A 57,671-nucleotide genomic window follows, 5' to 3' on the forward strand; every position below is an offset into this window, starting at 1 on the left:
CGCCAGCATCCGCAGGTCGATGAAGGGGTTGGCCCGTCGCAGCTGCCACCGCACCAGCGCGGCGCCGAGCACCGCGAACGGCGCGAGGAGCCACCACATCGGGTGGTCGAGGTCGAGCAGGAAGAAGACGAGCACGGTCAGGGCGCCGGTGAAGAGCCCGATGCCGAGCGGGTCCAGGCCGAGCCGTGGCGTACTGCCTTCGGCGGCCCGTCGGCGCGGCGGGTCGGCCGGGATCCAGAGCAGGGCGGCACCGAAGGCGATGAGCGCGACGGGCACGTTGACGGCGAAGATGCCGCGCCAGCCGACGACCATGACGAGCAGCCCGCCGAGCGTGGGCCCGACGGCCGCGCTGCCGAGCGCCGCGAAGGAGAGCCGGGCCAGGACGGAGCGCGGGGCGGCCCGGCCGATCCGGGCGGATTCGTCGCGCAGCACCGCCATGGCGGCCGGATAGGCGGCCGACGTACCGATGCCGAGCAGCAGCCGGGACACGATCAGCCAGCCGAAGCCCGGCGCCACCGTCCCGACCAGGCCCGACGCGATGACGACGAGCAGCCCGGCGAGGAAGACGCGGCGGGGGCCGATCACGTCGGCGAGTTTGCCCAGTACGGGCTGGGCCACGGCGCTCGCGAGATACAGGACCGAGATCAGCCACGCGGTATCGGCCGCGCCGATGTCGAAGTGGTGCCCGATCGAGACCAGGGCCGTGGAGATCATGGTGGTGTTGAGCGGGTTGAGCAGCGAGCCGATCAGCAGCGGGGCGGTGAGCCGGCCACTGAACCCGGGCACGTCGCCCCTGACCGGCGCCGGCTTCTCCTGTCCGGGTGCGGGTGTGGGTGCGAGTGCGTGTGCGGGTGCCGGGGCCTGTGGTGCCTGGGGTATCGCCGGGACGGGGTCGCGGCCGGTCATGAACCGACCAGGCGGTCGAGGAGGGCCGTCGCCTCGGCCACGGTGCGGCGCTCGGCCCCGTCGAGTTCGGCGGCGATGGCCTCGGCGAGCCAGTTGCGCTTGGCGACCCGCACCTGGGCGAGCGTCGTGCGTCCGTCACCGGTGATCGACATGACCGACTTGCGCCCGTCGTCCGGATCGGGCGCCCGCTCGACGAGCCCCTGCTCCTCCAGCGCGCCCAGGGTGAGCCGCATGGACTGCGGGCGTACGAACTCGGCGCGGGCCAGTGCGGCCGTGGTGGCCGGACCACCGTCCTCCAGCCGGGCCAGCACCGAGCGCTGGGTCGGCGTGAGCAGGCTCTCGGACGACGAGGAACGCAGCCGCCGCAGCAGTCTCCCGACAACGCCCGCGAGGTCATTCGCGACCTGCTCGGCCGTGGGGTCGACGGGCGTGGTTGTGGGCGATCGCGTCATGCGCCCACCGTAAAGATGTACAGGCCATCTTGCAAGGTTGCCTGTCGATTGCCGGATGGCCTTGCTCCCGTCCGGCCCCGCGATCTAGGGTGAATGCGCTTTCAAAAGGCGTATGCCGAGATGTGTCGGCACGGAGAAAAAGCGGACGGACGGTCGAGTGAGCGCCCCAACGGTGTACGACGTCGCCGAGCGGTCGGGCGTCTCCATTGCCACGGTTTCACGGGTCTACCGCACCCCCGATTCGGTGCGCGCCCAGACGCGTGAGCGGGTCCTGGAGGCGGCGCGCGAGCTCGGCTACGTACCGAGCGGGAACGCCCGGGGCCTGGCCAGCCGCACCACCGGTGTGCTCGGGCTCTGCTTTCCCGACTACGCCGACCCGGACGCCGAGGCCGACGCCGAGGCGGACAGCGACGCCGACGACGCGGTGATGCTCTACTCCGACCAGATCATCCGCGGCATGGAGCGGGCCGCGCGGCGGCACGGGTACGCCCTGCTGATCGCGGCATCGCTGGAGGGCGGACCGGAGAGCCTGGTCGCGAAGGTCGCGGGACGGGTCGACGGCTTCGCCGTCCTGGCGCAGACCGTGCCGACCGAGGACCTTGAGGTGATATCGCGCCGGCTGCCGGTGGTGATGCTCGCCGGCCCCCGCGAGATCGACCACCTCGACCACATCGTCGTCGCCAACGCCGACGGCGAACGCGAACTGACACGCCACCTGATCGAGGACCACGGACTGCGCCGGCTCGCCTTCATCGCCGGTGACACCGACTCCCCCGACGCCGAGGCGCGCTTCCGCGGCTTCGGGGAGGCGTGCCGGGACGCCGGGCTCCCGGTGCCGGAGGCGCCGAGCGTACGGACGACGATGATGACGCAGGCCGAGGGCGCGGGGGCCGCGGAACAGCTGCTGGACGCGGGCGGGCAGCGGCCGGAGGCGATGCTCTTCGCCAACGACCAGATGGCGGTGGGCGCCCTGCGCGCACTGGCCAGGCGTGGCGTGCGGGTGCCGGAGGACATGGCGGTGACCGGCTTCGACGGCATCCCGCTCAGCCGGATCGTCCAGCCGCCGCTGACGACGGTGCGCCAGCCGATCCGGCAACTCGGCGGGCAGGCGGTCGAGCTGCTGGTGCAGCGGCTGAACAACGCGGGCCGCGAACCGGTCTCGCTCACCCTCCCGGTCTCCCCGATCCGCCGCAGGAGCTGCGGCTGCGGCTGACCGGCACGGTGCGCGTGACACCCGCCGGCCGGCCCCCGCGCGCCGGCCACCTCATCTCTCGTCACCCCACGCGCAGAGCCCTCCCCCGGCTCACCCGCACACGCGTCACCGCCCCAGCCACTTCCCGAAGAACCGCGTGCGGGCCGCGCCGAGCGCCGCCGCCTCTTCGGCCAGCCCCGGATGCTCGAAGTGCCCCGCGCTCAGCACCAGCAGCTCCCGCTCCCCCGCCAGCGCGTTGTACACCGCGAACTGGCCGGGCGGCGGCACGGACGGGTCGAACAGCGCCGCGGCCACCAGCGTCGGCCGCTCCAGGAACCCCGCAGCCGTCGCGGCGTCGAAGTAGCTCAGCACCTCGGTGACCTCGGGATGCTCCCGGTGGTACCCCCGGACGGACTCCCCGCTCCCCGCGCACGGCAGCGCGAGCCGCAGCGGGTGGTTCCCGAACGTGGGGACCGTCAGCTGCGCGGCCCCGAAGCGGTCGTCCCACGGCAGGGCCAGCGCGCCGAGTCCTCCTCCGAAGCTCTCCCCGAGGTAGCCGAGCGGGCCCGTCCCCGCCAGTTCGGGGACCAGCTCCCGCAGTGCGGAGGCGGCGCACCACAGGTCCGCCACGCAGTCACCGATCACATACGTCTCGCGCGATTCGATGCCGTGCAGCACGTGCGCCACGGAGACGTCCGGGACACCCGCCACGAGGCCGCGCGACCCCATGCCCCGCACACAGGGCAGGATCGCGGCCGACCCCGGCAGGGGCAGCGGCACATCGGGCCCCGGCTCCTGCCTGCCGCCGTACCCGTGGCCGATGACGAACCCGTGCCGCACCGGCCCGTCCGCGGGCAGCGCCAGCCAGCCCCCCAGACGCACCCCGCCGACCGAGGTGAACGTCACTCCGTGGATCCGGACACCGTCGCGTTCGCTCTCCACCGGCCCGATCTCCGGGGCCGTGGCGACCCCGCGAGCCGCCTCGTGCCGGGCTCGCCAGAAATCCGCGAAGTCGTCCGGCGCGGAGGGTGCGGGGATGGCCAGCAGGTCGTCGAGCGTGCGCCCGTACGACGGATCAAAAGGGAATTCGTGGACGAATGAAGGCATGGCCACGACAATATCGCCTCCCGTTCGGCTCGCTACGGGCCACCGGTGACCGGACTTCCCAATCGTGCGTAATCGGTCACATCCCTCTCTTTTTCACAAACAGCACACTTACCGTTCCAAGTTGAACATTCAGACGTCCAATACGTTGCAGGAGTGTGACCTAGAACCCTCTTGCGGATTCCTGAATCTCTGCCGCAGAGTGATGTATGCGCTTACAGGCAGCGCATACATTCGGATTGCTCAAGGAGGAGCCCTCCATGCCCCGCATCGCCAGAACCGCCTCCACCGGTATCGGTATCGCCGTCGTGCTCGCTCTCGGTCTGACCGCGTGCGGCAGTTCCGGTGGCGACGATGTCGCCGCGGACAAGAAGCAGACGCTCACTGTCTGGGCCATGGGGGCCGAGGGCGAGAAGCTCGCGGATGTGGCCAAGGTCTACGAGAAGGCCAACCCGAACATCACCGTGAAGGTGACCCCGGTCGGCTGGGACGTCGCGCACCAGAAGCTCGTCTCCGCGGCCGCCGCCGGCAGCATGCCGGACGTGGCTCAGATGGGCGGCAGCTACATGGGCGAGTTCTCCGAGCTCGGTGTCCTGGAGCCGGTCGACACCAAGACCTTCCAGGAGAAGGACTTCTTCCCGGCCGGCTGGAAGCAGGGCGAGGTGGACGACCAGGCGTACGGCGTGCCGTGGTACGTCGACACCCGCGTCCTCTACTACCGCACCGACCTGGCCAAGAAGGCCGGCATCACCAAAGCTCCGACCGACTGGAAGGAGATGCAGGACCTCGCCACCGCCTACCAGAAGAAGGCGGGCACCAAGTGGGGCCTGTCCATCCAGCCCAGCGGACTGGACACGGTGCAGAACTTCTACTCCTTCCTGTACTCGGCCGGCGGCGAGATAGTCAACGACAAGGGCGATGTCGTCATCGACAGCCCCGCGGCCGTCAAGGCGCTCAAGGAGTACGGCTCGTACTTCTCCAAGGGGCTCTCCAACAAGTCCGTACAGCCCGGCTACGACGTGGTGAAGGACTTCGGCAACGGCCGTGTCCCGATGTTCTTCGGCGGCCCCTGGCACGTCACCCTGCTGAACGAGGGCCAGCCGCAGCTCAAGGGCAAGTGGGCGGTGGCCAACGTCCCCGCCGACAAGTCCTCCGTCTCGATGGCCGGCGGCTCCTCCCTGGTGATCTCCAAGGACAGCGAGCACAAGGCCGCCGCCACCCAGTTCATCAAGTACCTGACGGACACCAAGGGCCAGGCCGACTGGTACAAGCGCACCAAGGACCTGCCGGCCAACACCGCCGCCTGGACCTCCGGTGACCTCGCCAACGACGCCGATCTGCAGATCTTCAAGAAGCAGATGGACACCGCCAAGTCCTCCCCGTCGCTGTCCAACTGGACCGAGGTCACCGACAAGGTCGACCAGGCCATCGCGAAGGTGACCCAGGGCAAGGCGTCCGCCGAGGACGCGCTGAAGACCGCGCAGTCCCAGATCGAAGGCCTCGTGAAGTAGGAGCCATGAGCACCACGACCGGAAAGGCCGCAGAGTCGGCCAAGGTGCAGGCCGGACCGGGGACCGCGAAGTCCCCGGCCGCCGGGCCCAAGGGTTCGCGAAGCCGCAGGAAGCCCTCGCTGGGTATGCAGAACATGGCCGGCTGGCTGTTCTCCACTCCCTTCCTGGTTCTCTTCCTCGTCTTCATGGCCGTCCCGATCATCGCCACCCTGGTGATGAGCTTCACGGACTTCGGGCTGCGCAACGTGACGCACCCGCTGGACGCGAACTTCATCGGATTCGAGAACTACACCAAGCTGTTCAGTGACGAGAAGTTCCTCAAGTCGCTGTTCAACACGGCGTACTTCGTGGTCATCGGCGTACCGCTGACGATCTTCCTCGGACTGGTCGTCGCCGTACTGCTGAACAACGGCATCGACCGGGCCCGGACCTTCTTCCGCGTCGGCTTCTACGCCCCGGTCGTCACCACCATCGTCGCCGTCGCCGTCGTCTGGCGCTTCGTGCTCGATCCGAGCGACGGTCTCGTGGCGGGTCTCTTCTCCGAAGTGGGCCTCACCGCTCCGGACTTCCTGGGCTCCGAGAAGCTCGCCATGCCGTCGATGATCGCGATGGCGGTCTGGCGCAACGTCGGCACGGTCATGGTGCTCTTCATCGCAGGTCTGCAGGCCATTCCCACCGAGGTGAGGGAAGCCGCACGACTGGACGGTGCCAGCATCTGGCAGGAGTTCAGGGGGATCACCATCCCCCTGCTGCGGCCCACGATGCTCTACGCCACCGTGATCACCACGATCGGCTACCTCAATGTCTTCGAGGAGCCCTTCGTGATGACGCAGGGCGGGCCCTCCGACTCGACGCTCACCGTCTCGCTGAACATGTACCGCGAGGGCTTCAACTTCTTCCACATGGGCTATGCGAGCGCCATGGCGTATGTCCTCTTCGTAGTGATCATGGGCATCACGGTGCTGCAGCTCCGACTGCTGAAGGACAACACGAAATGAGCGCCACCAATGCACCGGGCGCCGTCTCGACGGCGCCGCCGAAGAAGCCCGGAAGCGCCGAGCGGAAGGCAGGCGGCAGGGAGCCGAGGTCCCTGAAGCGGATCTTCGTCTACGTCCTGCTGTCGCTCGGTCTGCTGATCATGTCGGCGCCGTTCCTGTGGATGGCTCTGTCCTCGTTCAAGACGACCAGCGAACTGACCGCGAGCCCGCCGGTCTGGATCCCGACCGAATGGACCCTGGACAACTTCCGGGACCTGCTCGACAAGCTCGATCTGCCGCTGTACTTCATGAACTCGGTGATCGTGGCGGTGCTGGTCACCGTCTCGAACCTGGTCTTCTGCTCGATGCTCGGGTACGCCCTGGCCAAGCTGAAGTTCGCGGGCCGCAACAAGATCTTCGGTCTGGTTCTCGGCGCCCTCATGGTGCCCGGCAACCTGATGCTGCTGCCGCTCTTCGTCCTGATGAGCAAGCTGCAGCTGATCGACTCGTACGCCGGGCTGGTGCTGCCCTTCGCGGCCGGCGCCTTCGGGGTCTTCCTGATGCGGCAGTTCATGCAGTCGATCCCGGACGAGCTGCTGGAAGCGGCCCGGATGGACGGCGCCGGCGAGTGGTACATCTTCTGGCGCATCGTGATGCCGCTGGTGAAGCCCGCCCTGGCGACGCTTTCGATCTTCACGTTCCTCGGCTCCTGGAACAACTTCGTCTGGCCGCTCATCGCGACGAACGACCCCGACAAATACACCCTTCCGGTCGCCCTGGCCACCTTCGCCACCGACCCGAACAAGGCGGGTGGCTCCAACGGCATGCTGATGGCCGGTTCCTTCCTGATCGTGCTGCCGGTCCTGGTCGTGTTCATCGCGCTCCAGCGGCACTTCACGCAGGGCATCGCCACCGCCGGCATGAAGTAGCCCGCCCCCGGGGGCGGCCCCGACCCGCCCCCGGCCGCCCCTCCCATACGTAAGCGGCCCGCACCCCACACACCCGCGGCCGCCCCCTCACCGCACCAGAAGGACAGTTCGCGATGACTCACACCCAGATCCCGTTCCCCGAAAACTTCCTGTGGGGCGCCTCCACGGCCGCCCACCAGATCGAGGGCAACAACACCAACAGCGACTGGTGGGTCAAGGAGCACACCGCGGGCACCCACATCCAGGAGCCCAGCCTGGACGCCTGCGACAGCTACCACCGCTGGCACGAGGACATGGACGTGCTGGCCGGACTGGGCTTCACCGACTACCGGTTCTCCATCGAGTGGGCCCGTATCGAGCCCGCCGAGGGGCAGTTCTCCCGGGCCGAGATCGCCCACTACCGCCGTATGGTCGAGGGCGCCATCGAGCGCGGGCTGCGCCCCATGATCACCCTGCACCACTTCACCGTGCCGCAGTGGTTCGAGGCACGCGGCGGTTTCACCGCCGAGGGCGCGACGGAGCTGTTCGCCCGCTACGTCGCCGCCTGCGCACCCGTCATCAGCGAGGGTGTCAGCCACGTCTGCACCATCAACGAGCCGAACATGATCGCCGTGATGGCGGGCCAGGCCAAGCGCGGCGACATCGGCTTCCCGCCCGCCGGGCTGCCGACCCCCGACGACGAGACCACCCAGGCCGTCATCGCCGCCCACCACGCGGCCGTCAAGGAGGTCAAGGCGATCAACGCCGACATCCAGGTCGGCTGGACCATCGCCAACCAGGTCTACCAGGCGCTCCCCGGCGCCGAAGAGGTCACCGCGGCCTACCGCCACCCCCGCGAGGACATCTTCATCGAGGCCGCCCGCGGCGACGACTGGATCGGGGTGCAGTCCTACACCCGGACCAAGATCGGCACGGACGGGCCGATCCCCACCGCCGACGACGTGGAGCGCACCCTCACGCAGTGGGAGTACTACCCCTCCGCCGTGGGCCACGCGCTGCGCCACACCGCCGAGGTCGTCGGCCGCGACATGCCGCTGATCGTGACGGAGAACGGCATCGCGACCGACAGGGACAGCCGCCGGATCGACTACTACACCGGCGCCCTGAACGAGGTCGCGTCCGCCATCGAGGACGGACTGCGCGTCGAGGGCTACCTCGCGTGGAGCGCCCTGGACAACTACGAGTGGGGCTCCTACGCGCCGACCTTCGGCCTCATCGGCTGGAACCCGGAAACCTTCGAGCGGCTGCCGAAGCCCTCCGCCGCCTGGCTGGGCGAGATGGGCCGCACCCGCACGCTGCCGCGCATCGCCGACTGACGTCGGCCCTCAGACCGGGAGCCTCCTGACGGCCCCCCACCGTGCGGGGTCCGGCGTCACCTGACGGTCGCCGGACCCCGCACCGGTACTCCCGGCGCGACCCCGGCCCCACAGCCGGGGCCTCGCCGGCAGCCACATCCGGACACCGCGCCACAGGCGCAGCACCACCCCCGGGCGGCTCTTCGGCGCCGCATCGAGCACGCCACGAAATCCCCCATCCCCCTTCTGCCAACGGGAGCTGGACCTTCATGGACCGTCGCACGTTTCTCACCACCACCGGGACCGGGGCTGCCGCTCTGTCCCTCGGGGTCGCGCCCATGTCCCCGGCGCGTGCCGTTCCCACCACTCGGTCCGCGCCTCCGGCGGACGCCGCTCACCTTGTTCATGCCTTTGATACACCGCTGCTGCTGCGCTGGTTCCGCGATACGTATCACTCGATCGAGGCAATGACGACCGGTCTGGGTCTCGCCGTCGACAAGATCGACGTGAGCGGTCCGGGCGGCCCCGTCCAGTCGCGCCAGACCTCGCCCACCAATATCGGCTGCGGCCTGTGGTCGACCGTCGCCGCCGGCGGGCTCGGGGTGATCAGCGACTCCACGATGCGGCGCAGGCTGGAGCGCACGGTCCGGTCCGTGGAGAAGCTGGAGCGTCATCACGGCTTCTGGCTCAACTGGTACGACGCACACGACGGTTCGGTACTGACCGAGTGGCCCGGGACCGGCGACCCCGTCCGCCCGTTCCTCTCCTCCGTCGACAACGCCTGGCTGATCACCGGTCTGCGCATCGCCGCGGACGCCGCCCCCGCGCTGCGGTCCCGCATCGGCCGCATCCTGGCGGACGCCGACTGGTCGTACTATTACACCCCCTTCGATCCGGCCGACCCGGTCGCCGGACCCGGACAGCTGCGCGGCGGCTTCTGGACCGACACCGGGGAACCGACGGGCCATCACTACGGCGCGCTCAACACCGAGCCCCGGATGGCCAGCTACCTGGGGATCGCGGACGGAACACTGCCCGCCGACCACTACTGGCACCTGCTGCGCACCATGCTTCCCGGAAATGAGCAGGAGCAGCAGCCGCAGGGCAGCTACGTGGCGATGGACGGCATCCGCGTCTGGCAGGGCCACTACACGCACGGCGGCCGCAAGCTCGTCCCCACCTGGGGCGGGTCGATGTTCGAGGCGCTGATGGTTCCGCTGTTCGTGCCGGAGCCGGAGTGGTCACCGAAGTCGTGGGGCCTGACCCATCAACGGTACGTGCGGAGCCAGATCGAGCACGGCACGTCAGAGGCGGAGTACGGGTACTGGGGCTTCTCCCCCGCCAACATCCCCGAGGGCGGATACCAGGAGTACGGGGTCGACGCGCTCGGCATGCAGCTCGACGGCTACGCCTCCAACACGGACCGGACCCGCACCACGGACGGCGAGCCGCTGCCGCCTCCGTCGGCGTTCACCAACGGTGTCGTCACCCCGCATGCCTCGTTCCTCGCCCTGCCCTACGCACCGGCAGAGGCGGTGGCGAATCTGCGGGCCCTGGACCGCGATTTCGGTGCCTATCACGACGGCTACGGGTTCCGGGACTCCGTCAACGTCTCCACCGGACGGGTCAGCGACTACCAGCTCGCCCTCGACCAGGGCATGATCGCCGCGGCGCTGGCCCAGGCGATCCGCCCGGGACTCCTGCAGCGGCCGTTCCGGACCGGAGGATTCCGGTCTCGGGTACGGCCGCTGCTCGCCAAGGAGCGCTTCAGCATCTGAGCGCGGCGGCCGCCACCGCAGGGCAGGTCAGTGCCAGCCCTCCCGGTACGCCGCCCAGTCGCCGTCCCGTGCGGCGAAGTCGACGTAGAGCGCGACCCCGAACCGTTCCCGGCCGCGGTCCGTGCGCCCCAGCCCCAGCCTGGTGCCGCGGACCGCGGCCGCGACCGTCTCCGCCGAGGCGTGGTGCCCCAGGTCGTTCTCGTGGAAGAACGGCAGCCCCATCAGCAGGTCGGTGTCGCGCGGCGTCACTTCGAGGGCCAGCGAGGTCTGTTCGGCGACGTACCCGCCGAACAGGCCCTCCATCGGCATCCAGGTGTCGTACGACATGACGGCGATCTGGTCGACTCGGCGGGCCACCTGTCCGAAGTACTTCTGCGACCACCACTTTCCGCGGCCGGTGAGCGCGCCGAGGACGGTCTGCGCGGCGGGCAGCGGGTCGATCTGGTGGGCCGCCACGGACAGCGGCACCTCTCGCGCCCGGGTGAGGGCGCGCAGGTCGTCCAGGAGCGAGAGGTAGTCGGCGTCGCCGGAGTGCAGGGGTTCCAGGTCGAAGTGGACACCGTCGAAGCCCGCGTCCAGGATCTGCCGCGCCGATCCGACGACCGCGTCGCGCGACCCGGCGCGCTCCAGGTGCAGCCCCTGGCCGCCTTCGGACGCGAGTCTGTCGCCGAGCCAGGCCTGGACCCGGATGCCGGGCATGGTGCGGTGCACGGCCTCGATCAGCCAGTGCGCCCGGGGGTAGTCGGAGGCGGGCAGCGTGCCGCCGTGTTCCAGGGGCCCGGCGTGGACGTACAGGTCCTTGATGCCCGTCCCGTTGATCCGGGCGGCGAAGGCGGCGAGGTCGGCGTCCTTCTTCCGGCCGTCGACCCAGGCGTGGCCCAGCCAGATCGCGTCGCGGCCCCGGGTCCGGGTGCCGTCCCCCGGGTCACCGGTGAAGTTGAGCCGCAGGGCCACGCCCGCGGTGAGGACCGGTACCACGAGCACCAGGACCAGCCCCAGCGCGATCCGCCTCGGCCGGCTTCCGAGGAGCCGGGCCGCCCCCTTCCGTGCCGCCGCTGCCGCCCGCTTCATTCGCCCACGCACGTGCGCGCCCCCTGTGTTCCGGCTGTAGGTCCCGATCGGTGTACTCCGGCTGCACGAACACCGGGAGGTGAGCCTCGGCGGGCACTCCCGTACGAGAAGCAGGACGCACCAGCTCCCGGGGCCGTTCCCGGGCCGGCCGGACAGATCATGGGCCGGGTCGCGGTCCACCAGAGGTGGACATAGCCTCACAAACGTGACGCAGCCCGAGAGCCGAACCCGGACCCTCATACCGGGCCGGGCCCTGCTCGCCGTACTGATGACGGTGTGCTGGCTGGCCCTTCCCGCCGCGCTGACCGCCCGCGCCGACGATCCCGTCACACTGTCCCGGGACGGACAGATCACCGACCGGGTCGGCGCACTGGGGAACCGAAAAGGCCAGGTCGTCCCGGCGCTCGACCAGTTGTACGACGAGCGCCGCGTCCAGCTCTTCGTGGTGTACGTCCGTGACTTCTCCGGGCGGTCCGCGCAGAACTGGGCCGACGAGACGGCGGACCGCAACGGACTCGGCCGCGATGACGTCCTGCTCGCCGTCGCCACCCGCGACCGGCAGTACGCGTACTCGGTCGACCAGGACTCCCGCTTCACCGACGCCCAGCTCCAGGAGGTGGCGTCGACCGCCATCGAGCCGGCGCTCAAGGAGAACGACTGGGCGGGCGCCGCGATCGGGGCCGCCAACGGGTACTCCGCCGTCCTGGCCGGCGCGGCCGTACCCACACCGACGATCACCCCGGGCGCCGACGACCCGGGGGCGGGGAGCTCGGGCGGGACGAGCGCCGGGGACCTGGTCCTCCCGATCGTCGTCGTGGTCGCGGTACTGGCGGCCGCCGCATTCGCCTACACCCGCCGGAGGCGGCGTACGGCCACCCGCACGACGCCCGGCGCGACCGGCTGGGGACCGGGCGACCGGGGCCCGGCGGCGGAACCGCCCACTCCGCTGCCGGAGCTCGACGCCCGCGCCAAGGAGACGCTGGTCGCCACGGACGACGCGGTCCGCACCAGCGACGAAGAGCTCGGGTTCGCCACGGCCCAGTTCGGAGAAGAGGCCGCAGCCCCGTTCACCGAGGCCGTCGCCTACGCCAGGGGCGAACTCACGGCCGCGTTCCGCTTGCGCCAGCAGCTCGACGACGCCATTCCCGAGGACGACGCCACCCGGAGGCGGATGCTGGACGAGATCCTCAGCCGCTGCGCGGACGCCAACACCCGCCTGGACGCGGTCTCCGAGGACTTCGACCGGCTCCGGGCGCTCGAACGCAACGCCCCGCAGGCCCTCGCCGCGGCCGAGACCGCGTTCCGTTCGCTCGCGGGCCGGGTCTCCACGGCCGAGGCGGCCCTCACCTCCATGCGCGCCCGCTACGCGGAGTCGGCCTCGGCTCCCGTCGCGGGCGCTGTCGAACAGGCCAAGGACCGGCTCGTCTTCACCACCTCCTCGCTCAACCAGGCCCGGCAGGCGGTGGACGGCGGTGACAACGCGGCCGCCGCCGTATACGTACGGGCCGCCGAAGGCGCGGTCGGCCAGGCGGCCACCCTCGTCGACGCCGTCGACCGGCGCGCGGGGGAGATCGAAGAGGCCGCGGGCAGACTGCCGGCCGCGCTCACCGAGACGGAGACGGACCTGGCCGACGCGGGCGGGCTGCTGGAAGGAACCGCGGAGGGGGTTTCCACGGCGGACCTCCGAGGCCGGATCGCCCGCGCGACGGCGGTGATCCGTGACGTGCGGGAGGAGCTGGGGGCCGGTCCTTACGACCCGATCGAGGCGCTGCGCCGGGTGGAGGAGGCGGACGCGGCGCTGGACGAGTCACTGGCCGGCGCCCGCGAGCGGGAGCAGGGCAATCAGCGGGCGCGCTCCCTCCTCGACCAGACGATGCTCACCGCGCGTTCGGCGGTCGGCGCAGCCGCCGACTACATCAGCACCCATCGGGGCGCGGTCGGCAGCCAGGCGCGGACCCGTCTGGCGGAGGCACAGCGGAGGCTGGAGCGGGCCGGAGAGCTGGCCGGGACGGATGACGCACAGGGTGCGCTGGCCGAGGCGCACCGGGCGGACTCGCTGGCCGGGCAGGCACAGAACATGGCGGAACAGGACGTACGGGCATACGGGAACCGACATGGTCCGGGCGGTGTACAAGGAGTGGGCAGTGGGGGCGGTGGCATGGGCGGTGCGGTCCTCGGCGGGATCATCCTCGGCGGGCTCCTGGGAGGCGGCGGCCGGGGAGGCGGATTCGGGGGTGGCGGATTCGGCGGAGGGATGGGCGGAGGGGGGTTCGGCGGGGGCGGTGGGCCCGGCAGTTTCGGCGGCGGAGGCACCCGGGGCCGACGGGGCGGGGGCGGCCGGTTCTGACCGCGCCGCGTGTAGGCAGCACGGAAGAAGGCAGCCCGGGCATACCACGCCACTGGGCCCAGCAGCAGGGGGCGCAGCAGCACCGAGCGCAGCAGCACTGAACACACAGGAGAGGTGCCATGACCAAGCAGACCGTTCTCGGACGCGTCACCCAGCTGGCGAAGGCCAACATCAACGCGATCCTCGACCAGGCCGAGGATCCACAGAAGATGCTGGACCAGCTGATCCGCGACTACACGTCCAATATCTCGGAGGCCGAACAGGCCGTGGCAGCCACGATCGGCAATCTGCGGCTGATGGAGCAGGACCACCGGGAGGATGTCGACGCCGCCAGGGAGTGGGGCGAGAAGGCGCTCGCCGCCAGCCGCAAGGCGGATGAGCTGCGCGGGGGCGGATCGGCGGCCGATGCCGACAAGTTCGACAACCTGGCCAAGGTCGCGCTCGGCCGGCAGCTCCAGTCGGAGAAGGAGGCGAAGACGGCGCAGCCCACCATCGCCTCGCAGACGGAGGTGGTGGACAAGCTCAAGTCCGGGCTGGATCAGATGAAGGCCAAGCTGGCAGAGCTGAAGGCCAAGCGGGACGAGCTGGTCGCACGGGCCAAGTCCGCGCAGGCGCAGAACCAGATGATGGACTCCGTCAAGAACATCAATGTCCTCGACCCGACCAGTGAGATCAGCCGGTTCGAGGACAAGGTGCGGCGCGAGGAGGCGAAGGCGGTGGGCAAGCAGGAGCTTGCCGCGTCGTCGCTGGATGCCCAGTTCGAGCAGTTGGACTCACTGGGGGACAGCGCGGAGGTCGAGGCACGTCTCGCGGCTCTGAAGACGGCTTCGTGAGTCCGGTCCGGGCCGTGAGCAGAGCGACGAGAACGATCAGAACATGCTCAGAAGCTCCTCGACCGTGCGCTCGGCGGCGGGCCGGCCGTCGGGCAGCGACAGCTCGAACCAGACCGTCTTGCCGCGCGGTGTACGGCGCGATCCCCAGGCCGCGCTCAGCAGACCGACCAGTTGCAGGCCGCGACCGCCCTCATCCGTATCGCGTGCCCGCCGCCGCCGCGGCTGGACGAGACCGGAGTCCCATACCTCGCACACGAGAGTACGGTCGCGCAGCAGCCTGAGCCTGATCTCGCCCTCGCCGTACCGCAGGGCGTTGGTGACGAGTTCGCTGACGAGCAGTTCGGTGGTGTCCACCAGGTCGTCGAGGTCCCAGGCGAGCAGCTGGCCGCGGGCGAGCTCGCGGGCACGGCCGACCGAGCGGGGTTCGCGCGGCAGCCGCCAGTCCCCGACGGCTTCGGTCGGCAGCCCCTGGATGCGGGCCATCAACAGGGCGATGTCGTCCTCGCCGTGGCGGGTGTCGAGGGTGCTCAGTACGCGGTCGCAGACGTCCTCAAGAAGCGGTGCGGGTTCGACGAGGGCACCGCGCAGCGCTTCCAGCCCTTCGTCCAGCGGATGGTCGCGGGACTCGACGAGACCATCGGTGTAGAGGGCGAGGAGGGCGCCCTCCTTGAGTTCGACCTCGACTTCCTCGAAGGGCTCGCCGCCGACACCGAGCGGCATGCCGGGCGGGACGTCGAGCAGCAGCGCCGGTTCACCCGGCTCGACCACGACAGGGGGAAGATGTCCGGCATTGGCGAAGGTGCACCGTCGGGTGACCGGGTCGTAGACGGCGTAGATACAGGTCGCCAGATAGACCTCGGAGAGGTCCGCCTCTCGGGACTTGTGCGCGGCCCGCGAGGGCCACTGGGCGCCGCCGGTTCCGTCGGAGGAGGTACTGCCACCGGGGGTGCCGAGGCCTCGGGCGACTTCATCGAGCGCGGAGAGCACCTCGGCGGGTTCCAGGTCGAGGAGGGCCAGGGTCCGCACGGCGGTGCGCAGCTCCCCCATGGCCACCGCGGCACGCAGTCCGCGGCCCATCACATCACCGACGACCAGGGCGGTCCGGTGCCCGGGGAGTTCGATCACGTCGAACCAGTCGCCGCCCACCTCGGTCGCCGTGTTGCCCGGCAGATAGCGGCAGGCGATGTCGAGGCCGGCGGCCTCGGGGTCGCCGGGGGGCAGCAGGCTGCGCTGGAGTATCAGGGCGCGCTCGTGCTCGCGCCGGTAGAGGCGGGCGTTGTCCATGCAGACGGCGGCGCGGGCGGCGAGTTCGGTGGCCAGCGCCCGGTCCCGCTCTCCGAAGGGCTCACTGCCCTTCGTACGGGAGAACTGCACGAGGCCGACCACGGTGTCGTGGGCGACCATCGGCACCGCGAAGGTGGACTGGACGAATCCGCGGTCGTCGCCGGGCACGTCCTCGACGTGGCCGGTGCGCAGGGCTATGGCGCACGGCGAGTTGAACGGGTAGCGGTGCACCGCTCCGAGCGCGGGCGGTCCGGCGGCCGGTTGGCCCAGCGGGGCATCACCACCGTGGGCGGTGCCGGAGCCACGGCCGGGACCAGAGCCGGCGGCCCGGCCGTAGCCGGGACCAGCGGCGGGGCCATAGCCGGTGTCAGGGCCCGGACCAGCGCCCTGGCCGAGCCCGGTGCCCGCGGCCGTGCCGGGGCCGACGGCCATGCCGGAGCCGCTGCCGGACATCGCGTCGGGCATGGCATCGGGCATCGCGTCAGGCATCGCGTCCGAGACTGCGCTGGCGAAGGCGACGCGGCGCAGTTCGGCGGAGCCGCCGACCGATTCCTGACGCAGCGAGCTCCAGCTGCCCGGCGGCGCCTCCTCACCGGTGAGGAGTGATTGGTAGAGGTCGACAGATGCCAGGTCGCAGAAGCCCGGTACGGCGACGTCGAGGAGTTCGCGGGCGGTGGTCTCCAGGTCGAGGGAGTTGCCGATGCGGGCACTGGCCTCGTTGAGCAGTGCGAGGTTGCGCCTGGCGCTGGCGGCCTCACGGGCGGCGATATGGCGCCGGGTGACGTCGGTGGCGATTCCGGCGATGCCGATGGGGCGGCCCGATCCGCTGTGCACCCGGTAGAGGTTCATCGACCAGTGCCGACGCCCCGGTTCGCCCGGGGCGGTGCCGACGAGCTGGAGGTCGGTGACGGCTTCACCGGTCGTCAGCACCCGGCTGAGGGTGGCGGCCAGCCGGTCGGCCTCCGTGCCGGCGAGATAGTCGTGGACGGTGCGGCCGCGGTGGTCGTCGGCCCGGCCGCCGAAGACGGTGGCGAAGCGCTGGTTGGCCCGCAGCACCGTGAAGTCGGTACCGAACAGAACGAAGCCGAAGGGAGATTGGCCGAAAATCGCCTGCGAGGCGGCGAGGTCTGTCTCGATGCCGCGGAGCGCGCGGACGTCCACGACGATGCAGACCGCAGCCCGTTCACCCGTCGCCGTCTCACTCGGCATCACATAGATCTCGGCCAGGCCGTGGAGTGCGTCCTCGCCGGGCATCCGGAAGGGGACGAGTCCCGTCCACTCCTTGCCGTCGAGCACCTCGCCGATCCGGCGATGGCCGTCACGGCGCAGCTCACCGGGCATGAAGGCCTCGACCGGGTCCTTGCCCAGCGCCTCGTGCGCGGCAACGCCGAAGAGGCCGGCGGCCCGGCGGCTCCACTGCTCGATCAGACCGTCGGGGCCGATCGAGAAGGAGGCGACCCTGATGTAGTCGTAGATCGAGCCAGGCGGACTGCTCTGCCACACGACGTCGCCCGCTGTCCCAGGTATTTCGCTCACGCGACCGTCCCCTCCAGCTCACACACCGGACCGGTCCTGCCCGCAGTATTCAGCACTACGGCCCTCGCCGACACGGCGTTCACGATCACAGCACGGTCTCAGTCCCTTTCGGCCAGGTTCTGTAAGACCACTGGTGATCGCCGCTTGTCCCACCCCACTCCTAACCAGGCAGGGCCAGCTCGAACCACACCGTCTTGCCGCTCTTTCCGCACCTGACCCCCCATCGCCTGGCGGAGCGGGCCACGAGCTGCAGTCCTCTGCCGCCCTCGTCATCGGGTCCCGCCGTACGTTCGGTGGGCGGATCCGGAAGCGGATCGGAGACTTCCACCACCAGACCGGCATGCGCCCCGGGGTCGTCACCGCTGCGATGAGGCCGCACCATTCGCACCCCGATGGGCCCCGAGGCATAGCGCATGGAGTTGGTCACCAGCTCGCTGACCAGGAGTACTGCCACATCCCCGACGGCCGCGTCCAGCCCCCAGCCGCGCAGCGCCTCGTGAACGGCGTGCCGCGCCGTGCGCACGGCGCCGGGAACAGCCGGAAAGCTCCACTCGGCGCAGTCGCCTCTGGTATCGATCACGCCGATCACTTCCCAAGACCAGCCATGGAGAACGTCCTGTTTACGGGGGCCAAACAGGACATACCCGATAATCAGCACGGAATACCGGGCGGCGACGACACGTGGGGCGTACGGGTGTAAGGCCATGCGCACGAACGGGTGTGCGCGGAAGGAAAGGGCGCACGGACCCTGCGGTGCGCGCCGCAGGGCAATCACTCCGCTCAGTGGTGTGCGCCGTCGGCCAGCCTCCGTACGACTTCGGCCACCGCGGGGCGATCCTGCTCCAGCCAGTCGACCGAGTCGCCCTCATCGGGGCCGAGCCAGCGCAGCTCGTCGTGATCCTGCAACGGCGCGGGCACGCCGGACACCAGACGGGCCGTCCACACGCGGAGCACATAGCCGGGCTTGAGCGGCCACTGGCCGGGGACGCGCTCCAGCGGTTCCGTCTCGATGCCGAGCTCCTCGCGGAGTTCGCGCACGAGCGCCTGCTCACCGCTCTCCCCCGGCTCCACCTTGCCGCCGGGCAGCTCCCACCGGCCGGCCAGCTCGGGCGGGGCGCTACGCCGCGCGGCGAGCAGCCGCCCCCGGTCGAACACGGCTCCGGCCACCACCACGCGATCACTCATGCCCCGGAGCGTAATACCCGGCAGGACCGCCCCAGGGGCGTGGCAGCCGTGCCGGCTCGCGGCACCTCGGACACCGGGATCCGGGCCGCCGACGGGTCCGACGGCGGGCCGGAACGGCGCGCTACGGCCGCGCGGCCTGCTCGGCCCGCTCCACCCAGTAGAGCTGCTTGTGACCGCGGACATCGAGTTTGTCGGCGGTTCGCTGGGCCTCGTCCTGCGTGGCGTACCTGCCCACGCGGTAGCGGTTGCCGTTGTCGTCCTGCCGTATCACCAGCCAAGGGAGCACGGCACCGTTGTCGCTCATCGTGCCTCTCCCGAGCATTGCGCCCCTCCCCTGAACGGCGTGCATGTTTCTAAGGATCCCCAGGAAACCGCAGTACGCATATGCCCGAGCGTACGCCTGACCTTCACACAACGAATACGGAATTGCACAAAGAGATACTGATCCGGCCAGGTGTGGACCAAGCACCAGGGGGCGCAACCAACTGGCTGCGCCCCCTGGCCGGTTCGCACCGGCCCGCTCCGACCCGCCCTCAGCTGCCCCGAGTGGGACGGGCGGGCCCACAGGCCGGCCGGGGCCGCCTTACACCCGGCTCGCGTCCGCCGCCGCGCCCTCCCCCGCTCCGTCACGCAGTACGGGCATCGGCATGAGGACCGGGCCGTTGGCCGGCTCCTTGCGGCAGACGTCCCCGCAGTCCGCGTCCAACGAGCAGCACAGCGAGCAGATCGGGCCGGACTGCACGGGGCAGTCCGCGATGTCCGGGAGCTCGTAGGCCGTTTCGCAGACCGAGCAGGTGTGGGTGGCGGTGATGTCCGCGACCTCGGCTCCCGGACCGTTCACCGGATTGGGCCGGGCCAGGTAGTACCTGCCCTTGGTCGCCCAGGCGATCAGCGGGCAGAGGGTCAGCGAGAGGCCGGCCGCGATGAAGGTGGAGAAGGCCTCCGCGTACGCACCGAACAGCCCGAAGAAGGCGAGGATCGAGACGGTGGAGGCGATCACCATCGAGCCGAATCCCGCCGGGTTCACCGCGTACAGGTAGGCCCGTTTGAACTCGATGTACGGGGGGCTCAGCCCGATCCGCTTGTTGATGACCAGGTCGGCGGCGACCGCCGCGATCCACGCGATGCCGACGTTCGAGTAGAAGCCCAGCAGCTTGTTGAGGGCGGCGAACATGTTCATCTCCATCAGCGTCAGCGCGATGGCGAGATTGAGGAAGATGTACCAGACCCGGCCGGGGTGGCGGTGGGTGATCCGGGAGAAGAAGTTCGACCAGGACAGCGAGCCGCTGTAGGCGTTGGTCACGTTGATCTTGATCTGCGACACGATCACGAAGAGTGCGGCCGCGGGCAGGGCGAACGAGCCGAGCCAGGGCTTCAGCGCCTCGATCTGCGGTGCGATCGGCTCCAGCGCGTGCGTCTTGCCGACCGCTTCGAGTGCGACGAAGGCGAGCAGCGCGCCGCCGAGCTGCTTGGCCGCGCCGATGATCACCCAGCCGGGACCGGCGGCGAGGACCGCGATGTTCCAGCGGCGCTTGTTGGCCTCCGTCTTCGCCGGCATGAAGCGCAGGTAGTCGGCCTGTTCGCCGATCTGGGCGATGAGTGAGAGCGCGACGCCCGTGCCGAGTCCGAAGCCGATCCAGGAGAATCCCGGACCCGCGCCTTCCGTACCGCCGAAGGAGCTGAACGCGCCCCAGGCGTCCGGCGCCTCGAAGGCGAGGACGACGAACGGCAGCACCATGCCGATGATCCAGATCGGCTGGGTCCAGGCCTGGACCTTGGCGAGGGCGCCCATCCCCCGGAAGACGATCGGGATGACGATCAGGGTGGTGATCAGATAGCCCGCCTGGACCGGCAGCCCGATGGCCTGATGCATGGCCTGCGCCATGATCGAGCCTTCGAGGGCGAAGAAGATGAAGGTGAAGGACGCGTAGATCAGCGAGGTCAGCGTCGAACCGAAATAGCCGAATCCGGCGCCCCGCGTGACCAGGTCCATGTCCAGGCCGTATTTCGCGCAGGCTCGGGCGATGGGGATGCCGGTGAGGAAGATGATCGTCGCTGCGGCCATGATCGAGGCGAACCCGCTGGTGAAGCCGTAGGTGAAGACGATCGAGGCGCCGATGGCGAAGTCGGCCAGGTAGGCGATACCGCCGAGCGCGGTGCCCGCGACCGTGCCGGGTGACCAGCGCCGGAACGAGTGCGGTGCGTAGCGGAGGGAGTAGTCCTCACGGCTCTCGTCGGCGGCGAGCTTGGCGTAACTGCGGCCGGGCGGCGGGGATCCCGCTCCGCCCTCCGGAGATCCGGCCCCGCCCTCCGGAGCTCCCGGCGCGTCTTTCGGGTTCTTGGGGGCGCCGTCCGGGGCCCCCGGAGCGCCCTCCGGAGCTCCCGGCGCGGCGCCCAAGGCTCCTGGGGCGGCGGCCGGAGCTGCTGGGGCGGCAGCCGCCTCAAGAGCCCCGGCCGTCTGGGGTATGGCTGTGTCCGTCATCGGTGACTTCCCGTTCGTCAGTCCGGTGTGCGGGTTCGAACGGGAAGTTAGGAGCAGGACATGACAAGTCGGCGTGGGAGACGATTGCCCGGCCGTTACGGAAACCGCGCGGACGTTAACTTGTCGTCACGGGCGCCGGACGGGTGCCACCGGCTATCGGTCACCCAGCAGGAACGGCCCTTCCGCTGGACGGTCACCGGACAGGCAGGTGGTAGGCGATCCGATAGCGATCGGCCGGCACCACCACATCGGCGGTCTCGACCGGCCGCCCCGAGGCGTAGTACGTGCGCTCGATCACCATGACGACATGCCCCGGCACGCCGCCGAGCGCCAAGAGCTCCTCCGCCAGCCCCGGGCGCGCGCCGACCTGCTCGGCCACGTTGTCCACGACCACGTCGATGGCGGCCATCCGCTCGACCACCCCGCAGCCGCCCAGCGGACCCTCTTCCGGCAGCATCACCGGCGTGCGCCCCGTGACAGCGAGGGTCTCCCAGGAGGTCGAGAGCATCATCGGCTCGCCCGACTCCCGGAACACGTAGCGCGTACGCATCACCCGGTCACCGGGCTCGATCCCGAGCCGTTCGGCGATCTCCGCACTCGCCCCCTCCTGTTCGCTCCGTGACTCCCAGGTACCCCGCGCCCCCTCGGCCGTCTGCTCCTGCCGGAACGGACTGGCACCCGCCTCGGACCGGAAGCCGGAACGGGCGATCCGGCGCGGGACCGGGCGCTCGCGCACATACGTACCGGAGCCGGAGCGGCCCTCCACCAGGCCCTCGGCCATCAGCACTTTGCGCGCTTCCAGTGCGACGGTGTCCGAGACCCCGTACTCCTCGCGGATACGCGCCTGGGACGGCAGGCGCGTATGCGGCGGCAGCGAACCGTTGACGATCTTCTCTCTCAGATCGCTCGCAACGCGCAGATAGGCGGGCTGCTCACCGAAAGTCACAGGCCACTCCCCAAGAGGTTGACAGACTGCAACAGCGTCGCAACCGTCGGTTCCGAACCGCAAGCAAAGGCCAGAGATTCACTCGAAGTGATGATTCATGATCGACGTGCGCATATCCGGCAGTTGCCCAGCGACGCGCCGAACCGGCCCCCTCAGCCGCCGACTCCCCGCGCGCGCTCCTGGGATGCTGGCTGCCATGGCCACCTCTTACCTCTGCCCGCGGGACGGAACCCGTGCCGACGTCTCCTCGCTGACTTGGTGCTGCCCGGTCTGCCGCGGCCCCTGGGACCTCGACTTCGAGATCGCGGCCCCCCTGCGTGCCGGTGCGCTGCCCGGAAGGGTCAACTCCCTCTGGCGCTACGAGGAGGTACTGCCGCTCGCCGCGCCCACCACCACTCTCGGTGAGGGCCGCACCCCGCTCGTGCCGCTCACCGGTGCGGTCTCGGCCAAACTCGACTTCCTCATGCCGACGCTCTCCTTCAAGGACCGCGGGGCGGTGATGCTCTCCGAACTGGCCCGGAGCCTCTCTCCCACGCGCGTCGTGGCGGACAGCAGCGGCAACGCGGGCACCGCCGTCGCGGCCTACTGCGCCCGCGCCGGACTGCCGTGCACGGTGCACGTCCCCGAGGGCACGTCCCCGAAGAAGACCGAGCAGATCCGGGCCCACGGCGCCCGGCTGGAAATCGTCGCCGGGGACCGCGAGGCCACCGCCCTGGCCGCCCGAGCCGCCGCCGACGCACCCGGCACCTTCTACGCCTCGCACGTGTTCAACCCGTACTTCCTGCACGGCACGAAGACCTACGTGTACGAGCTGTGGGAGGACCTCGGCGGCAGGCTCCCCGACGCGATCGCCGTACCGGTCGGCAACGGCACCCTGCTCCTCGGCGCGGCCCTGGCCGTCGCGGAGCTCCGCGATCAGGGCCTGATCGATACCCGCCCGGCCCTGATCGCCGTACAGGCCGAGGCCGTCTCCCCGCTGGCCGACGCCTTCCGCGCCGGGGCGGACGGTCTCCTCGACGGTCCGGCCGGGGCGCCCTCCCCCACCCTCGCCGAAGGCATCGCCATCCCGCGTCCCCCGCGCGCCCGGGCGATCCTCGCGGCGGTGCGCGAGTCCGGCGGCACCTTCCTGACCGTGACCGAGGACCAGATCCGCGACGCCCAGCTGGATCTGGCCGCCCGCGGCTTCTACGTGGAGACGACGGGGGTCGCGTGCTGGGCCGCGGTCGGCGGCTGGGAGGACCGCAGCGTCGTCGTACCGCTGTGCGGCGCGGGCCTCAAGACGGGCCTCGCGGCTTGATCCCCACCGCCGCACCGCCGCACCGCCGCACCGCCGCACCGACCAGCAGACCGGCAGACCGGACCCGCGGTCCCTAACCGTGCAGCCGACCCGCAGACCCTAACCGTGCAGCCAGATCCGCAGCGGACCGACCGGCTCGAAGCCGTGCCGGAGGGCGGACTCCAGATCGTCGCCATGTTCGTAGCCGACCACAGGGACCGCCGGAAACAGCGAGTGCACCGCGTCCAGCACGACCGGCCAGGCCGCGTCGGGCCCTCCGTTCAGCGCGAAGACGTTCGAGACCCCGACGACCTGGCCGCTCCGGCTCACCACAGCTCCAGCGGTCACTGTGCCGTCGGGGGACCTTCCGGCGATCACGAACGTGGCGGGGTCGTCGAGCAGTTCGGGCCGGAAGAGATCCGCGTTGCCATTGCCGTCGTCCCAGGCCCGCGCCCAGGCGCGCAGCCTGTCCGGGGTTCCGGCCACCTCCCAGCCGAGGTCCGACGCGGTGGCGGGAGCAGCTGCCGGACGGTGGATCCACTGCCCCTCGAACAGCACCTGGAATCCCTCCGCCACCAGGTCGAGGTCGGCGAAGCTGTCCTTGACCGACGCCCCGGGCGTCGTGGTGTCGATCCCGGTCGTCACCGCTGACGACTCGGTGCCCGGCGCCAGCGTGACCGCGTCGGGGTAGTAGAGCGGGGTACGAGCCGGGGCGGTCCAGGCCTGGGGCCCGAACGTGCTCGCCGAGCCGTGCGACCGGCTCATCGCGGCACACCATTCGGCGTTGTTGCGGGCAGCGGCGTGGACCAGAAGCTGTTTCGTCGTCACAGGTGCGGATCGTCGAACATCCGGAGCCGGGGGTCCAACGGTTTTCCGTTGCCCCCAGAGGGAGGTCCAACCACGGGTACCTCCGTCCGTTGCCGTATCAGCCGTTCACCCGCGTCGTTGCCGTATAGGCCGTTCACCCGCGTCGTCGCCGTATCAACCGTTCACCCGCGTCGTCGCCGTGTCAGCCGTTCACCCGCGCGCCGTGCGTCGATGTGCCGTGTCCGTTTACCTACGTTCATACCGTGAGTCCCTCGCGAACCTCCCTCCTCACGTCACTGGTCGCCTGCGCCCTGATCGCGTCCCTGCCGCCCGTCGCCCACGCCTCGCACCGGGCCGCGCGCCCGCCGGTCGTCGGCCCCGCCGGCAGTCCCGGGTCCGGCGCGCATCCCGCCTGCGGCCACGACACCGACCCCGCCTGGGCTCCGACGTCCACCACGTTCGGCGAGGCCAAGGGCTACGACCCCTATGTGGGCAACGGATACCTGGGCCACCGGGTGCCCGCCGCGGGCGCCGGATACGCGGAGCGCGGCGAGAAGACCGGCTGGCCGCTGTACACCCCGCGCTACGACGGGGCCTTCGTCGCCGGGCTCTTCGGCCGGGACGAGGACCTGGCCGCCGGACGCGAAGTGGCCGCCGCGCTGCCGAGCTGGACCGGCCTCGACGTGCGCGTGGGCGCGGAGACGTACGGCTCCGCCACTCCGGCGGGCCGGATCTCCCGGTACCGCCAGACGGTGTTCCTGCGCTGCGGGCTGGTGCGTACGTCGCTGCGCTGGACGACCTCCGACGGCCGCGCGACCGACCTGGTGTACGAGGTGCTGGCCGACCGCGCCTCCGTGCACACCGGCGCCGTCCGGCTGCGCATGACCCCGCACTGGAGCGGCACGGCGACGGTCACCGGCCGGCTCGACCCGCGCGGCGCACGCCGGATCGCGCTCGACGACGACGGCACGTTCCGCACCCGGGGCACCGGAACGGCGGGCGCGATCGTGCAGACGATGCGCCGGGGCGCCCCGGACGCGGCTCGGGCCCGGGTGAGCGCCGGACGCACGTACACCTTCGAGAAGTTCGTCGGGATCGATACCGCGCTCACCTCGCGCGCCCCGCGCACCACCGCCCGTGAGGCTTCCCGGCGCGGGGCGCGGCTCGGCTGGTCCGCGGTCCTCGCGGAGAGCGCCGCCGTCTGGCACCGGGACTGGTCCGCGGACGTGTCCGTACCGGGCAGCCCCGACCTCCAGAAGTGGCTCCGCTCCGCGCAGTACGGGCTCCTCGCCGCCACCCGCACCGGTTCCCGCGACAGCATCGCCCCGGCCGGGCTGACCAGCGACAACTACGCGGGCATGGTGTTCTGGGACGCCGAGACGTGGATGTACCCCGGGCTGCTGGCCACCCGTCCCGAGCTGGCCCGTTCGGTGGTCGAGTACCGCTACCGCACCCGCGGCCAGGCCCGTACCAACGCCGAGAAGCTGGGGTTCGAGGGGCTGTTCTACCCCTGGACGAGCGCGACCAAGGGCAACCTCTGGTCGGAGTGTCAGAGCTGGAACCCGCCGCACTGCGTCACGCAGAACCACCTCCAGGGCGATGTCTCCCTCGCCGTCTGGCAGTACTACCTGGCTACCGGCGACCGCGACTGGCTGGCCGGACACGGCTGGCAACTGCTGCGGGGCATCGCGGACTTCTGGGCATCGCGCGCCACCGCGAACGGCGACGGAACTTACTCCGTGAAGGAGGTGGCGGGCCCGGACGAGTACAGCAACGGCGTCACGGACGGGGTGTTCACCAACGCCGTCGCCGCCACCGCCCTGCGCGACGCCACCCGCGCGGCCGGGCTCCTCGGCCACCCCGCCCCGGCCGAATGGACCGAGGTCGCGGACGGTCTGCGCATCCCGTACGACCCGGAGCGCAAGCTCTTCCTCCAGTACGCGGGGTACGACGGCTCGACGATCAAACAGGCCGACACCGTGCTGCTCGTCTACCCGCTGGAGTGGCCGATGGAGCCGGGCGCGGCGGCCGCCACGCTCGACTACTACGCGGCCCGCACCGATCCGGACGGCCCGGCGATGACGGATTCGGTCCACGCGATCGACGCGGCCGCGATCGGTGAGCCGGGCTGCGCCACGTACACCTATCTCCAGCGTGCTGTGCGCCCGTTCATGCGCGGCCCGTACGCCCTCTTCAGTGAGGCGCGGGGCGCCAAGGCGGGCGCGCAGGACCCCCTGTCCGGGTTTCCCGCCGAGGACTTCCTCACCGGCAAGGGCGGCTTCCTCCAGGTGTTCACGCACGGACTGACCGGGCTGCGGCTGCGCGAGGACGGGATCCGGCTGGACCCGATGCTGCCGCCGCAGCTGCACGAGGGGGTCACGCTGACGGGGCTGCGCTATCGGGGGCGCACGTACGACGTCGCGATCGGCCCGAGGACGACGGAGGTCCGGCTGACCTCGGGAGCTCCGTTCACCCTCCACACGCCCGCCGGAGCGCGCCTGCTGTCCACCGCGCTCACCCTGCCGACCCGCCGCCCCGACCTCGCCCCGAGCACCGACGCGTCCCGCTGCCGCCCCGCGACGGCCACCTCAGAGGCCCCCGGCCTGTACGCGGCGGCGGCGGTGGACGGCAGCACGGCCACGGCCTGGTCACCGGACGGAGCGACGGGCACGCTGACCGTGGACCTGGGGCGGACCGGTGCGGTGACGGCGTTCGCGCCGGAGTGGACGGACGTGCGCCCCGCCTCGTACCGGCTGGAGACCTCGGCGGACGGGCGGCACTGGGAGCCGTACCGGGCGGGAGCCGTCGCCCGCGAGGTGCGGGTGACGGTCCGCTCCGCGGACGCGGACGAGCCCACGGGCGTACGGGAGCTGAGGGTCACCCAGCCGTAGCCGGCCGCTGACCCGGCTCCCGGCCGCACCCGGACCGGACAAGACCGTCCGTCCGGCCCCGCCACGTCCCGGGCCGGACGGGTGGCTGATCACGCGGGTAGCGCGCGCACATGGATGAATCCCGTGACGGCCGGGAATAGCGGGCGCTGGTGCCTGTTGGCGACAGCATGACTTCTGAGACGCGTGAGGCATTCGGACGGATCGGCATCTGGAGCGGCGCCCTGCGCGCGTCGCGGGTGGACGACGCGGGGAAGCGAGCGATCGCGGAAGCCCTCGCGGAGCTCGAAGAGCTGGGGTACGGGACGCTGTGGATCGGCGGCAGCCCGTCACCGGAGGACGCGGCCGCGGTCGTCGACGCCACCAGCACGGCGACCGTCGCCACCGGCATCCTGAGCATCTGGGACCACACGGCGCAGGACGTGGCGGCCCGGATCGCGGCGATCGACGAGAAGGCCCGAGGGCGGTTCGTCCTCGGCCTGGGCGTCAGCCACGGCCCGATGGTGCCGCAGTACGCGAAGCCGTACAGCGCGATGGTCGCCTACCTCGACGCGCTGGACACCGCCGCCCCGCCCGTCGACTCCGGACACCGGGTCCTGGCGGCGCTCGGCCCGAAGATGCTGAAGCTCTCGGCCGACAGGGCGCTGGGCGCACACCCCTACCTGGTCACCGCCGAGCACACGGCGGAAGCGCGCGAGGCGCTCGGCCCGGACGCGCTGCTCGCCCCTGAGCTGTCCGTCGTGCTCGACACCGATGCCGACCGGGCCCGCACCACCGCCCGGAACATGCTGGGGATGTATCTCCGGCTGCCCAACTACACCGACAACCTGCTGCGCCTGGGGTTCGCGGAGAGCGACTTCGCGGACGGCGGCAGCGCCCGCCTGCTCGGCGCCCTCTTCGCCCTGGGCGACGCCGAGCAGGTGAAGGCGCGGACGCAGCAGTACCTCGACGCCGGCGCCGACCACGTCGCCCTCCAGGTGCTCACCGCCGAGGAGGGCGGCGCGGGCCTGCCGCTGGCCCAGTGGCGTGAACTGGCCGAGGCCTTCGGCGAGGAGCTGTAGCCGGCCGTACCGCACGCACGGCCGGGCAGTCCGAGTGCCCGGCGCCCCTTCAGCTTCCGGCCGGCCGGACAGCCAGCGGGTGATGGAACACGTTGAGCGGGTCCCAGCGTGACTTCACCCGCTGGAGCCGGGGGTAGTTGTCCTTGTAGTAGAGGGTGTGCCAGGGGACTCCGGAGGTGTTCCAGGCGGGATCGGCCAGGTCGACGTCCGGGTAGTTGATGTAGGACCCGTCGCTGATCCCGTCGGGCACGGGCACGCCTCCGGTGTCCCGGTACACGTCCCGGTAGAAGTCGCGGACCCAGGCGAGGGAGGCGGCGTCGTCGGACTCGTCGGCCCAGACCGTGTGGAAGTCGGCCTTCATGACCGAATCGCGCTGGGCCACCGCGGTCTCTCCGGGCCGGACCGTGTTGACCTGGCCTCCGTACCCGAACAGCTCCAGGCCGCCGGCCGGGGTCCCGGTGGAGTTCGTCAAGTGCCGGTAGACCGCGGCGAGCTGAGAGGCGGCCAGCGAGCGGCGCAGACAGGCGGCCTTGATCTTGTACCGCCTGGTGATCACATCACCGGCCTCGCCCGCGCCCGGCCAGGTGACCGGATGCAGCCACGGCATGGTCCGACGGGCGTCGACCGTGGGTTCGACCCCCGTTCCGGCGGTCACGGCGGCCACGAAGTCCGTCACCAGCCCGTCCGCACCCGGGACGTCGGCGTCGATCTGGACGATCATGCGGAAGCTGCCCGCGCTGCGGTGCGCCGCCTGGAGGATCGCGTACAGGTTCGCCTCCGGGGTGCCGGCCGCGCTGTTCCGCTCGTGCCAGCGGCCGAAGTCGCGCAGCAGCGCGGTGAACGCCTTCTCGGTCATCCGCTCGTCCCAGTCCCAGGCGACCACGCATTCCAGCAGCCTGGCGGGAGCGCGTGGCAGCAGCCGGGAGGGATCGGTACCGGTGGCGTCCGGTGCGCGCAGCCAGTACTTGGTGACGACGCCGAAATTGCCGCCCCCGCCGCCCGTGTGCGCCCACCAGAGGTCGCGGTGCGGATCGTCCGGTTCACGGGTGGCGACCACGGTCCGGACGGTGCCCCGGCTGTCGACGACCACCACCTCCACGCCGTAGAGGTGGTCCACGACGGATCCGTACCGGCGTGACAGCGGCCCGTACCCGCCCCCGCAGAAGTGCCCGCCCGCGCCCACCTCCGGGCAGCCGCCTCCGGGTACCGTCACGCCCCATCGCGTGAAGAGGGTCCGGTAGACGTGGCCCAGGGTGGCGCCCGGCCGCACCTCGAACGCGCCGCGCTCCTCGTCGTGGACGACCGCGTCCATGGGCGAGAGGTCCAGCAGCAGGCGTACCTCCGGGTCGGCGGTGAAGCCCTCGAAGCAGTGGCCTCCGCTGCGCACCGCGATCCGCCGCCCTGACCGTACGGCCTCCGTCACGGCCCGCACGACCTGTTCCGTGGAGCCGGCCACCTGGATCTCGTCCGGCCGTCCCTGGAAGCGCCAGTTGTCGCCGCGCAGGAGGCTGCCGTAACGGGGGTCCGCCGGCCGGACCGAGACCGCCCCCGGCGTTCGGCCCGGCCGGCGCTCCGCCGCCGCGGCCGGGGCGATTGCGCGGCCGGTCGCCAGAGCCGTTACGGTGCCGCCGGCGGCGGCGAACAGCCCGCGCCGGTTCACTCGCGCGTCCGGCGGCGCACTGTCCGAACTCGCCGAACTTACTTGACCCGTCGAACTTGCTTGATCCGTCGGACCCGCCGAATCCGTCGAACCCGCTGGATCCGTCTGTGGTTCTTCCTCTGAACTCATTCCGTTCACTACACACGCAGCAGACGGGGTGATCCATGCGATCGTGTGCGCCGGCAGTCGGGTTCACCCGATTCGTGTCGCGGTGAGCCACTTGCCGTACCGCCGTGCTCTCAGCTCCCGGACGGAGGGCCCTGCTGGGGGCCGAGGGCCGGTTCGAACGCGGCGGTGTAGCGGTCGAAGTGCCCCTTCCAGGCGTCGGTGGCGACGGATTCACCGGCGAGGTGGCCGAGGCAGATCTGCCAGCCGGCCGCGTTGCGGGCAGCGATGTCCGGGGGCGTCTCGTCGGTGAACACCAGTCGGGTGCGGCCGTCCGGCTCCGGTGTCAGGTGGAAGCGGAGGGTCTCTTCTCCCCAGGTGTAGGCGAGGACGCGAGGCGCTTCCGCTTCCAGGACGACGCCGGTGAGGGTCATGTCGGTCCCGGTGAACGGGAAGCTGATCCTGGAGCCGGGCTCCCAGGCGTCGGTGATGACCTCGCACGGAAACCAGGCCCTGAGCTCCTCGCGGTCGGTGATCGCGCGCCAGACCTCCTCGGGAGGCTTGGCCAGGACCCGCTCGAAGCGCAGGACCGGCCGCTCACCGCCCGTACTCAATGTGGCATCTGCGGTGTTGGCGGGGTTTGCCTGGCCTGTGGGGTCCGCGGAATTGTTCATGATGATCCTTCCTCCAGATGCCGGTCCAGGCGGTCCAGGCTCGCGCTCCACAGCCTGCGGTAGGAGGCGAGCCATGCGTCGAGCTCGGCCAGCGGCTCCGGGCGTATCCGGTACAGCCGCCGCTGAGCGTCGGCCCTGGCCTCGACCAGCCCGGCATCGCGCAGAGTGCGCAGATGCTTGGAGACGGCCGGCTGCGTCAGCCCCAGTTCGTCGACCAGCTCACCGACGGGCCGCTCGCCATCCTTGAGGAGGTCGAGAATGCGCCGGCGATTGGGCTCGGCGAGCACTGCGATGACGTCACTTGCCGGGGTACTCACCAGACAAATATACGACCTCAGCTATATGCCCGCAACCGCATATACGTGATCCGGTCAGAGCCTCCAGCCCGCCCCACCCCGGAACGCGCTCGCTTACGATGACAGCGACCACGACACGACAACACGACGGCATAACCGCAGGACGACGACGGTGCGGACTCCCGGTCCACCGCGGGGAGGAACGGCAGTCGATGAGCCTTCGCCAGTTCGAGTACGCCCTGGCCGTCGCGGAGGAGGGCTCGGTGACGGCGGCGGCGGAGCTGCTGCACGTCGCCCAGCCCTCGGTGTCCCAGCAGATCCGCGGCCTGGAACGGGACCTCGGCGTGCAGCTGTTCGCCCGTACGCCGACCGGGCTGGTGCCCACCGTGGTCGGCCGCGCGTTCCTGCGGGAGGCCGAGGTCGCCGTGAGCGCGTCGCGGCGGGCCAGGGCCACGGCGCGGGCCGGGGCCGAAGAGCTGGCCGGCGAGCTGACGGTCGCGGCGCAGCTGGGCTTCGGCACGCGGCAGCTGCCCGGCGCCCTGGGCACGCTGCGCCACCGCTTCCCCCGGCTGGAGATCACCGTCTTCGAGGAGCCGAGCTCCGCCGAGCTGGAGCAGCTGTGCCGTCGGGGCGTGCTGGACCTCGCTCTGATGGCGGCGTGCGAGCGGAGCCCGGCCGACGCCCACCGCCTCGGGGAAGAGGAGTTCGTCGTGGTGCTGGGCGCCGGACACCCGCAGCTCGCCGCGGACCGGGTCGACCTGCGCGAACTGGAGGGCGAGCCGTGGGTGAGGTTCGACCGCGACAGCGCGCTCGACGCCGTGCTGCAGAACGTTCTGCGGGAGACCGGCCCGACCCCGGTCACGGCCGCCCGTGTGTCGCAGACGGCGACGGCCGTGCGCTGGGCCGCGCAGGGGCTGGGCCCGACGCTCGTCCCGGCCTCCGCTGTGCCCCACGGTCACGAACACCTCGTCCGCCCGGTGTTCCCGGCCGTGTCCCAGCCCGTCATCGCCGTCGTCAGGCAGGGCGCCGGGCCCGCCGAGACGGCCCTGCTCGACCTTCTGCGGCAGGAGACCTGGTCCGGTTCCGCCCCCTTCTCCAGATCTGCCTGATTCACATCGGCATCCCCCTCGGCATTTTCATCGACATCCCATCAACCTGGAACGGAATTCCGTAGCCGCCGTTCAGGAAATCGCATTCCGGAACCGGAATCACTCCCCCTGGCCTCAGCCCCTGGGGAATTCTCCGCCGTCGACAATGAGATTGCTCGCCGTCAGCCACTTCGCCCGGTCGGAGAGCAGGAACAGCACCGCGTCCGCGATGTCCTCGGGCAGCCCGTCGCGCCCCAGCGGGGTGGTGTCGTCGGCGTTGGTCGGGGCGGGTGCGCCGCCCATGCGCGCGGACACCTCCGCCCACTGCTCGCGGGTCGCTTCGCCGCCGGGGGTGGTGGTCCTGCCGGGAGACACGGTGTTGACCCGGATCCCGAACGGTGCCAGCTCCACGGCCAGGCCCTTGCTGTAGTTCTCCAGCGCCGCCTTCGCCGCCGTGTAGTGCAGGAACGGACCCACCGGGGCGAGGACCGCCGCCGAGGAGACATGCACGATCCGGCCCGAGCGACGCTCCCGCATCCCCGGCACCAGCAGCGCGTCCAGCCGCACCGACGCCAGGTAGTTCAGGTCCAGCGCGTCCTGCCACTCCTCGTCGGGGATGGCCAGGGCGCCCTCGTGAGGCCGGGCCCCGCCCGCGTTGTGGACCACGATGTCCACCCCGCCGAGCATCTCCCGCGCGGTCGCGGCGAGCGCCTCCGCCCCCGCCCGGGTCCGCACATCGGCGGCCACGAAGGAGGCCCCGTCCGGCACCGTGCCGGCCGCGGACCTGGCGGTCGTCAGGACCTCGGCGCCCGCGTCCAGAAGCCGGCGCACGACGGCCGCTCCGATGCCGCGGGAACCCCCCGTGACCAGGGCGCGCTTCCCCGCCAATTCCGGCGTCCCCGGTCCATTCCCCGGCCCGCCTCCCGGCCCGTTCCCGAATTCGTTCCCGGTTCCATTCTCGACTGTGGTCATGCCACCGGCCCTCTCGATCGTGTGTGAGTCAGCAACGAAAAGGGGTGTACACCTCGTCGCGCTGATTCACCGTACGACTGGAATGGAATGCGGGACAAAGACGAAAAAGCAGCAGGAGGTATAGCGGATTCCTATGCCGCGCCCGTCACCCCGCGTGCGCCGGCTCGCCGCCCGTTCAGTTGCCCGCGCCGAGGCCGGACATGAAGGCGGACGGATACCGGTCCCCGCGTGCCGAGCCGAGCGGGACCGCCTTCTCGATCTCGGCGAGGTCGTCGCCGGTGAGACGCACCTCAAGCGCGGGCAGCGCCTCGGCCAGCCGCTCACGGGTGCGCGCGCCCACCAGCGGCACGATGTCCTCGCCCTGAGCGGCCACCCACGCGATGGCCAGCTGGGCGACGGTGCACCCCTTCGCCCCGGCCACCCGGCGCAGCGCCTCCACGAGGGCGAGGTTGTGATCCACGTTGTCCGCGGAGAACCGCGGACTGTGCCCGCGCGCGTCGCCGGGACCGGCTGCGCGCCCGGCCGACCAGTGCCCGGAGATCAGGCCCCGGCTCAGTACGCCGTACGCGGTCATCCCGATGCCCAGCTCCCGAAGCGTGGGCAGGATCTCGGCCTCCACCGCGCGGGAGATCAGCGAGTACTCGATCTGCAGGTCAGCGACCGGCTGCACGGCGTGCGCCCGGCGGATCGTCGCCGCACCGACCTCCGAGAGGCCCAGGTGGCGTACGTAGCCGGCGTCGATCATCTCCTTGATCGCGCCCACCGTCTCCTCGATCGGCACGTCCGGGTCCAGCCGGGCCGGCCGGTAGATGTCGATGTGGTCGACGCCCAGCCGGGTCAGCGAGTAGGCGAGGAAGTTCTTGACCGCCTCGGGGCGGCCGTCCGTCCCGCCGAACGCCGGGCCCGGTCCGCGCAGCATGCCGAACTTGACGCTCAGCCGGTAGCTGTCCCGGTCCCGGCCGCGCAGCGCCTCGGCGAGCAGCAGTTCGTTGTGGCCCATGCCGTAGAAGTCGCCCGTGTCGATCAGCGTCACACCGGCGTCCAGCGCGGCGTGCACCGTGGCGATGCTCTCCGCGCGGTCGGCCGGGCCGTACGCGTCGGACATGCCCATGGCTCCCAGGCCGAGGGCGGAAACGGTCGGGCCGGTGCGGCCCAGGGTGCGCGTCTGCATCGCGGTCTCCTTCGTCGTCGGTACTCCTTCCACTGTGGGCGGGATCGGGCAGGTGCGGGAGAGGAGCGTTCATCCAGGGAGCGCCGCTCCCTGGATGCCCGGCCGTACGGGCGCGACCATGGAGGTATGCAACGTGAACAGCTCGCCGACTTCCTGCGCCGCCGCCGCGAGTCGATCCGCCCGGAGGAGGCGGGCGTCACCGTCGGCCCCCGTCGCCGCACCAGCGGTCTGCGCCGGGAGGAGGTGGCGATGCTCGCGGGCATGTCCACGGATTACGTCGTACGCCTGGAACAGGGCCGCAGCAGTCAGCCGTCCGTCCAGCTCCTGGGCGCCCTGGCCCGAGCGCTGCGGCTGTCGGAGGACGAGCGTGACCATCTCTTCCACCTGGCCGGTCACCGGCCGCCGCCCGCCGACGGAGTCGCCCGGCTGGCCCGCGCCGGCCTGATGCGCATGATCGATCTGCTCGGCGACACCCCCGCCGCGGTCCTGTCCGACCTGGGCGAGATCCTCGCTCAGAACCGGACGGCCGCCCTGCTCACGGGCGACCACGTCGATTTCTCCGGGGACCGCCGCTACGCCGTCTACCGCTGGTTCACGGATCCGGCCGCGCGGGCGGGCGCCCCGGCCGAGGAGCGGGAGCGCCACGGCCGCCAGCTCGTGGCGGACCTGCGCGCGGTGACCGGCCGCCGTTCCGGCGATCCGACGGTCACCGGTCTGATCGAGCGGCTGCGGGCCGCGAGTGACGACTTCGGCCGGCTGTGGGCCGAGCACGAGGTGTCGGTCCGGCGCGCCGACCGCAAGACGATCCGGCACCCGCGGGTGGGACCGATGCTCATGGACTGCGAGACCCTGCTCACGCCCGACCAGCGCCAGCAGCTGCTGGTTCTCACCCCGGCGGACCCCGAGAGCCGTGAGCGGCTGGACCTGCTGCGGGTGCTGGGCACCCAGTCGTTCCCCACGGAGCACACCGGCCCGTCCTCACGCTGACCCGCGCTCGTTCCCGTCCGCGCATCCACAGCGGGCACGGCTGTTCGATCGAGTGCGCGGCCGCCAACAGCCCGTAATCGCATGGTTACTTGATCGCCCCCACTGGGCAGGAAAGGATGGCGGCCGGTACGGACGGGGGTGGCTGACGTGCGCGATGCGGCGACGGTGCTGGGCTGGGAAGCTCCCTTCGACACGGAGGAACTGCCGCGGAAGTGGGTCAAGCGGCTGCCGGTGCCCCAGGCGTCACTGCGGGAGCGGATACGCGCACTGGAGCCGTTCTTCAAGGCCGCGGGGCGCGGTCCGGTGCACGAGCATCTGCTGGGCATCGCGATGCTCCGTGCCAGGCACGTGTTCGCGGCGACCTCGTCACTGCTCTCGGCACTCGGCGCGGATCCCCGACGGCGTGGCGCATGGGTGGACGCGGCCTGCGCGTACGCCGCCGCGGAGCGGCCGGAGATGGCGATGTGGCTGCTGGCACACGTGGTGCCCGGGTTCAGCTCGGTCGGCCCCAACGCTTCGCCCTACCCGACGGATTCGCGACGCGCCGCAGAAGCCAACAACCGGCTGATCGCGTTGCGCGACCTGCACCGGCAGCGTAGCGACGAGCTGCGTTTCCTCGGGCTGCGGACGGCGGCGGACGAGGAGATCCGCGGACGGTTCGGTGCACAACCGCTCGGCACCGAACGGCTGTTGCTGCACACCGCGGCGCTGATCTCCCTCGGGGAGGCGCAGGACGCGCTCCAGCCGTTCGACCGGGCGGCGGCGCTGCTGGAACAGGACGCGCCGGTGGTGGGGACGACGCTGGAGCAACTGGCGCGGATCCGCATCGCGGCCGGTCCCGCGCCGGAGCGGGACGAGGTGCTGGCGCGGCTGCGGCGGACCGCTCCCCAGTCGATGGTGCTGGCACGGCTGCACCAGCCGACCCTCCTGGAGCGGAACATGCGCGAGCAGGAGGCCCGGTTCGAGGCCCTGCTGCTGGACACGGAGGCGGAACGCGGGCAGCGGAGCCTGCGTGAGCCGCTGGAGCAGCTGCGGTTGCGCGCCCGCGCCTCCGAGCATCCTGGACCGTATCGGGAGGCCTTGGCCCGGCACGGCGGCCGCGGCCGGAACGGGGGGCACCATGGCGGATGACGAGGACGTGGAGGCGCGGCCTCTCCAGATCGCGCTGCGGGCCCTGTCGGCGCCCACGTACGACGAGGTACTCGACCAGTTCGCGGCGATGCCGCCCGGCGGGCACGACGAGGCGGCGGCGTTCCTGCGGCAGCACGCGGAGACGGTCGGCTCCCTCGGCCACGAACACGGACACGGACACAATGACGGCCCCGGGCACGGGCCGATGGCCGAACTGGCGCTGTTCCTCGCCGAACGCTGCGAGGCCCTGGGGGCGCGGGCGCCCGGCGCCGCCAGGGAGCCGGACGACTCCGGCGGCGGCGAGAACTTCCCCCGGCTGCTGCGCCGCGCCTGCGCGGCCGAGGGGGTGCTGGGCGCCTACCGGTCGCTGGCGGGGCACCAGGCGCTGTTCCCGGACGAGCCGGTGCGGGCCGCGGTGCGGCTGCTGGCGGAGTGGGGCTCGGACCGGACCCGCAACGCCCACGCGATCGCCGCGCTGGGGCTGCTCACCGAGGACGGCCCGAGCCGGGTGACGGCCCGAGCCGACTGGGCGAACCACCTGCTGCACAAGGGGCGGCACCGCAGGGCGCTCTACCACGCGGCTCGCGCGCTTTCGTTGCAGCATGCGGTGGGCGACGCGCATTCGCTGGTGAACACCTACCTGCAACTGGCCTCCGTGTATCTCACGATGGGCGACCTGCCGCACCGGGCCGAGGTGCTGACGCAAGCGGCCGCGGCCGTCGACAGGGAGGGGACGGTCTCCGCCGTGGAGGAGGCGGCGGTGCGTTTCCAGCTCGCGAACACCCTCGTCTCGCTGCACCGCTACCGGGAGGCCGTGCCCCCGCTGGAGCGCGCGGAGGCCCTGTCCGCGCGTCCGGAGAACGACTCGGACGGGGCGTTCATGCCCTCACGCCGGGATCTCCTCAGCTGCCGGGCCCAGGTGGCGGAGGCGCTCGGCGCACTGGGAGCGGCCGCCGATGCCTACCGCGCCCTGCTGGAGCTCCCCGAGATGTCGACGCGGGCCGCGCCGCGCGCCTCGATGCTGTACGGCCTGGTCTCCTGCCTGCGGCGCACCCACCGCCAGTGGGAGGCGTTCGAGCTCCTCAGCGACGAGCTGGAACGGGCCGGACAGCAGGGCGCGGGATATCTGAACCTGGTGTCGCTGCGCTGCACACTGGCCGCGCTGCTGTTCTCCGGCACCGATCCGCGCCTCCCCCGCGACCTGCTCTCGCTGGAGACGCAACTGGTGCAGGGCCTCTTCGACTCGGCGGGCTCGACCTACCCGTGCTTCGGCGAGCTGCTCGTCACGATGGGCGACCTCGACCTGTCCGAGGGCCACGAAGCCGGCGCGGCCGAGTGCTACCGCTACGCCCTGTACGTCTCCGGGGACACGGAGGGCACCGGGGACCCGGGGGACACCGGGGGCGCCCAGCAGCCGGAGCGCCTTCCGGAGCGGCTTCGCCAACGCATGCTGTTCTCGCAGCTGCTGCCCCTGGGCGGCCCTTCCGATCCGGTCTCGTTCGCCCTCTCCAAGCTGCGCGAGCGCATGCTGCGCCTCTTCCCCGAGGGGGCGCACGACTTGCCGGACACGCGCCTGCTGGCCCTGCAACGGCTGTGCGGCGTCGAGCGCGATCCCGCGCGGCGGGCGCGGATGGCGGACCGGCTCGCGGCGGGGCTGCGCCGCGCGCAGGAGCGGAACGTTCCCCGTACGTTGCAGGACCTGGCGGTGCCGGTGTGCGAGGCGGTCGCGGAGGTACGCGGTCCGCAGTCCGCGGCGCGGCTGCTGGAGGAGGTCCTCGCCTTCCACGACGCGCGGGGCCGGCTCCCGGACCCGGCCCTGCCGCTGGGCCTGGCCCGGCTGCTGGCGCGCGTGCCGGGCGGGCACCGGCGGGCCTTCGAGGTGCTGTGGCACCACCGCGGTCTGCGGCTGCGCGCACGGGAGTCGCATCCGCTGCTCCAGGACGCGGACCAGGCCGCCGGCCTGGTGCTCCCGCTGTACGAGGCGCTGCTCTCCCTGTTGTTCGAGCACGGCGACGACCTGCCGCTGCCCGACAGCCGGCCGCCCGCGGTCCTCGCCTTCGACCTGCACGAGGAGGCGAAGGCCCGCGGAATGGCCGATGACCTGGTGCGGATGCCCCTGGCCAAGCCGCCGGGGGTGCCGCAGCGGCTGTGGGACGCGGAGCAGCGGCTGCTGCGGGCGCAGCGTCAGCTGGCGGGCGGTGAGCGTCCGGACCGGGCCTGGACCTGGCGCGAGTGCGCGCGGGCGCTCGCGCCGCTGTACGAGGCGCTGGAGCCGTTCGCCCCGGAGTACGTACGACTGCGCCGGGCCGAGCCCGCCGGGGTGGAGCAGGCGTTGAGGCTGCTGGACGAGGCGGCTCCGCCGGAGGGCATGGTGCTGGCCTCGTACTTCACCGGCGAATCCGAGACCTTCTGCTTCGTGCTGGCGTCCGGCGAGAACGCGCTGCGGTGGCACCGCATCGCGGTGGGCCGCGCCCAGCTGCACAGCGCCGCGGAGAAGATCCGCCTCACGGTCGACGGCGACCGCTCCGTCTTCCCCGCAGTCCCGCCGATCAAGCCGCGGCGGCCGGTCCCGCTGCCGCTGGAGGGGCTGGCGGAGCTGCTGCTGCCGTTCCGGGAGGTGCTGGCGGACCGCGGGCTGCTGTGTGTGGCGCCGCACGGGCCGCTGTCCGTGCTGCCGCTCGGTGCGCTGCGGCTGCCGGACGGGCGGTACTGCGTGGAGCAGGCGGCTCTGGTGTACACCCCGAGCGTCTCGGGGCTGGCCGCTCTGCGCGCCGCGCAACGGTCCGGCTCGGGGGCCGCGCTGTGCGTGCGGGTCGCCGCGGAGGAGGATCTGCGGGGCGGCGGCAGCGGCTTCGAGGCCGAATCGGTCCCGGCCGGCGAAGGCTGGCGGCTGTCCTCGCTCACCGGACCGGAGGCCACCCCGCAGGAGGTCCTCGCCGGCATCGAGCAGGCCGACCTCGCGTACATCGCCTGCCACGGCCACCAGGACCACAGCGACCCGGAGAACTCCGCCCTGCTGCTCTCCGACGGTACGGAGCGCCCCAGCCGGCACGCCGATCCCGCCTCGCAGCGGGCCAGGCGGACCTTCCTGCGGGCCCGCGATCTGGCCGACTCGCGCACCCCGTCCCACGTGGTGCTGCGCGCCTGCTCGGTCGGCTGGCACGAGCCGGACCACCCGGGCGAGGACTTCACGGGCCTCCCCCGCGCCCTGCTGCGCGGCGGCACCCGCACGGTCCTGGCCCCCATCTGGCAGGTGGACGGCACCAGCTCCGCCGCCCTGCTCGACGAGGTGACCGGCGCGGTGATGCGCGGCCGGCCGATGTGGCGCGCCCTGTGGGACGCCCAGCGGCGCATGCTCACGGATGCCGACCACGCCCATCTGTCCCACCCCTACCACTGGGCGGCGTTCGTCCCGCTCGGGGACTGGAGCTGACATGACCGCAGACGTCCACGCCGAGAGGGCCGCCGCCCTGACCGACCGGAGCGCGCTGCTCGCGCTGGAGGAGGCAGCGTACGAGCTGGGCCGCACCTTCCCGACCGGGGTGACGAGCGGGCCGGAGGCGACGCACGTCCTCCAGGAGCTCTTCACGCAGGCCGGTGCCGGGGCTCCGCCGTCCCGGGCGGACGACCCCGCGGCCGCCGCCCGCCGCGTGCTGGCCGCGCTCGCGGGCGAGGAGGGCGCGCGGACGCTGGTCGAGGGAATCCTGGCCGACCCGCCGGAGGACGACCAGATGGGCGGCGAGGACGTCGTCGCCGACCTGACGGTCCTCACCGGCGTCATCGCGTTCCTGCGCCTGCACGTCAATTTCCGCTTCAAGCGCGACAACGGCCGCAACACGGTGGAGTTCCGCATCGAGAAGAAGCCACTCACCGACGGCGCCCTCACCGCCCTCGTCCGCGCCGTCCTCAGCCTGATGAACCGCGAGCCGTAGGTCGTGGCTCCGACCGGCGTGCCGGTGGTCAGGGCGTGACGATGGCGAAGTCGGGGTCGGGGGTGTCGAGCAGGCCGACGAGGGTCGCGAACGCCCGCGGGTCGCCCTGGACGCGCACGTCGTCCAGGCCCTTGCCGGCCAGGACCGCGAGCAGTTGGGGCTTGGTCAGGGTCAGGGTCAGCCCGGCGGCCGGGTCCGGCGCGTTCGTCTCCGGGGCGGTCTCTGTGCTGCGGTAGGTGAGGGCCCCGTTGGAGAGCAGGAGGTGCCAGGTGCGGCCCTCGTCGGTGACGTTCCAGGTCATGGTGAGCTTCTCGTCCCACGCCCGCGGGCCGTCGACGCGGATGGCCAGCGAGTCGATGAGCATGTCGACGGTGAGGGCCATCGCCATCTCGGGGTTGGTGGTCTCCAGTGCGGTGTGCGCGATGGAGCCGCGCAGTTCCTGGGCGCCCATCAGGTAGAAGTTGCGCCAGGTGCCGTTCTCCGCGCCGAAGCCGAGCTTCTCGTACACCGCGGCCAGCGCCTGCTTGGCGATCGAGTCCTCGGGGGCGGCGAAGACCGCGTGCCCCAGCAGTGTCGCGGCGAACCGGAGGTCCCCGGAGGCGGCGTACTGCTCGCCCTTGGCGATCAGCGCGGGTACGCCCCCGTAGTCGGCGGCGAACCGCCTGGCCTGCTCGACGGGCGGGTGCTCCCACAGGTGGGCGGGGTTGCCGTCGAACCAGCCCATGTAGCGCTGGTAGATGGCCTTGACGTTGTGGCTGACCGAACCGTAGTAACCGCGGTTCGCCCACCGCTTCGCGATCGCCGGGGGAAGTTCCATCCGCTCGGCGATCTCCGGGCCGGTGAGTCCCTGGTTGGTCATGCGCAGGGTCTGGTCGTGCAGGTACGCCCACATGTCCCGCTGGCCGGCCAGGTGCTCGACGATGCGGTCCCGGCCCCAGGTGGGCCAGTGGTGGGAGGCGAAGGCGACTTCGGCCCGGTCACCGAAGAGCGTGATCGTCTCGTCCAGGTAGTGGGCCCAGATGCGGGTGTCACGGACCACCGCGCCGCGCAGGGTCAGGATGTTGTGCATGGTGTGGGTGGCGTTCTCCGCCATGCACAGGGCTCGCCGGTCGGGGAAGTAGAAGTTCATCTCCGAGGGCGCCTCGGTGTCCGGCGTCATCTGGAACACGATCCGCACACCGTCGACGGTCTCCTCCTGACCGGTGCGGGTGATGTCCACGGTCGGCGGCACGAGGGTGATCGTCCCCTTGGACGTCGTCATGCCCAGCCCGGCGCCGATCTGGCCGGCGGGGCCCTTTTCCAGTTCGGCGCCGTACATGTAGACCGCGCGCCGGGTCATCGCGCCGCCGGCGTAGACGTTCTCCGCGACCGCGTGTTCCAGGAACCCGGCCGGGGCGATCACCGGCACGGGGGCGTGGCCGTGCGGCAGCACACCGCGGGATCCGCCGAAGTGGTCACCGTGCGAGTGGGTGTAGATCAGCCCGGTGACCTGGCGGTCACCGCGGTGCTCGCGGTACAGCGCGAGCGCGGCGGCCGCGGTCTCGGCGGAGATCAACGGGTCGATGACGACGACCCCGGTGTCGCCCTCGACCAGCGTCATGTTCGACAGGTCCAGGTTGCGGACCTGGTAGATCCCCTCGGTCACCTCGAACAGGCCCTGCTTGCGGCACAGCCGGCTCTGCCGCCAGAGGCTCGGGTGAGCGCTGGCGGGGCAGTCGCCGTCGAGGAACGCGTACGCCTCGCCGTCCCAGATCACCCGGCCGTCGTCCATCCGGACGACCGCGGGAGAGAGGGCGGCGACGAAGCCTCGGTCGGCGTCCTCGAAGTCGGACCTGTCGGCGTCATCGAGATCACTCATGGAGAACGAATAGCCCGAAAAGCATCTATTCACACATAAATGCCTCGCTTCCGGCGACGCGCGAGGGCGAAACGGCAGTCGCGGACCAGGCTCCGTCGCCCCCACCCGGATGCGGGCCTCCTGTGACCGGCTGGAACGAACAGGGCACCGGTGCTGCGCACGCCCCCGCCGGCCGGAGCATGCCGGCGCAACCGCTCAGCGCTCCGGCCACTCCTCCTCGGAGAGCGGCGCGGCGTTCAGCCCATCGCGGCGGCCGCGCCAGTCCGGCAGGAAGCGGTCCATCAGCCCGGCGAAGCGCGAGCCGTGCCCTCGTTCGAGGTAGTGGACCATCTCGTGCACGACGACGTACTCAAGGCACTCCGGATGCTTCTTGGCCAGTTCGGAGTTGAACCACAGGCGGCCTGTCTCCCGGTTGCAGGAGCCCCACTTGGTCTTCATCCGTCGGATGCCCCACCACGGCACCGAAACCCCCAGCTTCAACTCCCAGCGTTCGATGAGCGCGGGGACCGCCCGACGGAGTTGTTCGCGGCACCACTGGTCGAGCAGGTCACGGCGGCGCTCCTCGGTCGTACCGCTCGGCACGTACAGCAGCATCCGATCGCCGTCGATTTCCACATGCGGGCGGCCCGGCCGCTCGATGACCTTCAGACGACGCCGCACACCCCAGACGTAGTGGGACTCGCCGCTGACCATCTCGCGTACCGACTGACGTTGCGCCGAGCGCAGCTGATCCTGCTGACGCCTGATCCACGGCAACCGCTGGATGACGGCCAGCCGGACCTGATCGTCATCCAGCCGCTGGGGGGCAGCCACCCGGACGCGCCCCAGGGGCGGGTAGACCCCGATGTGCAGGTTCTTGATGTCCTTGTAGACCACGTGGACATCGATGTCCCGGACAGCGAAGTGGGCGCTAGCGGTACTCATGTCGTGCTTTCACCAGTTCGAAGAGCTCATCAAGCCGATCGAAGCCATCGGGAAGTGCTCGCTTGAGCGCGTTGCGGACCTTGCGCTCCCTCAACGGGTTGCCCACCCACGCGTGCGGCTTGGAATGGAGCACCGTCGTATCGGCCTCGACGGCCAGACTCTCATCCGGGAGGAAGAAGTCGACCAGCGCGCGCTTCGCCCCGTCGGTGGCCCAGTCCGGGTGCGTGCGGGCGTCGCCCGAATCTCCTCCGCCGAGCTGCGCGGCGGTCTCCAGCAGCCTGGCGAGGTAGTCCTGGTACTCGATCGCACCCTTGCGCCGTTCCTCGATGATGGCGTCGAGCAGCTCCGACATCCTGTCGAAGTACTTCGGGTTCGTCGCGTGCTCTTCGACGATCAGCTTGCGCATATTGTTGGCGACCGTCTCGGCCACCGCTTCAGGACTGTTCCGGATTCCCTTCGGCAGCCTGTCGAGGGCTCCGGCACCGAGCTCGGCGATGAGCTGGACGAGGCCGGTCGCCTCGAAGCCGGACAGGGTCTCGGACGCGTCTGCCTGGATGTAGGTGTCCAGGAGGAACCGCATCCCGGCCTCGTACTGCTTGAAGTCGACGTCCTCGCCGGCTCCGAGCTTCACTTCGTCGCGGACCGCGGTGTAGTGCCGGATCTCGGCTCGGATGTCCTCGGCTTCCCGGCTCGTGTACTCGGCGGCCTCCATGTCGTTGGCCAGGTTGGCGAAGGCCCGCGTGACCGCCGCCACGGCCTTGTAGAGCTCGACCCGCTTGGGCTCGTTGGCCTTGATCTGCGCGGCGTTGCCCGGCTCCGCCGCGCAGAAGTACTGCTGGTACTGGAGCGTGTTCCGTGGCGGCGCGACCACCTCGCAGAGCGCACGAATTCGCTCCAGCGCTTCGTCGAGGGCCTCCCGCCCCTTGCCGATCCGGTCGGCCAGCAGGCCCTCGATGTCCTGCGGCTCGTACCCGTCGAGGGCGCCGGAGGTGTAGTCGGTGATGGTGTCCTGGAGGGAGTTGAACAGGTCCCGGTAGTCGACGATCCCGCCGAATTCCTTGTCGTCCCCGTCGAGTCGGTTGACCCGGCAGATCGCCTGGAACAGGCCGTGGTTACTCATCTTCTTGTCGATGTAGAGATACGTGGCGCTCGGGGCGTCGAACCCGGTCAGGAGCTTGTCGACCACGATGAGCAGGCGCATGCGGCCCGGCTCCTCGACGAACTGCCGCTTGACCTCGTTCTCGAACTGCTCGACCTTCGTCATGGCGGCGTCTTCGGACTCTCCGAAGTGGTCGGCCAGCATCCTCCGGTAGATGTCGTACTGCCGGAGCTTCTCCGTCTGGCCCGCGCCGGAGTCCTCCTTGGAGATGTCGCCGGGGCTCGGGGCGTAGCTGGTGACGATGGCGCACTTCCCCCGGAAGCCCGCGTTGCTGAACAGCTCGTAGAACTTGCACGCCTGGTAGATGCTCTCCCCCACGAGCATGGCGTTGCCCCGCCCGTCCAGGAGCCGGGGCCTGGTCTCCATGTCGATGAGGATGTCCTGCACGATCTGCTTCGCCCGGGGCTCTGAGGAGGCGACCTTCTGCATCGTCCCCCAGCGCTTCTTCAGCTCAGCCTTGGACAGGCCGGTCATGCCTCTGGTCTTGGCCTCGAACCACTTGTCCACCTGCGCCGGCGACGTCAGGTGCTGGTCGATGGAGCGGGGCTCGTAGCGCAGATCCAGTACCACACCGTCCTCGACGGCCTCGTCGAACTTGTACGTGTGGATGAACGACCCGAAGGTCTCCATGCTGGTGGCCTTGTCCGCCTTGAGCAACGGCGTTCCCGTGAACCCGATGAACATGGCGCCCGGCAGCAGCTCCTTCATCGCCTCGTGCATCTTGCCAGACTGGGTGCGGTGGGCCTCGTCAACGAAGACGAAGAGGTTGCCCTTGGTTCTGAAGCCCTTCGGAATCCTGGCCCTGAGCTCCCTGATGAACTCGCCGGCCGCCCGGCCCCCGTCCGCACCACTCCCCGAGCGGCCGAACTTGTGGACGAGGGAGCAGATGAGCCACTCGGTGGACTTGTTCAGGGTGTCCAGGAGGTCCACGCCACTATGGGCGCGATGGATATGCTCGTTGACGCCGTTGAAGACCTTCTCGATCTGCTCGTCCAGCTCGGTGCGATCGGTGATCAGCAGGACTCGCGGATCCTCCTGATTCTCCCGGATCCACTTCGCCAGCCACACCATCGTGAGCCACTTCCCCGAGCCCTGGGTGTGCCAGATGATCCCGCCCTCACGACGCGCGATACGTTTCTGCGCCTCCTTGACGCCGAAGTACTGGTTGTGACGGCACGCCTTGCGGACACCGGAGTCGAAGACGGTGAAGTCATGGATCAGCTCAAGGAGCCGCTCCTTGCCGCACATCTGGAGCAGCGCACGGTCCAGCGGCTCCTCGACGTCCGAGGGCTCCTTCCACTGCAACCAGTACCTCTCGGGCGTCTCGATGACGCCGTAGCGCAGACCCTCCACGTCGTTGCCCGCGAGCATGAGCTGGACCGTGGAGAAGAACGACCGGATGAACTGGGCCTTCTGATTGCCGATGGTCTGCCGGATGCCCTCGCTCACGGCCACCCGGGAACGCTTGAGTTCCAGGGTCACCAGAGCCAGGCCGTTGACGTAGAGCACGATGTCGGGCCGCTTGGTCTGCTGCCCGACGATCGTCACCTCCTCGACGACGACGAAGTCGTTGGCCTGCGGATCCTTCCAGTCGATGAGCCAGATCGTCTGGTACGGCTCGCCGACGCCCCGCCTGACCTTGGCCCCGTAACGCAGCAGCTCGTAAACGGCGCGGTTCGCTTCGAACAAGTCACGGCCGCTACTGAGCGCGGCGGCCTTCTTGACCTGGTCAATCGCCTTGCCGACGAGAGTGCTGTCGTAGCCGCGGGCGCGGAGGCTCGACTCAAGCAGCTCGACGTCGACATTCGAGTTACCTGCGCGGCGCTCCCAGCTGCCGAGGTAGCGGTAGCCCAGCTGCTCCCTGAACAACCCCACGACCCGGTTCTGAGCCTTGCGCTCGACCTGTCCGACGTCACTCATACGGCTTCTTCCCCCTCGGCCGGTCCCCCCTCGGCGAGCAGACGCGTCCGCCCCGTGAGGAGCTCCTGCATCATCCCGACCTTTACGGCACGCGCCTTGGCCAGCCGGTTCTCAAGTCGCTGAATCTCGCGCTCACTGTCGCGGAGCACCGCGCAGATGGCGCGCTGCTCCTCCACGCCGGGCACGCGGAGGAGAAAGCTCTTCATGTCCGCCGCGTAGATATGGAAGACCGTTGAACCACGTACGAGTTGGAGGATTTGATTCGCGTCCCTCCGAATCGCATGCGCCAGAAATGGTCCGTAGATTTGCTGAAGGTCAGCACGAATGATCAGGATGTCACCACCGAGGATCACACCGGAGGGGTGGATCGAACTCGCCTTCGCGAGTCCCCTCGGAGTTACGTCCGACGTCGGCATCAGCACATCGAGGGTCCGCGACCGGACACCCGGATTCACCTTGTCCGTCCTGCTCGTCACCGTTTCGATCTCGGCACCATAATGAGTGAACAATTCGCCGTAGTGGATGCACGACGTGTTCCCGTTGGCCCTGATGTCAGACTTGGGGAGGCCGGCCCCCTTACTGAACTGGGCAGCTTCACCGAGCCTGAGGGAGCGCCATGGCGCAGAAAAACCGGGGAGACGCGTTTCTCCGGTCAGCAGCTGGTGCAGGAGCCCTTTCTTGATCGCCTTTTTCTTGGCGATCAGACGCTCCAGACCAGAGATCACCTGATCGGCCGCGGACAGGGCCGCGACAACCTCTTTCTGCTCAGGCGGCGGCGGGAGAGGAATCTGGACGCGGAGCAGGTTTTCCTTCGTCAGATGGGCAAGACTCGACTTCCCCACCAGAGCAGAAAGCTCTCCGGTTTTGACCATATGCTCCAGCACGCTGACCAGCAGCAGCGGCTCGTACCGCCCTTTCGACCGGAGGCGGTGAAGAGTGTTCAAGAAATAGGCTTCAGGAAGGTTGTTCTTCCATACACTGGATCGACCAATTTCACCCCCCTCGCAGACGAGAATGTCTCCGGAAACAAGGCGCAGATCTCGAATATCCGCCTCGGTCAGCGGTGCAAGCACAGCTTCCGTCGTCAGGATGTGCCCCCACCGCACTCCCCGGTTATTAATGCACCGCTTCAGCTCTCCACGATTAACGGCAGCATCCAGGCGCTTCCCCAGCTGTACGTGGAACTCATCTCCTACCGAGGATTTCCCCCATGCCTCAGCCGTGCCAGCCACGATCACTGAACCCCCATCGCCGCAAGACGGCCATTCAACTTGGCTTCCAGCTTCTCCAGTTCAGCAGCGATGGTTTCGACTGTTTCGACGTAGCGCTCTCCCAGTTCCCTGATACGAACCACCAGGGCGAACGTCAGCGCCTCGGTTTCGGAGACGACGCGGGCGGTGACCGTGGACCGCCACTTGGCTTCCAGCACAAGCACGCGCACCTCCCCCTCGGTGAGATCGCCGTACCTCTTCAGCGTGGCGAGGCCGAGCGCGGCTTCCGCTTCCCTGGCAGCCTTCTTGGCCACGGCCTCCGCGTTGTAGAGCTTGATCAGGTGCGACAGGGCCGCCACCTCGGCCGCGTCCGTGCCCTCGTGCCGCGCCTTCTTCAGTCGGGCCGAGGCGAGTGCCTTGTTGATCTTTTCGTCGTCCATCGCCTCCGCCAGGAGGCCGTCCTCGACGGCGTGCTCCTCGACGTACTCCTCGACCGGGCGGCTCGCCTCCTCCCATACCGACGTGAGCTCATCGACGCCGGGGCGTTCCTTGGCGAAGTAGCGCTCGACGATCAGCTCCGGCGGGAGAAGGTCCATCTTGTACTTCTCAGCACCGCGCCCTGTACCCACCACGAGGTCCGGGGTCTCGGAAAGCTTCCGGTCCTTGTCCACCGCGACCTTGCGCGGCTTGACGGCTTCGAGCCAGCCGTCGTTCATGACCATGAAGACGTCGTCGTGCATGACGTCGTGCCAGTACGTCATGAGCTGTTCGTAGACGTAGTACTCATCCAGCAACGGCACCGGTTTGAAGCGGGCCAGCAGGTCGTCGCCGAGGGCGGCGACGAGGTCGTTCGGCCGGGTGGTCTCGTCGATCCCTTCGAGCTGCTCGCGATGGGCGTCGAACCACTCCGTGGTGAGGTCCCGGGCCTCCTGGGTGAACTTCTGGAACTCAGGAGAGTCGAGGACTGCCTGCTGGACCTGGCTGACATCGATGGTCAGGTCGCTGTAGCCGGGCCGGTTGGGCTGGAACAGCTGGCCGCGCAACTGCGGGAAGGCGTCCCAGTAGCCGCTGAGTGCGTCCAGATCGCGGTCGGGGATCCCGCCGTGGAGATGGGCGTGGAGGTCCTGGATGTCCTCGGGCTCTGAGGAGTCGATGTAGCGGGGGATGTTGAGGTTGTAGTCGTTCTTCGGGTCGGCGATCTCCGACAGCGGGACCATCCGCGAGTAGCGGTCGATTTCGGTCTGCTTGGTGAAGACGTCGACGATCTTGTGGATGTCCTGGCTGCGGAGGCGGTTCTTGTTGCCGTCCTTGATGAAGCCCTTGGAGGCGTCGATCATGAAGACGCCGGTACGGCCGGCCGCGTTCTCCTTGTCCAGGACGATGATGCAGGCGGGGATGCCGGTTCCGTAGAAGAGGTTCGCGGGGAGGCCGATGACGCCCTTGACGAACCCCTGCATCAGCAGGCGCCGGCGGATGTCGGCTTCGGCGTTGCCGCGGAAGAGCACTCCGTGCGGGAGGATGACCGCCGCCTTGCCCGTGCTCCTGAGTGACTTGAGGATGTGCAGCAGGAAGGCGTAGTCACCGTTCTTCTCCGGCGGCCGGCCGTACTCGAAGCGGCCGTACTCCTGCTCCAGGCCGTTGCTCCAGGACTTGATCGAGAACGGCGGGTTGGCCACGGCGAAGTCGAACGTCTGGAGCGCCCTGCCGTTGGTGAACTGAGGGCTGGTGATCGTGTCGCCCTTGAGGATCTCGGCGTCCTCGTTCCCGTGCAGGATCATGTTCATCTTGGACAGCGCCCACGTGGCGTTGTCCTTCTCCTGGCCGTAGATCGTGATGCCGCGTGATGTCTCGGCAGCGACCTTCAGGAGAAGCGAGCCGGAGCCACAGGTCGGGTCGTAGACCGTCTGGTCCTGGCGGGTTTCCTTGGTGATGCCGACCACCTTGGCCAGCACACGGGACACCTCGGCGGGGGTGTAGAACTGGCCCTTGCTCTTGCCGGACTCCGTGGCGAAGTGGCGCATGAGGTACTCGTAGGCATCGCCGAGGAGATCATCGCCCTCGGCTCGGGAGCCTCGGAAGTCAAGGTCGCTGAAGATCGTGACCAGCTTGGACAGCCGGTCCTGGATCTCTTTGCCCTTGCCGAGCTTCTCCTCGTCGTTGAAGTCGGCGAGGTCGATGATGTTGCGCAGGTCGTTCGCCTCGGCGAGCCGGTAGATGATCTTGTTGAACCGATCGCCGATCTCCTTGTCGCCCTTGGCGGCGACCATGTCGTCGAAGGAGCCGCCGGGCGGGACGTCGATGAGGCTGTCGGGGTCGGCCTTGGCCTTGTCGGAGACGTACTTCACGAAGAGCAGCGTCAGGATGTAGTCCTTGTACTGGCCGGCGTCCATCCCGCCGCGCAACTCGTCGCAGCTCTTCCAGAGCGAGCTGTAGAGGTCTGTCTTCTTGAGGGCCAAGGCTCTTCTTCCCGGTATGTCATGGCGGTCGCGCGGGCCGCCCACCCTGATGCCCGCGGCGTGACGCACGTCGCGCGGCCGTCTCCAGCCGTCGATGCGAGTGCTGTGCGAGCGGCGGCCGAGTCCACGCGGGAAGCGTAGTAGAGAAAGCGGGCTGGCCGCCCTGCGCGGGAGGAGAGGCACCTCGCGGCCGGGGCCGTCGGGAGGCCGCCCCTTGAGCCGATGACGCAGCCGTTGCCCCCAGAGACCATCCGCGACGTGCGCGCACCTGGCCGAGGCCGTGAGGCGGCCGACCGTGATGACGTACCCACCGTGATCACGCGCCGAGGCAAGCCGAGAAGAGCCGGGGAAAGGAGGTCGCAGCCGTCGCGTCCATCGAGGTACCGCGGGAGTACCAGGAGCGGGAAGAGCGCGAGATCAACCGGATCATCGACGAGCGCATGGCGAATCCGGTAGCCGGCATTCCCATGAAGGACGTCATGAGAGAGACGCCGGCGCGTGATGAGTGGGTTCCGCGCCGTCTTCCGGCCTGAGGCTCAGGCCGAACACCGCGAGATCCCTCGCGGCATGGCGCTGCGCATCCTGGCCGGCCGAGCCGGCAAGCGGCCGGCTCGGGTTCGGCATCGCCGCACTCGTATCCGGACCAGCGGGGTTGTCAGTGGTGACTGCTTTCATGACGCCATGAGCACTGTGCACGCGATCGCCACCCTCCTTCCCGCCCCGGTCGAACTCCGCTCCCACCTGCGCGCGTTGGCCGTCCTGGAGGCCGCGATCGCCGACGATCCGCGGTACTGCCACTACACCTTCGACGCCGCCTGGGGGCCCGGCGAGGAGGCTGCCTTGATGGTGAACGGTTCGGGGGACGACTTCTCCGTCCTCTTCACCCCGGCAGGCGTGCTCATCCGCGGCTTCGACCACGAGTCGGCGATGAGCCCGTACGGAACGGACGACGAGCAGGTCTGGCCCGGGGTCATCGACGAAGTGCCCGCCGTACTGCGCCCGCTCCTGGACGAACCCGCCTTCCGCGATGAGGGGGTCGACGCCCCTCGGGTCACCGCCTGCCTGTGGCGGGAGACCGGCGACACGGTCTGGAGCGTCGGCTCGGGCATCGACTTCCCACCCGGCAGCGAGGACCCGGACGGCTCCGGTTTCCTCTTCCGCCTTCTCGCCGACCGCTCCCCCGAGGCAGTCCAGGCCTACTTCGAGGACTACTACGAGCGGCCCGTCCCTCTCGAAGCCGTCCGCCACGTCCTCGCCGGGCATCCCCTCACCTCCGCGGTCGCCGCGACACTCAACCCGGCCCTCCTCTCGGACAACGCCCTGCTCCGCAGGGTCGCCGCGCATCCCGAGGCCGCCGCCTACCTGGCCCGCGACGGCGAGTTCGACCTCGACCGCACCGACCCGATCGAGCCGATCGCCCTCCCCAACGGCCTCTTGGTGGAGCCTGTCGCCGGCTGCAACGCGGGCGGCACCCACTACCTCTGCGGCCCAGCCGTCCCTGGCGGCCCCCGCCCCGTCCTCTACACCGACTCCGAGGGGCAGGCCTCCCTGATCGCCGAGTCGCTCGCCGATGCCCTGACCCTCGCCGTCACCCTCCCGTCCTGGCACGACGCACTGGCCGGCTTCCGGCCCGCGGCCCTCAGCTCCGACTACCTCGACGACCACCCGGACCACCCCGTCGTCCGCGACCGTCTCCTCGCCGCCCTCCGCCTTCCCCCGGCCACCGAGCAGGATGTCCTGGAGCGCCTCCTCACCACTGCCGCCCGCACCGTCCCCGACGGCTTCCTCCCGCACGTTCCCGACGAAGAGGGCTCCGTCTTCCAGCCGATGCTCGAACCACTTGCCGGGCAAGGCGCCCAGGTGCGCACAGGTGGCGAAGCATCGGGAAATCCAGCACCGATCCAGCACGGGAACCGGCAAGGGGCCGGCTCCCGACAGAGCCGGCCCCTTGTCACCTGCGGACTCGACGGGCCGAATAACCCTCAGTAAGGAATCGATTACACGTTGAAGCGGAACGTCTAACGCAGGGCTCCCAGCTGCGAAAACGTGGCTTCTGGGGTGCTCATCCCAGCACCATCCCAGCACGGGAGTTCCATTCCAGCACCGTGCAGCTCAGTCCCCTCACCGGCCTCCCCTCGACCCGTCGCCTGGGTGCTGAGGCCGGATCCGGTCAGCGCCTCAGCTAAGCCCGCCTCAAGGAGGGGTGCCGGCCGCCTCGCGTTGTGCAGGACCGTACGACAGCGGCCCCAGACGCTCAGCAACAGATGACCGTAGATGTCGATCGTGGTCTTGACCGACCGGTGGCCCAGCCAGCGTGACACCTCGCGGATCGGGACACCGTGGGCCAAGGCGGTCGAGCGAAGAAGCTCCGCAGGCTGCCAGGACTGTATGCCGCCTCGCCGTCCAGGCCCGCCGACTGGCACGCTTTTTTGAAGTGGTAGCCGTAGGTGAACGCGGTGGGCATCGTGCTCTTGCCGTGGGAACGCGGGGAGAAGAAGGCTTTAAGCCTGCGCCGCTTGCCCCTCTGCCCGGTGAAGATCACGGGCACCGGCTTCCATGTCGACAGGTGAGCGTCCATCTCCTGATCAACAAAGAGGGCGGTCGGGACGTCACGATATTCACCCTCCATCCGATTTTTAAGCGGCACGAAGACCGTGCGGCAGTCCGCACGGTGGGCCATGGCACTGACCTGCCAACGGATCCTGACGAATCCGGACCGTCGACATTCGGTGGAGAAGGCGAGGGCCTCGCTTGGGCGCTGGCCGGTACCCGCCTACAGATAGACCGCGAGCCGGTATTGCGGCGAGATATGTGCCGCAATGAGGTCGACCTCCGTCGGCGTCGGGATCTCGTCTTCATCCGCTGCTACCGGACTCGCTCGGGATATCCGAACCCCTCGTGCGGGGTTGTCCGGGATCCGCTTGTCGACTACGGCTGCCTCCAACATGGCGGCCACCACGAGCATGCGATCGTTGACCGTGGAAGCCGCCAGATCCCCACCCGATCCGTGCAGGCCCTTGGCGAACTGTTCGAAGTCGCGGCGCGCCAGACTGGCCAGAGTCCTGTGTCCCAGGCGCGGCACGAGGTGGTTGCGGATGAAGCCCTCGCAGTTGCGGCGAGTCGTGTCACGGATGGCTCGGCGCTCGACCCAGTCCTGTGCCCAGATCTGCAGGCGCACGGTTCCCCGAGCGGGGTCCGGGAAGGTGCCCGACTTCTTGTCGTTCTCGACGTGGACGACGAAGGCGTCCGCACCGTCCGGCCCCACCCCTCCGAGAGAACGACTTCTCGCGTTACCGGCCCCGCCTGCCGCCCGGCTCCCGATATCGCACCGTCCACCTGTGGCCGCACCTTGGACGTTCGCAGGGATAGCTCGGGGCCCGGACATCCCGCTTGCACTTCTGGAAAACGCTGGCAACCCATGCCTCCTCCGCTCGTGCCGAGAGCGAGGCAGGCCGCTGCATCACTCTCCCTGCGGCGCACCAGCCCACGGCCATCCGCGTCAGCGACCCGTCCTGCTCGAAGCGTGCTCCGCTCAGGGACCTCACCACCTCAGCCACCATCCACCGAGCGCAGTCCTCCCCGATTCGCCCAGCACCCGAAACCGTGCTCCCTCTCCTCCAGACAAGCAAGGATAAACTGACCAAACCACCCCTTACGGTGCACGTGCAGTCCCACTCGCGCACGGGCCAAAGGCAGAGATCGGCGCGCCCTTCACCCGGCCCTGGAAGGCCCAAGATGGCGTCGCCAGGGGTAATCGGCGGCTGTCTGCTCCGACTTCCCACACTGCCACCACGCCCGCCCGGGATCGGTGCGTTTCCGGTGCAGCTTTCCAACTGCGGGGGACTTTCGATGATCACATCTTGGCGACGCCTGCTCGGGTAAGTCTTCGCAAGCCAGGGGGCCACTAGATCCCTATTGGTAACGATATGCAAGATGCCAAATCTGTAGAAAATCGATATGCCGCCGCTCCTGAAGCACCTTGTCAGACAGGGGCTCCTACCCTCCTGCGACTTCTTCACTCGGTGCACATGCGAGCATCACGATCACTCCACATCTGCGTAAGGAACGTGATGAAGAAGATCAGGGGCGGCACAGTCCGCCTGGGAGGGGCAGCATCGCCACCGGCGATGCTGAGACGCATAGCCCTCGGGGTTGCTGCTGTCCTCGCGGCTGAGTCCGCCCTCGTCTCACTCGGAGCGGGGACCTCCTTTGCCGCACCACGTGCTGAGCAGTTGGTGTCCGCCAGCTCGAAGGATGGCAAGGCGGCTGCGACATCGGCGGACTCTGTAGCTGCCGCCTTGCTGATGGCGCGCGCCCAGGGGCGAAAGATCGAGGCGATCTCGGAGCGCACAGAGACGGCCACCACGTACGCATTGCCCAGTGGTGAGTTGCAGACCACCGGCTATGCGGGGCCGGTCCGGCAGAAGAATGACTCCGGCCAGTGGCAGGACATCGACACGTCGCTCTCGGACACCGGCGCCGCGCTGGAACCGAATGTGGCGGCTGCCGACATCTTGGTCTCCGACGGTGGTGACACCCGGCTGGCGTCGGTTTCCGACGGCGAGAAGTCGTTCGCGATGGGCTGGGACGAAAAGCTCCCGACTCCGACGGTGAAGGACGACACCGCCCGGTACGACATAGGTGACGGACAGATACTGACCGTCACCGCTCTGTCGCAGGGGTTCGCCCAGAACGTCCTGCTGAGCAAGGCACCCGCGGGGCCGCTGAGTTACAGGATTCCGATCGAGGCCAAGGGCCTGAAACTGTCGAAGGCCAGTTCGGGCCGACTGCTCCTGAAGGACAGCGACGGGAAGCTCGCGGCCGAGGCTCCGGCTCCCATGATGTGGGACTCCTCCAAGGACGAGCGCTCGGGCGAGTCGAAGCACCTCGCCGAGGTGAAGACCACCGTCGAGACGGCCGAGGACGGCTCGCAGGCCCTGGTGCTGTCCCCGAACCCCGAGTACTTCGAGAAGGATCTGACGTACCCCGTCACTGTGGATCCCACCTCGACCCTCGCGGCGTCCACAGACACCTGGGTGGCGACCAACTACAACGACTCGCAGGTCTCCTCCACGGAGCTGAAGTCGGGCACCTACGACGCGGGCACGACCAAAGCCCGCTCGTACCTCAAGTTCGATGTGACTGCGTTCAAGGGCAAGCACATCACCGACACCAACCTTGCCCTGTACTCGGACTACTCCTCCACCTGTGCCACCACGGGGGCCGGCACGCAGGTGCGCCAGGTCACCGCTGACTGGTCGTCCTCCGCAATCACCTGGGCGGCGCAGCCGGCCACCACAGCAACCGGGGCGGTGACGAACAAGGCCGCTCTTGGATGGAACTCGTCCTGCCCCGCCGGCACGGTCAACTTCGACGTCGACGCCATCGTGCAGTCCTGGGCGGGCGGTGCGGCCAACTACGGCTTTCGCGTCGCGGGCACCAGTGAGACGGATTCCACCACCTGGCGGCGGTTCCGTTCGGCGAACTACGTCTCGGGCAACGGTTCCAGCGAACCTCATCTCACCGTCACGTACAACTCCTACCCGGCCGTACCGGCCTCGAACGCCATCACACCGGCGCAGGTCAACGCCTACAACGGCAAGCGGTACGTCACGTCCTTGAACCCCACGCTAAGTGCGAAGGTCACGGACTCGGACGGGTCCAAGACCAAGGCCGAGTTCGAGGTCACGCCCGACCCGGCAGCAGCGAACACCACGTACACGTACACCGGATCCTCGGCGGCCGTGACCTCCGGTTCAACCGCGACTCTGACGGTGCCCGGGGACAAGGACTTTCCCGCCGGTGCCGCCCTGCGGGTCCGTGCGCGGGCGCATGACGGTACGGACTATGGGTCCTGGTCGGGGTACACCACGTTCCAGCTGAACACCGGCAAGCCTGTCGCACCCGCCATCAGCTGTGAGAAGTACGCCGTGAACAGCTGGTCGGCCAAGTCCGATGCAGCGGTGAACTGCACGCTGAATACGGAATCGACGGACGGAGCCGGATACTTCTGGGGTCTGGACAACAAGGCGGTGCCCACCAAGAAGCTGGACACCACCAATGGTTCCGGTGGTGACGCCCTGACCGTGAGCATCACCCCTGACAACGGCTGGCACACTCTCTACGCCAAGACCGTCGACTCCGGCGGCAACATCTCGCCAGGAGAACCCACCGCCTACAGCTTCGGAGTCGGTGCCGACGGATCAGCTGTCACAGCTCCGTCCGACGGGGACGCCACTGCTCGCCGCCTTCCCCTGTCCGCCAAGGGCAAAGCCTCCTACACCGGGGTGACCTGGCAGTACCGCCGTGGTGAGTCCGATGGTTGGCACACCGTGCCGATAGCCGACGTCACCGTATCCGGCGACACGGTCACCGGCTGGCCGGTCAAGGTAACCAATGGAGAAGCCCCCAAGCTCGTGTGGAACATAGTCTCCACACTGGCGGAGGACGGCGTGATCGAAGTGCGCGCCGCATTCACGGACGGCACCACTACCGGTTACACCCAGACGGTCGAAGCCACGCTGGACCGTGATGCGGGCACCGCGCTCACCACGACTGTCGGGCCTGGAGAGGTCAACGAGCTCACAGGTGACTTCACGCTGACGGGCGCCGACGCTTCGGTCTTCGACGCGAGCGTAGGCCGCACGTACTCTTCCCGCGCCAACAACACGGATACCGAGGGGCAGGCCGACATCTTCGGTCCTGGCTGGACTTCGTCCGTCACCAGCGAAGCAAGCGATTTCACCCAGATACGTAAGACCTCTGACACCTCGGTGGAACTGCTCAGCGCCGACGGAAGTACTGTTGCCTTCACCAGAAAATCGGACGGCAGCTGGGCTCCGCAGACCGGGGCCGAGGGCAAGACGCTCACCGGCACGCTCAGCGGCTCGAGGTTCACGCTCACCGACACCGAGGTCAACACCACGGTGTTCACACGGGTGGCGAGCGCGGCGCTGACCTGGACGCTCTCCTCCTCTGCCACAGCGGTCGACGACACCACAGTCACCACCGTCTCCGAGACCGTGACCGCCAGCGGCAAGACCCTCGCCCGTCCCCGGTACGTGATCTCCCCAACCGGTGCGGTCAAGGCGTCCACCTGCCAAGCGGATCCCGCTACCAAGGGTTGCCGGATCCTGGAGTACGTCTACGCTTCCACAACCACCGCCACCGGCTCGACGCTTGGTGACTACACGGGCCAGGTCAAGGCGATCAAGCTGTGGGCCACCACTCCCGGCGCCGCTACCTCCACTGCTGAGACCGTCGCCTCCTACGCGTATGCGGCGTCCGGCATTCTCCGCCAGGTATGGGACCCCCGCACCAGCCCTGCGCTGAAAACGGACTACGGCTACGACGCCGACGGCAGGGTCATCACTCTCACCAGCCCCGGTGAGCTGCCCTGGACCTTCACCTACGGCAAGGCGGGATCCGCGCTGACCGCCGGCACGGGCATGCTCATGTCGGTCTCCCGCCCGGCTTTGGCCAAGGGCGCGAAGTCCACCGTATCCGGCAAAGCGACCACCACCGTGGTCTACGATGTGCCACTTTCCGGTGCTTCGGCTCCGTATCCGATGGACGCGGACACCGTCGCGACGTGGGCCCAGGACGAGGCTCCGACCGATGCCACCGCGATCTTCCCCGCCACCAGTGTTCCGGCCTCCAACACAGGAAGCGCCCTGAAGGCCGGGGACTACGGCCGGGCCACGATCAGCTACCTCAACGCGAACGGATCGGAGAGCAATAGCGTGAGTCCTGGTGGTGCAATCACCACCAGCGAGTACGACCTGCTCGGCAATGAGGTTGCCAGCTTGACCGCCGCCAACCGGGCGCTCGCCCTGGGCACCTCCCCCGACGCGGAGGCAGAACTGGCTGCCCTCGGCCTGACCGATCTGTCCACCGCTGAACGAGCACAGCAGCTGGGAACCGTGGTGGAGTACTCCGCCGACGGCACCCGCCTGACGGACGAGTACGGTCCACTGAACCAGATCACCTTGGCTGAGAAGCTTACCGGCTCCACCAGTGAGTCCACCTTGGCCGCCGGCACGGTCGTCCAGGCGCGCGCTCACACCGCCTACACCTACGATCAGGGTGCCCCCGCCGACGCGGCGGTCTCCGACCAGGTCACCTCCTCCACCACGGGTGCGGTCATCGCCGGCTACGCCACCGATGCCGATGCCGAGACCACGACCACGACCTACGACTGGTCCACGGGCGCAGTGTTGGCCACCACCGGCGGCGGTGAGTCCTCCTCCATGGTCACCGTCTACGAC

40 protein-coding genes and 1 pseudogene (2 of these 41 running past the window's edge) are annotated in these 57,671 nt (G+C 69.9%); 19 read left to right on the forward strand and 22 right to left on the reverse strand.

Annotation, left to right across the window (positions count from 1 at the left end; translation table 11 throughout):
- On the reverse strand, positions 1 to 906 hold the 5' portion of the coding sequence (locus ACIP89_RS14440; RefSeq protein ID WP_402115070.1) for an MFS transporter. 570 nt of this gene lie to the left of the window's left edge; the window shows 906 of its 1,476 coding nt (coding positions 1-906); it begins with the start codon at positions 904 to 906; the stop codon falls past the left edge of the window.
- Positions 903 to 1,358 carry a MarR family winged helix-turn-helix transcriptional regulator gene (locus ACIP89_RS14445; RefSeq protein WP_401920856.1) on the reverse strand — a complete coding sequence of 152 codons (456 nt, stop codon included), beginning with the start codon at positions 1,356 to 1,358 and terminating at the stop codon, positions 903 to 905. Before ACIP89_RS14445 ends, ACIP89_RS14440 begins: the two co-directional genes overlap by 4 nt.
- A gap of 157 nt (positions 1,359 to 1,515) precedes the next feature.
- On the opposite strand from ACIP89_RS14445, the gene ACIP89_RS14450 reads away from it, so the two are divergent.
- Positions 1,516 to 2,571, forward strand: a complete 1,056-nt coding sequence (locus ACIP89_RS14450; protein ID WP_402115073.1) for a LacI family DNA-binding transcriptional regulator — start codon at positions 1,516 to 1,518, stop codon at positions 2,569 to 2,571.
- A 105-nt stretch (positions 2,572 to 2,676) separates the two neighbouring features.
- Here ACIP89_RS14450 and ACIP89_RS14455 read toward each other — a convergent pair whose 3' ends face one another.
- Positions 2,677 to 3,657, reverse strand: a complete 981-nt coding sequence (locus ACIP89_RS14455; protein WP_402115075.1) for an acetylxylan esterase — start codon at positions 3,655 to 3,657, stop codon at positions 2,677 to 2,679.
- 257 nt (positions 3,658 to 3,914) lie between these two features.
- Here ACIP89_RS14455 and ACIP89_RS14460 point away from each other — a divergent pair, with 257 nt between their 5' ends.
- The 5 genes from ACIP89_RS14460 to ACIP89_RS14480 all read left to right on the forward strand — a co-directional run bounded on the left by ACIP89_RS14460 (position 3,915) and on the right by ACIP89_RS14480 (position 10,144).
- The gene (locus tag ACIP89_RS14460; protein WP_401920860.1) at positions 3,915 to 5,165 is read left to right on the forward strand and encodes a sugar ABC transporter substrate-binding protein; all 1,251 of its coding nucleotides are present in this window, start codon (positions 3,915 to 3,917) and stop codon (positions 5,163 to 5,165) included.
- Positions 5,166 to 5,170: 5 nt separating this feature from the next.
- Positions 5,171 to 6,163 (forward strand): carbohydrate ABC transporter permease, encoded by a 993-nt coding sequence (locus ACIP89_RS14465; RefSeq protein WP_401920861.1) that lies wholly within the window; start codon positions 5,171 to 5,173, stop codon positions 6,161 to 6,163.
- Positions 6,160 to 7,071, forward strand: coding sequence for a carbohydrate ABC transporter permease (locus tag ACIP89_RS14470; protein ID WP_401920862.1), 912 nt, complete (start codon positions 6,160 to 6,162; stop codon positions 7,069 to 7,071). The genes ACIP89_RS14465 and ACIP89_RS14470 overlap by 4 nt, the downstream gene beginning before the upstream one ends.
- A 113-nt stretch (positions 7,072 to 7,184) precedes the next feature.
- Positions 7,185 to 8,387, forward strand: coding sequence for a glycoside hydrolase family 1 protein (locus ACIP89_RS14475; RefSeq protein WP_402115077.1), 1,203 nt, complete (start codon positions 7,185 to 7,187; stop codon positions 8,385 to 8,387).
- A 248-nt stretch (positions 8,388 to 8,635) separates the two neighbouring features.
- Positions 8,636 to 10,144 carry a glucoamylase family protein gene (locus ACIP89_RS14480; protein ID WP_402115078.1) on the forward strand — a complete coding sequence of 503 codons (1,509 nt, stop codon included), beginning with the start codon at positions 8,636 to 8,638 and terminating at the stop codon, positions 10,142 to 10,144.
- Positions 10,145 to 10,171: 27 nt separating this feature from the next.
- Here ACIP89_RS14480 and ACIP89_RS14485 read toward each other — a convergent pair whose 3' ends face one another.
- Positions 10,172 to 11,215 (reverse strand): hypothetical protein, encoded by a 1,044-nt coding sequence (locus tag ACIP89_RS14485; RefSeq protein WP_402115081.1) that lies wholly within the window; start codon positions 11,213 to 11,215, stop codon positions 10,172 to 10,174.
- Between the two features lie 268 nt (positions 11,216 to 11,483).
- Here ACIP89_RS14485 and ACIP89_RS14490 point away from each other — a divergent pair, with 268 nt between their 5' ends.
- Both ACIP89_RS14490 and ACIP89_RS14495 read left to right on the forward strand, forming a co-directional pair.
- Positions 11,484 to 13,562 (forward strand): TPM domain-containing protein, encoded by a 2,079-nt coding sequence (locus tag ACIP89_RS14490; protein WP_402115217.1) that lies wholly within the window; start codon positions 11,484 to 11,486, stop codon positions 13,560 to 13,562.
- A gap of 119 nt (positions 13,563 to 13,681) precedes the next feature.
- Entirely contained in the window at positions 13,682 to 14,395 is a 714-nt protein-coding gene (locus ACIP89_RS14495; RefSeq protein WP_401929522.1) for a PspA/IM30 family protein, read from the forward strand.
- A 36-nt stretch (positions 14,396 to 14,431) separates the two neighbouring features.
- Here the strand turns inward: ACIP89_RS14495 and ACIP89_RS14500 are convergent, their stop codons facing one another.
- The 6 genes from ACIP89_RS14500 to ACIP89_RS14525 all read right to left on the reverse strand — a co-directional run bounded on the left by ACIP89_RS14500 (position 14,432) and on the right by ACIP89_RS14525 (position 21,828).
- On the reverse strand, positions 14,432 to 17,182 hold the full coding sequence (locus ACIP89_RS14500; RefSeq protein ID WP_402115219.1) for a SpoIIE family protein phosphatase: 2,751 nt from the start codon (positions 17,180 to 17,182) through the stop codon (positions 14,432 to 14,434).
- 193 nt (positions 17,183 to 17,375) lie between these two features.
- Complete coding sequence (locus ACIP89_RS14505; protein ID WP_402115084.1) at positions 17,376 to 17,804, reverse strand: ATP-binding protein; 429 nt, start codon at positions 17,802 to 17,804, stop codon at positions 17,376 to 17,378.
- 191 nt (positions 17,805 to 17,995) lie between these two features.
- A complete protein-coding gene (locus ACIP89_RS14510; protein ID WP_401920870.1) occupies positions 17,996 to 18,400 on the reverse strand; it encodes a (deoxy)nucleoside triphosphate pyrophosphohydrolase in 405 nt (134 codons plus the stop codon).
- A 121-nt stretch (positions 18,401 to 18,521) separates the two neighbouring features.
- Complete coding sequence (locus ACIP89_RS14515; RefSeq protein WP_401920872.1) at positions 18,522 to 18,722, reverse strand: SPOR domain-containing protein; 201 nt, start codon at positions 18,720 to 18,722, stop codon at positions 18,522 to 18,524.
- A gap of 261 nt (positions 18,723 to 18,983) precedes the next feature.
- A complete protein-coding gene (locus ACIP89_RS14520; RefSeq protein WP_402115085.1) occupies positions 18,984 to 20,882 on the reverse strand; it encodes a purine-cytosine permease family protein in 1,899 nt (632 codons plus the stop codon).
- A 193-nt stretch (positions 20,883 to 21,075) separates the two neighbouring features.
- Positions 21,076 to 21,828: a GntR family transcriptional regulator gene (locus ACIP89_RS14525; RefSeq protein WP_401920876.1), complete on the reverse strand. Its 753-nt coding sequence runs from the start codon at positions 21,826 to 21,828 to the stop codon at positions 21,076 to 21,078.
- A gap of 196 nt (positions 21,829 to 22,024) precedes the next feature.
- Between ACIP89_RS14525 and ACIP89_RS14530 the strand changes: the two genes are divergently transcribed.
- Positions 22,025 to 23,125 carry a threonine synthase gene (locus ACIP89_RS14530; RefSeq protein ID WP_402115087.1) on the forward strand — a complete coding sequence of 367 codons (1,101 nt, stop codon included), beginning with the start codon at positions 22,025 to 22,027 and terminating at the stop codon, positions 23,123 to 23,125.
- 99 nt (positions 23,126 to 23,224) lie between these two features.
- On the opposite strand, the gene ACIP89_RS14535 is transcribed toward ACIP89_RS14530, so the two are convergent.
- Positions 23,225 to 23,869, reverse strand: a complete 645-nt coding sequence (locus ACIP89_RS14535) for a hypothetical protein (RefSeq protein WP_402115220.1) — start codon at positions 23,867 to 23,869, stop codon at positions 23,225 to 23,227.
- 305 nt (positions 23,870 to 24,174) lie between these two features.
- Here ACIP89_RS14535 and ACIP89_RS14540 point away from each other — a divergent pair, with 305 nt between their 5' ends.
- Together ACIP89_RS14540 and ACIP89_RS14545 are read left to right on the forward strand one after the other, a co-directional pair.
- Positions 24,175 to 26,802: a discoidin domain-containing protein gene (locus tag ACIP89_RS14540; protein WP_402115090.1), complete on the forward strand. Its 2,628-nt coding sequence runs from the start codon at positions 24,175 to 24,177 to the stop codon at positions 26,800 to 26,802.
- 167 nt (positions 26,803 to 26,969) lie between these two features.
- The gene (locus ACIP89_RS14545) at positions 26,970 to 27,860 is read left to right on the forward strand and encodes an LLM class F420-dependent oxidoreductase (protein WP_402115092.1); all 891 of its coding nucleotides are present in this window, start codon (positions 26,970 to 26,972) and stop codon (positions 27,858 to 27,860) included.
- A 49-nt stretch (positions 27,861 to 27,909) separates the two neighbouring features.
- Here the strand turns inward: ACIP89_RS14545 and ACIP89_RS14550 are convergent, their stop codons facing one another.
- From ACIP89_RS14550 to ACIP89_RS14560, 3 genes are all read right to left on the reverse strand, one after another.
- The gene (locus ACIP89_RS14550) at positions 27,910 to 29,520 is read right to left on the reverse strand and encodes an FAD-binding oxidoreductase (RefSeq protein ID WP_402115095.1); all 1,611 of its coding nucleotides are present in this window, start codon (positions 29,518 to 29,520) and stop codon (positions 27,910 to 27,912) included.
- Positions 29,521 to 29,759: 239 nt separating this feature from the next.
- Positions 29,760 to 30,299 (reverse strand): SRPBCC domain-containing protein, encoded by a 540-nt coding sequence (locus ACIP89_RS14555; RefSeq protein ID WP_402115097.1) that lies wholly within the window; start codon positions 30,297 to 30,299, stop codon positions 29,760 to 29,762.
- Complete coding sequence (locus ACIP89_RS14560) at positions 30,296 to 30,616, reverse strand: ArsR/SmtB family transcription factor (protein ID WP_401929535.1); 321 nt, start codon at positions 30,614 to 30,616, stop codon at positions 30,296 to 30,298. Before ACIP89_RS14560 ends, ACIP89_RS14555 begins: the two co-directional genes overlap by 4 nt.
- 191 nt (positions 30,617 to 30,807) lie before the next feature.
- Between ACIP89_RS14560 and ACIP89_RS14565 the strand changes: the two genes are divergently transcribed.
- Entirely contained in the window at positions 30,808 to 31,704 is an 897-nt protein-coding gene (locus tag ACIP89_RS14565; RefSeq protein ID WP_402115100.1) for a LysR family transcriptional regulator, read from the forward strand.
- A 114-nt stretch (positions 31,705 to 31,818) separates the two neighbouring features.
- Here the strand turns inward: ACIP89_RS14565 and ACIP89_RS14570 are convergent, their stop codons facing one another.
- Together ACIP89_RS14570 and ACIP89_RS14575 are read right to left on the reverse strand one after the other, a co-directional pair.
- Positions 31,819 to 32,571: an oxidoreductase gene (locus tag ACIP89_RS14570; protein WP_401920888.1), complete on the reverse strand. Its 753-nt coding sequence runs from the start codon at positions 32,569 to 32,571 to the stop codon at positions 31,819 to 31,821.
- Between the two features lie 259 nt (positions 32,572 to 32,830).
- The gene (locus ACIP89_RS14575) at positions 32,831 to 33,826 is read right to left on the reverse strand and encodes an aldo/keto reductase (protein ID WP_402115102.1); all 996 of its coding nucleotides are present in this window, start codon (positions 33,824 to 33,826) and stop codon (positions 32,831 to 32,833) included.
- Between the two features lie 126 nt (positions 33,827 to 33,952).
- Between ACIP89_RS14575 and ACIP89_RS14580 the strand changes: the two genes are divergently transcribed.
- The 4 genes from ACIP89_RS14580 (at position 33,953) to ACIP89_RS14595 (ending at position 39,876) form a co-directional block, all read left to right on the forward strand.
- Positions 33,953 to 34,813 (forward strand): helix-turn-helix transcriptional regulator, encoded by an 861-nt coding sequence (locus ACIP89_RS14580; protein WP_402115104.1) that lies wholly within the window; start codon positions 33,953 to 33,955, stop codon positions 34,811 to 34,813.
- A 147-nt stretch (positions 34,814 to 34,960) separates the two neighbouring features.
- On the forward strand, positions 34,961 to 35,944 hold the full coding sequence (locus ACIP89_RS14585) for a hypothetical protein (protein ID WP_402115107.1): 984 nt from the start codon (positions 34,961 to 34,963) through the stop codon (positions 35,942 to 35,944).
- Positions 35,934 to 39,377: a CHAT domain-containing protein gene (locus ACIP89_RS14590; RefSeq protein WP_402115108.1), complete on the forward strand. Its 3,444-nt coding sequence runs from the start codon at positions 35,934 to 35,936 to the stop codon at positions 39,375 to 39,377. The genes ACIP89_RS14585 and ACIP89_RS14590 overlap by 11 nt, the downstream gene beginning before the upstream one ends.
- 1 nt (position 39,378) lies before the next feature.
- Positions 39,379 to 39,876, forward strand: a complete 498-nt coding sequence (locus ACIP89_RS14595; RefSeq protein WP_401920897.1) for a hypothetical protein — start codon at positions 39,379 to 39,381, stop codon at positions 39,874 to 39,876.
- A 28-nt stretch (positions 39,877 to 39,904) separates the two neighbouring features.
- On the opposite strand, the gene ACIP89_RS14600 is transcribed toward ACIP89_RS14595, so the two are convergent.
- The 5 genes from ACIP89_RS14600 to ACIP89_RS14620 form a co-directional block, all read right to left on the reverse strand.
- Positions 39,905 to 41,734 carry an alkyl/aryl-sulfatase gene (locus ACIP89_RS14600; protein ID WP_402115111.1) on the reverse strand — a complete coding sequence of 610 codons (1,830 nt, stop codon included), beginning with the start codon at positions 41,732 to 41,734 and terminating at the stop codon, positions 39,905 to 39,907.
- A 195-nt stretch (positions 41,735 to 41,929) separates the two neighbouring features.
- The gene (locus ACIP89_RS14605) at positions 41,930 to 42,658 is read right to left on the reverse strand and encodes a M48 family metallopeptidase (RefSeq protein ID WP_401920900.1); all 729 of its coding nucleotides are present in this window, start codon (positions 42,656 to 42,658) and stop codon (positions 41,930 to 41,932) included.
- On the reverse strand, positions 42,645 to 45,737 hold the full coding sequence (locus ACIP89_RS14610) for a type I restriction endonuclease subunit R (RefSeq protein ID WP_402115113.1): 3,093 nt from the start codon (positions 45,735 to 45,737) through the stop codon (positions 42,645 to 42,647). The genes ACIP89_RS14605 and ACIP89_RS14610 overlap by 14 nt, the downstream gene beginning before the upstream one ends.
- On the reverse strand, positions 45,734 to 46,810 hold the full coding sequence (locus ACIP89_RS14615) for a restriction endonuclease subunit S (RefSeq protein WP_402115116.1): 1,077 nt from the start codon (positions 46,808 to 46,810) through the stop codon (positions 45,734 to 45,736). Before ACIP89_RS14615 ends, ACIP89_RS14610 begins: the two co-directional genes overlap by 4 nt.
- 161 nt (positions 46,811 to 46,971) lie before the next feature.
- Positions 46,972 to 49,404 carry a type I restriction-modification system subunit M gene (locus ACIP89_RS14620; protein WP_402115118.1) on the reverse strand — a complete coding sequence of 811 codons (2,433 nt, stop codon included), beginning with the start codon at positions 49,402 to 49,404 and terminating at the stop codon, positions 46,972 to 46,974.
- A gap of 222 nt (positions 49,405 to 49,626) precedes the next feature.
- Here ACIP89_RS14620 and ACIP89_RS14625 point away from each other — a divergent pair.
- Positions 49,627 to 49,937 (forward strand): annotated as a pseudogene (locus tag ACIP89_RS14625) (prevent-host-death protein).
- Positions 49,938 to 50,085: 148 nt separating this feature from the next.
- Entirely contained in the window at positions 50,086 to 51,393 is a 1,308-nt protein-coding gene (locus ACIP89_RS14630; protein ID WP_402115121.1) for a hypothetical protein, read from the forward strand.
- A 784-nt stretch (positions 51,394 to 52,177) separates the two neighbouring features.
- On the opposite strand, the gene ACIP89_RS14635 is transcribed toward ACIP89_RS14630, so the two are convergent.
- Positions 52,178 to 52,669, reverse strand: coding sequence for a hypothetical protein (locus ACIP89_RS14635; RefSeq protein ID WP_402115124.1), 492 nt, complete (start codon positions 52,667 to 52,669; stop codon positions 52,178 to 52,180).
- Between the two features lie 1,039 nt (positions 52,670 to 53,708).
- Here ACIP89_RS14635 and ACIP89_RS14640 point away from each other — a divergent pair.
- Positions 53,709 to 57,671, forward strand: partial view of a DNRLRE domain-containing protein gene (locus tag ACIP89_RS14640; RefSeq protein WP_402115222.1) — the 5' portion only. It continues 2,064 nt past the right edge of the window; only the first 3,963 of its 6,027 coding nucleotides appear in the window; the start codon lies at positions 53,709 to 53,711; its stop codon lies off the right edge, out of view.

Source organism: Streptomyces sp. NPDC088730, assembly GCF_044751215.1.
GTDB lineage: Bacteria > Actinomycetota > Actinomycetes > Streptomycetales > Streptomycetaceae > Streptomyces.

What these genes read in the sequence shown, in the direction of transcription:
- ACIP89_RS14475 (WP_402115077.1), top strand. Translation starts at nt 7,185, where the DNA reads ATGACTCACACCCAGATCCCGTTCCCCGAAAACTTCCTGTGGGGCGCC.
- ACIP89_RS14515 (WP_401920872.1), bottom strand. Translation starts at nt 18,722, where the DNA reads ATGCTCGGGAGAGGCACGATGAGCGACAACGGTGCCGTGCTCCCTTGG.
- ACIP89_RS14595 (WP_401920897.1), top strand. Translation starts at nt 39,379, where the DNA reads ATGACCGCAGACGTCCACGCCGAGAGGGCCGCCGCCCTGACCGACCGG.
- ACIP89_RS14565 (WP_402115100.1), top strand. Translation starts at nt 30,808, where the DNA reads ATGAGCCTTCGCCAGTTCGAGTACGCCCTGGCCGTCGCGGAGGAGGGC.
- ACIP89_RS14580 (WP_402115104.1), top strand. Translation starts at nt 33,953, where the DNA reads ATGCAACGTGAACAGCTCGCCGACTTCCTGCGCCGCCGCCGCGAGTCG.
- ACIP89_RS14575 (WP_402115102.1), bottom strand. Translation starts at nt 33,826, where the DNA reads ATGCAGACGCGCACCCTGGGCCGCACCGGCCCGACCGTTTCCGCCCTC.
- ACIP89_RS14630 (WP_402115121.1), top strand. Translation starts at nt 50,086, where the DNA reads ATGAGCACTGTGCACGCGATCGCCACCCTCCTTCCCGCCCCGGTCGAA.
- ACIP89_RS14520 (WP_402115085.1), bottom strand. Translation starts at nt 20,882, where the DNA reads ATGACGGACACAGCCATACCCCAGACGGCCGGGGCTCTTGAGGCGGCT.
- ACIP89_RS14445 (WP_401920856.1), bottom strand. Translation starts at nt 1,358, where the DNA reads ATGACGCGATCGCCCACAACCACGCCCGTCGACCCCACGGCCGAGCAG.
- ACIP89_RS14590 (WP_402115108.1), top strand. Translation starts at nt 35,934, where the DNA reads ATGGCGGATGACGAGGACGTGGAGGCGCGGCCTCTCCAGATCGCGCTG.
- ACIP89_RS14610 (WP_402115113.1), bottom strand. Translation starts at nt 45,737, where the DNA reads ATGAGTGACGTCGGACAGGTCGAGCGCAAGGCTCAGAACCGGGTCGTG.
- ACIP89_RS14510 (WP_401920870.1), bottom strand. Translation starts at nt 18,400, where the DNA reads ATGAGTGATCGCGTGGTGGTGGCCGGAGCCGTGTTCGACCGGGGGCGG.
- ACIP89_RS14535 (WP_402115220.1), bottom strand. Translation starts at nt 23,869, where the DNA reads ATGAGCCGGTCGCACGGCTCGGCGAGCACGTTCGGGCCCCAGGCCTGG.
- ACIP89_RS14470 (WP_401920862.1), top strand. Translation starts at nt 6,160, where the DNA reads ATGAGCGCCACCAATGCACCGGGCGCCGTCTCGACGGCGCCGCCGAAG.
- ACIP89_RS14600 (WP_402115111.1), bottom strand. Translation starts at nt 41,734, where the DNA reads ATGAGTGATCTCGATGACGCCGACAGGTCCGACTTCGAGGACGCCGAC.
- ACIP89_RS14480 (WP_402115078.1), top strand. Translation starts at nt 8,636, where the DNA reads ATGGACCGTCGCACGTTTCTCACCACCACCGGGACCGGGGCTGCCGCT.
- ACIP89_RS14605 (WP_401920900.1), bottom strand. Translation starts at nt 42,658, where the DNA reads ATGAGTACCGCTAGCGCCCACTTCGCTGTCCGGGACATCGATGTCCAC.
- ACIP89_RS14485 (WP_402115081.1), bottom strand. Translation starts at nt 11,215, where the DNA reads ATGAAGCGGGCGGCAGCGGCGGCACGGAAGGGGGCGGCCCGGCTCCTC.
- ACIP89_RS14495 (WP_401929522.1), top strand. Translation starts at nt 13,682, where the DNA reads ATGACCAAGCAGACCGTTCTCGGACGCGTCACCCAGCTGGCGAAGGCC.
- ACIP89_RS14530 (WP_402115087.1), top strand. Translation starts at nt 22,025, where the DNA reads ATGGCCACCTCTTACCTCTGCCCGCGGGACGGAACCCGTGCCGACGTC.
- ACIP89_RS14465 (WP_401920861.1), top strand. Translation starts at nt 5,171, where the DNA reads ATGAGCACCACGACCGGAAAGGCCGCAGAGTCGGCCAAGGTGCAGGCC.
- ACIP89_RS14460 (WP_401920860.1), top strand. Translation starts at nt 3,915, where the DNA reads ATGCCCCGCATCGCCAGAACCGCCTCCACCGGTATCGGTATCGCCGTC.
- ACIP89_RS14545 (WP_402115092.1), top strand. Translation starts at nt 26,970, where the DNA reads ATGACTTCTGAGACGCGTGAGGCATTCGGACGGATCGGCATCTGGAGC.
- ACIP89_RS14555 (WP_402115097.1), bottom strand. Translation starts at nt 30,299, where the DNA reads ATGAACAATTCCGCGGACCCCACAGGCCAGGCAAACCCCGCCAACACC.
- ACIP89_RS14455 (WP_402115075.1), bottom strand. Translation starts at nt 3,657, where the DNA reads ATGCCTTCATTCGTCCACGAATTCCCTTTTGATCCGTCGTACGGGCGC.
- ACIP89_RS14490 (WP_402115217.1), top strand. Translation starts at nt 11,484, where the DNA reads ATGACGGTGTGCTGGCTGGCCCTTCCCGCCGCGCTGACCGCCCGCGCC.